Consider the following 57,345-nt stretch of genomic DNA (forward strand, 5'->3'; position numbering starts at 1 on the left):
GAACTGTATTGCGGGTCATACCCCCCCCTAACCGCCGGGGGTGGGGGGGGCGGGGAGGCCGTGGGGGTGCTCGACGACTTCCGCGTGTCGGCCGTCGAGCACCTGGCCGACTACTGGACCCATCCCTCGTCGAGGTGGACCGTCCAGGCGTCTCCAACTGCGGGCCAGCCGGTCCCCCGGGACCGCTGGAAGGCGCGGTGGGCCGACGTCTCCAGGGCCGCGGACCTCCGGGCGTGGACCTGGGAGTACGCGGGGCACACGCTCCTCGTCCTTCGCCATGACGCCCGCCTCCATGGGCAACCCGCGCTGACCGCACGTGAGGTGGCGAAGATCCTGGTCGTGCTGGCCGGTCGCGGCTGCACCCGGGTGGAATGGGGGGAGGACGCGCGCCGTCCGGCGGAGGAGGTGGTCGGCGCCGGGGAGTTCTCCGCGTGGTGGCGCGACGTCCTCAGCGCGACGGTGAACACCCGGACGCTCCAGGCGGCGGAGCAGGAGATCGTCTCCACCACCGAGCGGGTGGGGGCTGCCCTCCACGCGGCCGGGAGCCCCGGGATCCGGACCTTCACCGTGAACTACCATGACTCCGTGAGCGGTTGGCGTCTCGTCCTCGACTGGCCGCGGCACGTCGCGCCGCCGAGCGTCGAGCTGCCGGTCCTGCCCTGGGCCCCCGCCGGTGACCAGTGGTGGTACGGAAACTACGACGGCCATGCACGCGCCTACGAGACGCTGACCCTGACGCCCGGCTGGTCACCCCCGGGTTCGGTCGGATTCGCCGAGGTGTGGACCGAGACCGTCTACTACAGCCACCAGCGGAAGAAGTGGGCCTCCCACACGCCCGCGTGGTTCGCGCGGTCGCTGCTGAGGGACGAGATCAGCCACCCCGGCCCCGGGCACGGCGACGACTTCACCTTCCGCCTCGCCGAGCACACGGACGCCCGCGAGTTCGTCCCCTTCGTCGTGGCCCTCGCGGGCATGGTGACGACCGCGCTCCTCGACGTCGCCCGCGACCACGGTGCGGCCCCCTGACCCCGCACCCCGCACCCCGCACCCCGCACCCCGCACTGACGTCGGCCGGTCGGGGTGGGGTTCGGGCAGGCCCTGCCGGGGCGCGACAAGCACCTGCCCCACGTACCGACCCCCGGCCCGGCGGGGGAGGCCGCCGGGCCGGGACGTGACGAGAGAGAATGGACCATGGCGCAGCACGGCATGACGGTGGACGGCATCGTCGAACGGATCCTGTTCGTCGGCAGTAACGGCCTCACCGCGTTGCGGCTGGGTCTGGAGGGCGGGGAGAGCCTGACGGCGAAGGGTGAGGTGCTCGTCGGCGTCCAGCCGGGCGAGACGCTTCAGCTGACCGGGACGCACGCCCAGCACCCTGTCTACGGGGCCGAGTTCCACGCCGTGGAGTGCCGCTACGTCGAACCGGCCACGCTGCACGCTATCCGCAGGTACCTGGCATCAGGTCTGGTGAAGGGCATCGGCCCGAAGCTGGCCGACGCCATCGTCGACCACTTCGAGCTGGAGACCCTGCACGTCATCGACACCTCCCCCGGCCGGCTGCGGGAGGTGCACCTGATCGGGGAGGCCCGCTACGCCGGCATCGTCGCCGCCTGGCAGGTCCACCAGGAGATCCGCCAGCTGATGGTGCTCCTCCAGGGGGCCGGGATCTCCCCGACCCATGCCCCGCGGATCGCGCACCACTTCCGGGTGGAGCGGCAGGAGGCGCACGATGTCACCGACGTGCTGGAGATCGTCCAGGAGGCCCCGTACCGGCTCACCGAGGTCTACCGGATCGGCTTCACAACCGCCGACAGACTTGCTCTGGCCCTCGGCTGGCCGGAGCGCAGCCCGGAGCGGTTACGGGCAGCCCTGGTCCACACCCTGGAGGACTCCGCCGTCCGCGACGGACAGACCTTCCTCTACGACGACGAGTTGTTCCGCGCGACCTCGGAGAACCTGCGCGACGAAGGCCTGGCCGCTCTCCTGCCCGAGCAGCTCGACGTGCTCGTCGGCGAGCGCCGGGTCGTCCTCCAGGACCTCCCCCACCGCGGGCGGCTGCGCCCGGCGGTGTTCACCCCGCGACTGCACGGGGCGGAGACGTCGGCGGCGTCGCGCATCGCCCGGCTGCAGAGCACCGGAACGCGTCTGGCCTCCCTGCACCCCTGGCGCAGGGAGCCGTTGCCGCTGCTCGACAGTGCCACCCGGCTCACGGCGGAGCAGGAGGCGGCGGTACTGATGGCCGTCACCGAGCCGGTGTCGGTTCTCACCGGCGGCCCGGGCTGCGGGAAGTCCTTCACCGTGAAGTCGATCCTCGACCTCGTCGAATCGGTCGGCGGCAGGGTCGGCCTGGCCGCGCCCACGGGCCGCGCGGCCAAGCGGCTCTCCGAGCTCACCGGCCGGCCGGCCACGACCGTGCACCGGATGATCGGCAAGCCGAAGGAGGAGGACACCGGGCCGCTGAGCCTCTTCGACGCGCACGATCCGCTGGAAGCCGATCTGGTGGTGATCGATGAAGCGTCCATGCTGGAGGTGGCCCTGCTGGACCGGCTTCTCGGCAAGCTCGCCCCCGGGGTACACCTGCTGCTGGTCGGTGACGTTCACCAGCTGCCGAGCGTCGGACCGGGTCAGGTCCTGCGCGATCTCCTGTCCGTGGCGGAGATCCCGCGGACCCGGCTCAGCACGATCTTCCGTCAGGACGGCGCCAGCAGCATTCCTGTGAACGCCCAGCGGATCAACCGCGGCGAGGACACCGTGAACGGCGGCGAGTTCTGGTTCCTGGCGGTACCGGACCACAGGATCAGCGACACCGTGGTGGACCTCGTCACCCGTCGGCTCCCCGGCACCTACCCGGTTCGGCCCGACGACATCCAGGTCCTCGCGCCCGCGACGAAGGAACCTGCCGGAACCCGCGACCTCGGCCTGGCGATCCAGGGCGCCGTCAACCCCCACCAGGACGGCTCGCCCCAGCACTTCGCCGACGGCCGGCCCTTCCGCCTGAAGGACCGGGTCATCGCCATCCGCAACGACCCGCGCAAGGGCGTCCTCAACGGCACCACCGGCACCGTCACCGCGATCGACGACAAGGAACGCCGGATCCACGTCACCATGGACGACGCCGCAGCCGCCGTCTACGGCTTCGAGGAACTCGACGAACTCCTGCACGCCTACGCGATCACCGTCCACCGCTCCCAGGGCAGCGAGTACCCGATCGTCGTCGTGCCGCTCACGAAGAGCTCGTCGTACCTGCTCCTGCGCCGCAACCTCCTCTACACCGCGGTCACTCGCGCCCGCCGGCTCGTGGTCGTCGTGGGTGACCCCGAAGCCCTGGCGATGGCGATCAAGAGGCCTGCGGACCCCCGGAACTCCTCGCTCGCGCTCCGGCTCCACGAAGCCCTGACCGGCGACACGCTCCTGCCCCGCCCCAGCGTCCACCGCAATGGCCAGACCACCCTGTGCTGACCCGCACGGAGTGCCACCGGCGCCCTCCCGGTCAGCCCGCCGTGTGGCGCAGGATGTCGAGGACCTCGCCGGTGATCGCGGCCTCGTTCCGCTCGAAGGCCGGCCCGGTGAGCAGGTCGGGCTGCGCCGGGAGGCCGTCGAGCACGGGGGTGTGCAGGTGGCCGCCGGGCAGGTGCGGGGCGAGTTCCAGGCGCAGCCGGTTGGTGCGGTAGGCGACCTCGTTGGAGAGGTAGCCTCCGCCGCCGCCGGCGACCGCCCGCGAGCCGGGGGTCGGGCCGTCCTCCCGGTCGACCGGGCCGCTCGCCCCGGCGGGGATCTCGGTGACGGCGGTGTTCAGCCGGACCGGGTAGGGCTGCTGAACGGCCGTCATCGGCCCGGTGGGCAGGCTGGTGGCGATGAACTCGGCACCCGGGCCGAGGCCGGGCGCCGTGACGGGGTGCGCGCGGGTGCCGCCGGAGAGCGCGCCGGTGTTGTCGGGGTAGGGGTCGGCGGAGCGGGCGCGACCGGCCCAGGCCTCCAGGGTGAACAGCCCGGGGTAGCCCTGGCTGATGGTGGTGATGAGCTCCGCGGCGCGCGGGCCGGGGGCGAGGCGTGGGGCGTAGGCGCGTTCGACGATGCCGCGGTCGAAGTCGCCGTAGCGGACGGGGAACAGTACCGAGCGGATCTCGGCGGGGGTGCCGTCGGCCAGGGTGATCCGTCGGCCGTTCAGTTGCAGGGCCGCCGAGCCGGAGGGGTTGGCGCGGCGCGGCTCGGTGTCCAGGCCGAAGGGGTCGAAGCCGCTCACGAAGATCCGCCGCACGCCCTGACGGCCGCTGAACCCGCCGTCGGTCAGGCCCCGCGAGGCGTCCTCGAAGCGCTGCCGCAGGGCGGCCCGGTCGACGGTGAAGTCCGGTTGCCAGCGGGCGAGTCGGACGGTCATCGCGACCCTGGTCCAGTACAGCGGCCGGTCGTCGGCGGCCGGGAGGTCGCCCCCGGGGCGGCGGCCCTGGGCGCGGTCGACGCCGGCCCGCCAGAGGGACGCGCCCCAGGCGTCGACCAGCCGGCCGGCCTCGGCGGCGCTGCGGGCGGTGCACAGGGCGGCGGGGAACCGGCGGACGAAGTCGCCGAAGCCGGCGCGTTCGGTCAGGGCGGCGGTCCGCGGGTCGGTGGTGCGGGACTGTTCGCGGTCCAGCGGCGCGGACTCGACGGTCCGGCAGGAGGGGTTGACCGCATGGGCGGTGGCAGCGGCGGGGAGGATCGAGGCGGCGAGAGCGCCGATGAGGGTCGCGGCGAGTGCGACCCGGCGCCGGGCGGTCGTCATGGCGTGGACATTACAGATACCCTCCCCGGATTCACCAGAGCGCCTCGCCTTCGCCACCCAGGGTGACCGCGGGCAGCGCCGGAACCGGGAAGCCCGCAGCAGAACAGGCCCCCACCCCCTGGCGGGTCACGCCCCGTAGCGGTTAACTGGGAGTGAGCAGGGCAGGAACGGAGGCCCGGCGATGGAATGTCCCCATCCCACCGGATTCCACACCGAGGTCCGCGCACACTACGCGGCCACCGGCGCCGAAGTGGCCCGGCTGCTGCGCTCCGTGTCCGAGGACCGCTGGACAGCGCCCACCCCGTGCCGCGACTGGGACGTGCGCGCGCTGGTGAACCACCTCGCCGCCCAGCACCTGTGGGTGTGCCAGGCGGTCGCCGGCTACACACCGGAGCAGATCGGCCACCGCTTCGAGGGCGACGTCCTCGGCCGCAACCCACTGGGCGTCTGGGCGATGGCCGTCCGCAGCGCGCAACGCGCCCTCGACCAGCCGGGCGCCCCCGACCTCCTGGTCCACCTCCCCTACGGGATGCGGGACGTCGGCGGGTACGCCCGCGAACTGGTCGCCGAGACCGTCGTGCACGCCTGGGACCTCTCCCGGGCCCTGGACGAGCGCGGACGGATGCCGCCGGCCTCCGCCCGGTACGCGCTCGACGAGTTCCACGGCTACCGCGATCTGGCCGGCACCGGCCTGTTCGACCCGCCGTTCACCGCGCCGCCGGGCGCGGACGCCGAGGAGCAGCTGCTGGCCCTCACCGGCCGCGACCCGGCGTGGTCCGCCGGTCGCATCTGACCACGCCCCCACCGACCCGCCCCACCGCACCGCCGGACGTCGGCCCGCTGACGACCGACCGACCCGCGACAGCGACAGCGGCGGTCGCGCGCTGCGCAAGGGCACATCCTGGTGAGCAGCTCCGGTGAGCGCCCCGCGGCCCCGCCGGCTGTCCGGCGGGGCTTCGGGCCTTCACGCGGGATCGATGGTCAGGGCACCCGCTTGAGGGGGGTCGTCAGCTTGCCCGTGACCACCAGGGCGAAGTCCTGAGGCCCCTTCAGCATGTTGCGGGCGAAGACCTGGATGAGGTACTTGCCGGGCTTCGGCGTCGGGAAGCGGACGACCTCCACGTTGTTGACGCAGTCCGAGGCGAGCAGTTGGGCGGGCAGACCGGAGTTGCCGATCTGCTTGGTGCCGTCGGGGGCCTGCACCAGCACGCTGAGGTCGTTCTGCAGGGCCCGGCCCGGCAGGTCCGTGTACGCGAGGCACAGCCGCAGCGGCATGCCGGCCGCCGCCTCGACCGAGAAGCGCATCCGGTCGCCGGTGGTGTCCAGCTGCTGGGCGGGGGTCTCCCAGTTGTCGAAGAAGCCGAGCACGAGGTCCGGGTTGCCGGGGTTGGGCACCGTCGTGGGCAGGTGGACGGCGCCGAACCCCTGCTGGAAGTGCGAATCGACGGCGGCCGCGTCCTGGCCCGTCAGCGTCGTGGCCCCGTTGATGAGGGTGGCCTTGAGCAGGGCGGCACTGGGCCTGGCCTGCCGCTCCTGCACGTAGTACTCGCGGACCAGGGCGGCGCACCCCGCGACCAGCGGCGTGGCCATGCTGGTGCCGCCCATGAACGCGTACCTGGTGTTCTCGTGCAGGCCCCAGTAGTTCTTCTTCGGTGCGGCGGCCGAGCGCGCCGAGAGGATGTCGGTACCGGGGGCGACGACATCGGGCTTGACCCGCCAGTCGTCGCAGGGACCGCGGCTGCTGAACGCGGCCAGCCCCTGCGGGTCGCCGGAGACCTTCTCGTCGGCGATCGGCGGATCGGGGAAGGGGATGATCGGCGGAGTGGGATTGCGCCAGTCACCCCAGGTGACGCCGTCGCCGGTCGGTCCGTCGGTCCGGCTGGTGCGGGATGCGCCGACGGTCAGCGCGTTCTTGCTCGACCCGGGGGACTCCACCGAGAGCCAGTCGACGAACCCCTGCTCCGAGCGCAGGCGCACCTCCGCCGCCGTGCCCGAGTTCCCGGCCGCGATGATGATCAGCATGTCGCGGCGGCGGCGCACGTACGCGTCGACGTCGTCGGAGTTGGCGGTGTACGCCGCCTCGGTCGCCGCCCCCCAGCTGTTGTTGTGGATGCGGGCGCCGGCCTGGAACGCGGGCTCGAAGAGGTCCTCCAGGGACAGCGGCAGACCGCCGAGGCCGTTGTTCCGGTCCAGGACGGACTGGAAGTACAGCCTCGCCTCGGGCGCGACACCCCGCAGGGCGCCCGCGGACGCGGAGCCGTCGCCGAGGATGGAGCCGGACACGTGGGTGCCGTGGCCGTGCGGGTCGGAGCTGTCGCCGGGCCGGCCCAGCGCCACCGTGTCGACGACGCGGCCGGCGAAGTCCGGGTGGGTGGGGTCCAGTCCGGTGTCGGCCACCGCGACGATCTGGCCGTTCCCGCGGAACGGCAGGTCGGCCGTGCCGGGGTTGCCGTTCGCGGTGACACCCAGCAGGACGCGGGCGACGTCGTTCAGCAGCCGCGGCGGCACATACTGGCTCATCTCGGCGACGCCCGGGACCTGCTTGATCTCGTTCTCCAGCGGCGAGCCGGCGGGCAGCCGGATGCGCAGCCGGCGTCCGCTCTCCGCGAGGATCGTCGCGGCGGGGTCGTCCACCCGGGCCGCGATCCAGCCCCGGACGGACGGGCGCACGGCCTCGTCGGTCACCACGAGGTCCCAGGTGCGGGCGGCGGGTTGGGCCTCCGCCGCTGCAGCGGCGTCGGGCCCGCCGCCCTCGACCGCCCCGCCGGCGCCACCACCCGGCTCGGCGGCCGCGAGCCGCACCGGAGCGGCCAGCCGCGGGCCGTAGCGCTCCACGGACTTGACGAAGGGCAGGTTGACCACGGTCTCCGCCTGCTCGGGGGTCGCCGTGACCAGGTACGCGCGGGAGGGGAAGGCCTGCTGCAGCACCGTGCCGGTGGCGCGGATCTGCTCCCGGTAGGCCTCCAGCAGCGGCTCGCCCAGCCGCAGCACCCACTGACCTGGCGTTCCCGGGTCGAGCGGGATCGCCTCGGCCTCGGGCGCGGCCTCCGCCGCGGAGAAGGCGGCGGACCCCGGCGCGGCGATCAGCGAACGGGCCAGCGGCGAGGACTCGGCCCGGCCGTCCCCGTCGAGCCGGTCGACCGTCAGCCCGGCCTGCTCCAGACGCGGCAGGTCGCTCTCCTGGGCGTCCCCGACGACGAAACTCCCGGTGGACGAGGAGTTTCCGAGAATGCTCAGTGCCGCGGCTTCCTCGGATTCATGCATGTAGTAGGCGATCACACGCATGGCAATCGCCCCCTTCCGGAGCGCAGGAACATAGGGAATAGTCGAGAACGGGAAAGGGGATTCCGCCGGCCAGGATCGACCGTGGGCATATCCACTTTCAATGTACCGCCGACCTGCAGGTACAGCCTCACCGGAACCTGCGGATTCGGCCTCACCGAAGTAGGCTGCGGACGGCGGGAAGTGACCATCCGTAATGAAATGTTCGGCGGCATGCGTTATCGGTGATTTGCCATCCGGAAGGATTATGGGGTTCGTTCACCCCCACCTTCCCCGGGGTTCCGGTCGATCACCACGCCGCCCGGCGCGCGGAGGGTCACCGCCCACGGGCACCCGGGGCCCGCCGCACCCCCGGTCGCGTCCTTTCGACCCTCCCGCCCTGGCACCCGCCTGCCCTCACGCCCTCCCTCCCGTCCGCCCGGCCGTGGGGACCGGATCCGGATGCGCTGAGCGGGGAGGTCCTGGGCCGCCGGCGGTGGGGGGTGGGAGCCGGCCACACCGTGCGGAGGTCTGGTCGCGGCGGTCCTGGTGGTGGTCCGGCTGGTGCCCGGTCGCAGCCCGGTCGGCGACACCGCGGGACCGCGACGAGGTCGACCTATCCAAGCGTCGCCCACGGCGTTCCGGAGTCGAGGCCGCGCCCGGGGCCGTCGCCGGCTTCCCGGGCCTGGGCCCAGGCCGGCCCGTCCGGTGGGGCGGGCCGGCACCGCCTGTGCCCCGGTTGGCCACCGGATGGGCGGGTAACTTGGAGTTATGGGCACCGACACCGACGCTACAGAAGGTGACGGCCGGATCACCCAGGATGCGGGCGACCGTCCGACCGTCGGCGTCGAGGAGGAGTACCTGCTGCTCGACCCGGACAGCGGTCTGCCGCTGCCGCACGTCGACGCGGTGCAGGAGGAGGCCGGACTGCACCCCGCCGTGCACCACACCGAGCTGCAGAACGAGCTGCTCCAGGCGCAGGTCGAGGTGGCCACCCCGGTCTGCCGGGACCTCGCCGAGGTCGGCGGCCATCTGCTGCGCCTGCGGCACGCGCTCGCGGCCGCCGCCGAGACGGCCGACTGCCGGCTCGCCGCGTGCGGCACCGCCCCGTACGCCCCCTCCACGCCCCCGGCGATCGTCGACGCCCCGCGTTATCGCTCCATCAGGCGGAACATGTCGCGGCTGGCCGACGAGGCGCTCATCAACGGCATGCACGTGCACGTGGCCGTGCCCGACCCCCAGACGGGAGTCGAGGTGCTGAACCGCCTCCGGCCCTGGCTGCCGGTGCTGATCGCACTGTCGGCCAACTCGCCGCTGTGGTACGGCTCCGACACCGGCTACGCGAGTTGGCGCACGGTGGTCTTCAGCCGCTGGCCGATCAGCGGGATCCCGCCGTACTTCGCGGACGCGCAGGACTACGAGCGCCGCATCGACCACCTGCTGGAGGCCCAGCTGATCCGCGACCGCGGACAGCTGTACTGGCAGGCCCGGCTCTCGGCGAAGTTCCCGACCGTCGAGCTGCGCGCGATGGACGTCCAGCTGCGCGCCGACGAGGCGGTGATGCTGGCCGGGCTGGTGCGCGCGCTGGTCGTCACGGCGATGCGGGATGCGGCCGCCGGACGTCCCACGCCGGAGCGGACGCCGGAGAGCCTGGACGGTGCGGGGTGGCACGCCGCCCGGTACGGCATGGACGGCACCCTGCACGATCCGGCGACGGGACTGTCCCGGCCGGCCGGCGAGCTCGTCGGCTCCATGCTGGCCGCGCTCACTCCGGTCATGGACGAACTGGGCGACACCCGCGCGGTGGTCCCGCTGGTCGACCGCCTGCTGAACGAGGGCAACGGCGCCGAACGCCAGCGCCGGCACCTGGCCGAACACGGGCGCTCCGGACTGATCGGGATGATCGCGGCGCAGAGCGCGGCGGCCTGAGAGGGGTGGCCTGAGCGACGGCCTGAGCGGGGCGGGGCCGCAGGTGCACGGTCCGAGGACACCGCGGGTGCGCGAGCCGGACGGCCGGAGGTCGGCCAGGGCGGCATCGCCCGCGGCATCGAGCTGCCCTCCGGCGAGACCCCGGTGCTCACCGACGCCGACCTCGCCGAGGCTTCGCACACCTGCCGCGGCTGCGGGACGGGGCGGCGCGGCTAGCGCGGAGGCCGGGGCGCAGCGGCCGGAGCGCGCCGAACAGCCACACGAATTCCGCCGCGGCGACACCGTACTCGGCCATCGCGAAGTCGATCAGGCCGTGCCGGCCGGTCGCCTCGTCGTAGAGCCAGTTCCGGGTCGCATAGTCGCCGTGCCGGTAGACCAGCGGCAGCTGCTCGGCGTGGAAGCGGGTGGATTCGGCGGGCCGAGTACGCGGGGTGCGCGGGGCGGGCTGCGGTTCAACCGGACGACCAGGGCGACGTGGATGATCGCGGGCCGCACCAGCTCGACGATTTGACGGCTACAAGCCCGCCCGGGTCAGCAGCCACTCCATGCGCTCGACGGGAAGGAACGGCGAGGCGGCAGCGGCCTCCGCCACGCTCTCCGAGGGGTCGGCGAGGAGCCGGCACAGGGATGGGAGCGGGAGGTTTCGGTGGGACGCGACCGCGCGGCGAACGCGGTCTTCGGGGTCGGCGGCCAGCTTCTCGGCGAGTTCCGCGGGCAAGTCCGGATCACGGGGTGCGAAGGAACGGAGCCGGGGCTCGGGGTCGGTGACGAAGCGGCGCAGGGCTGCCGGCGGGAACGTCAGGACCTCCGCTGTGTCCCACCAGAACGTGAACTTGTCCCGCCGGGGCCGGTAGCGGCGCTCGATGCTCTCGGCGGTCGCGAGATCGACCAGGTGCGGGGCGGTGTGCGCCATGGTGAGGCGGACCATCTCCTCCTCGTCGTCGAGCAGTCGGGCCACCGCGTCGGCGGGAAGGGCCTTGCCGGCGGCCGCTGAGACCCGGAAGCTGACATAGGGCGAGTCGATGTGCGGCAGCGGATCGGCCGTCACCCAGGGCAGCCGCAGGATCCGCAGTTCCGTGGGCGCGAACTCGTTCTGGAACCACTGCAGGACCGTTTCGTCGTCCGCGTCAGGGCCCGGATCAGCCGTCGAGCGAGGCAGCTCGTGGACCGAGGCGTGGATCTGGGCCCGCACCTGCTCGGGCGTGTCCGGCCGGGCAAAGACCTTCACCCGGACGCTCAAGGCCGGATCGACGGCAAGGACGTCGCGGACCGATGGCGGCAGATCGGGGTGCCGGGCGAGTTCGGCGCGCACGTCGCTGTCCGGATCCTCGGCGAGCCGCTGGAGAGTGTCCGCGTCGAGAACGGCGTGAATCACCGCGCCCGCCCGAGTCACCGGGTCCGCCAACAGCGCCGGCAGCAGGTCCGCGGGCGGTGTCGGATGCGGCCGATGCACGTAGTAGGTCGAACAGGCCGCGGCGCGGACCGTGGCCTCGGGATCGGTCAGCAGAATCCGGCGGACCGCCTCCGGTGCTTGTGTCCAGTGCCTCGCCAGCACGGCGCGGATCGCCGGGTCGGAGTCGGCAGCGAGGCGGGCCCGCAGGTCCGACGGCACGTGATGGCCCTGAGCCAGGAACTCGCGGACCTTTGGATCGGGATCGTCGATGAGCTGCTCCAGCATCTCCCTCGGTGCGGTCGCGGCGCGGACAACGAGCGCGGACCGCACCGCGCTGTCCCGATGGGCGGCCAGACGGATGCGGAACCGGTCCGGCAGCCGGTCGTTGAGCGCCAGGCTGTGCAGGAGCCGGTGGTCGTCGATCGCGACGATCTCGGCGACCATGGCCTCGGTGAGGTCCGGGCGCCGCGCCACCTCCCCCATCCCCCGCCGCCATCCGAACAGTCGCCGGATCAGGGGAGCCGGCAAGGCGGGGTTGATCGCCAACCCGTCCATCACCTTGGCGAGGTGGAGCGGAGTCACGGCGTCAACGTCCATGGGGCCAGGATGCCAGTCGGGCTTCGATTCGACGCTACCGGGCTCGGGCGCACACCGATCAAGGCCTACTCGACGGGCGATAGGAGGGTTCCACCGACATCAACTGTCAGTGGACCCGGATCCTCACACTCCCCCTGCTGGACCGGAAGCACGCGGAGGCCAAGGACCTCCCCGGGCTGCATCGGCGAGGCTGGTCAGGACGGAGCCGGACCAGTTGCTCTCCCCGAACACGCTGACGGGAACGGCGAGCACGCCGTACTCGCGCCGGAGCGTCTCCGCCGGGATGTCGACCGGGAAGAAGTAGTTGCCGGGACAGGTCCGGCTCGCCGTGGGAATCGCCCCGAGCACCTCGTCCGGCAACCGTTCGAACAACCGCTCAGCCCGTGCGGCCAGTTCGTCGACGACCTGCCGGGGCACGTCGCGGTGCTCGGTCAGCAGGCGGTCGGCGAGCAGGAGCTGGGCCGGCGTCGGCGGATCCGCCCGGAACGCGGCGGCCAGTTCGGCCTGCTCCGGGCCCAGCAGGACCACACCGAACGTACGTGGCCACAGCCATCCCTTGGTGACCGAGTGCAGCAGGACCGCACGACCGGTGTCCAGCAGTCGCCGAGTGCCGGCGGCGAGCGGGGCTCCCAGGTCGTAGACGCTGTCGATCAGCAGGGAGCGGTGAGGTGACTCCCCCAGCCATGCGATCACCGCATCGCACTCGGCGTCGGACAGGTACCGGCCGAGCGGCTTGCTGGGGTTGGCGAGCAGCAGGTACTCGGGCCGGTCGTCCGCCGGCGCACTCGGCAGGACCGGCGCCGGCAGTGTCGGGTAGGACGCGGGCACCAGGCCCGCCGCGTGGGCCAGCTCGAAGTAGACCGGGTACACGTCGCCGGGCAGCCACAGCCGCGCCTGCACGGCGCGCAGCCGGTGGAACACCACACCGAGCCCGTGCCGGACCCCACGGGAGACCATGGCGCGGCCGGACCACTCCTCCGGCAGCTCGTACCGCCGCAGCCAGGCACGAGCGAGATCGCACCGGTACACCGTCCTCACGTCGGTCGGCGGCTCCGGCTGCAGCGGAGCGAGCGCCCGGTACACGTTGGTCTCGGCGGCGTCCAGGAGCGACGGGGCGGCCTTGAGCCGGAGCTGCCGGAATTCCTGGAACTCCTCGTACCTCATGCCACCGCCCCTTCCGGCACGATCTCGCTGGCCCGGTCCTCCAGGGAGGCGTAGCAGCGCCCGTCGGCCAGGACGTTCCAGCTGCGCGCGATCCCGTGGGTGCGCTCCCAGAGCAGGCTGGGCTCGGTGTAGGCGGCGATCCGTATCGGCCGGCCGTCCCAGCTGCCGTCGTAGACCGGCGCGCCCCAGGGCAGGCGGCTCGCCGGTTCGAAGCCGTGCTGCTCGGCGAACCGGGTGACGACGGACAGCGAGACCTGGTGCTCCCGGCTCCAGACATTGGCGGCGCGCTCGAAGTAGAGCGACTCCGTACTGGTGGAGACGTAGAGCTCCTTGAAGCAGACCTCCTCGACACCGAGCGCCGCTGCCCACGACAGGTAGTCGGCGACGCCGGCCGCATCGGCCACACCGCCGTGCTGGAGCACGCAGATCAGCCTCATCCGCAGCCCCGGCCAGCGGTCACGTCCCGAGCGCCAGGTGTCGACGACGGAGCTCACCGGTGTGCGCAGCATCATCAGCCGCTCGCTGACGGCGTCGTCCTGGTGGTGCCGGGAGACCGCCAGCACACTCAGGCCTGCGGAGCCCAGCGCGGCCAGTCGGTCGGCCCGGTCGGCGTGCGTGCCCTTCGCCAGAGTGTGCGCATTGGTGATCAGGACGACCTTCGGGAAGGCCGCCGAGCAGGCGGACACCAGCCTCAGCTGCTGATCGAACGGTATGAGCGTGGGCTCCCCGCCGCCGGTGATCACCGCACGCTCGGCACCCGCCGCACGGGCGCGCTCCAGCCACGGGCCGACCAGGTCCCACGGGACGCGTGCCGGCGCCTGGTCGGTGGAGATCGAGGCCGCGGAGAAGCAGAACGAACACCGGGCCTGGCAGGCGGAAGCGACCGGCAGAATCGAAACCGAGCGCGGTCGCATGTCGGCGTAGCGACGCAGTGCCGATCCGTGCAGGTGAAGGGAAGCCGCCATCGCATCCTCGACGGTCGTCGGGCGTAGCGTGAACTCGTCGTCGCCCACCTGGTCGAGCTCGTGGACGGCCGACAACCGGACGCGGGGCTCGTGCAGTTCCATGCCGAGGCCGGTCGACACGTTGGGCACCAGCGCGTCGGGGTCCACCGCGGTTTCCAGCACCAGCAGCCGGTCGCCCGGAATGGCCAGACGGTCCAGCAGGCGTCGCGCCTTGCCGATGCCGATACCCAACTCCGCACGGGTCAGCAGGTGGAACCGGTCGGGGTAGGTACTCTCCGGGATGCCCGCCTTCCCGTAGGCGAACGCGTACTTGTCGAAGCCCTTCGCGAAGTTCGACAGCACGATGACGTGGAAGCGCTGGTCGCTACGGTTCATCCCGTCATCATGCATGAACGGGTCTCCTACTGATCATTGATATTTCGGGATCGGCGCTCCGGCATCGGGGCCGGCAGAGCCTCGAAGGCCGGGTGGAGGCCCGGCGGGCAGCAGGGCCCCGGCGGGTCCCCGCCGGGTGGAGCGGGGACCTGATCGGGATCCTCAGTGGTGGAACAGCCTGAGTCCGGTGCGGATGAGAGCGATCCGATGCTCGCGGCAGGCATCCTCGACGTCGGTGGATCGGATGGATCCGCCCGGTTCGGCGATGTAGGCAACGCCGTGCCGGTGGGCGTGGTCGACGTTGTCGCGGAACGGCAGGGCGCCGTCCGAGACGAAGGCCACCTCGGCCAGTCCCGCGAGCCACTGCCTGCGCTGCTCGTCGGTCAACTCGGGTGCGGGTGCGGACAGGACCGTCGACAGGCGTGCGCTCTCGTCCGGGGTGAGGTCGCCCTCGATGTAGCGGATCTGCCAGTTGATGCGGTCCTGGCGCCGGGTGCCCGGTTGGAAGGAGAGCGCACGGACGGCGGGGTGGCGCCGCAGCCACCAGGTGTCGGTCTTCGCGCCCGCCAGGCGGGTGCAGTCGACGCGGGACTGCTGGCCGGCACCGATGCCCAGGGTCGCCCCACCACGCAGGTAGCAGACGGAGTTGGACTGGGTGTAGCGCAGGACCGCCAGGCCCAGCAGGAGGTCCTCGGCCGCCGTGGTCGGCAGCGTGCCGCATACGACGTTGTCCAGCAGGGCGGTGGACAACCTCACCTCGTCGCGCTGCTGGGACAGCCGCAGGCCGAACACCTCCCGTGCCTCGTGCTGCGGGGGTGTGAACGCCTGGTCCGCTTCCATGACCAGGAAGCGGCCGTTCTTCTTCCTGCTGAGCGTCGCGACGGTGCCGGGGGCGTAGCCGGGGGCGATGACGCCGTCGCAGACCACGCGGGACAGCAGTTCGGCGAGTTCGGTGTCGACCGGGTGCGACACGGCGGCGAAGTCGCCGTAGGAGGACTTGGGATCGGCGTCGCGGGCGCGCAGGTACGCGCTGGTGAGCGCACCGACACTGTCGCGGTCGATGCCGTAGAGCTCGCCGGTGACGTCATCAACGGGTCCCGCCACGGCCGCACCGGCGGGCGAGACGTGCTTGAAGGAGGCCGCGGCCGGCCGGTTCAGAGCTCGGCTCGCTTCCAGCACCAGCTGCCAGCTGTTGAGCGCGTCCAGCATGTTGATGTAGGACGGGCTGCCCTGCAACACCCGGACCGGCAACCGGCCGAGCTGCACCGGCGCGGTAGAAGCAGCCACCTGCTGCGGGTTGATCCCATAGCGCAGATCCACGTCATAGCCTCCTTCGTCAGCGGGAACATCACTGACGCAGGCGCCCAGGCGGTCGACGCTCACGCGGGAACACGGTCGCTCCCCGGTGGTTCTCCACCCTCGCCAGTCGCGACCGGACACGATGCTACCCGCAGGAGCCCACACCTGGTTTCGCACATGGTTCCGCACTCGCGGCAGCGGAAGGGGCACCAGGGACCACGGCCGGCCTCGGGGCGGCCGGTTGCAGGGCCGCGGCCGGGTATCGGGGCGGCCGATTGCAGGGCCGCGACCGGGCGTTCGCCCTGCCGCAGGACCGGGCGGTCTGGGTAGCGGAACCGGGGCCTTCCGCAGGTGAGCAGGTCCGGCCGGGCCTGCTCACCTGCAGGGGCCCGGCACCGGGACAGGGCATCTGGTGCGTGTGCCGGCCGGGCGCATCTCATCGGTCGGGAGATCATCCGAACCGGCCGGGCGACTCGGCGGCTACCGCCACGGGCGCGTGGGAGTGCCGTCGGGATCCAGCCCGTACTTCCACCACACCGAACCGGGCGAGACAGTGCCGTGCTGCGCGCCGGCGGTCTGCCGGGCTACGGCTTCGGCGCCGCTCCGGCCCCCGGCCTCCTCCCGCATCCGGGCAAGACGGTCCATGGCGTCCGGGTGGCCGGCGTCGGCGGCCTACCGGGCTATGGTTTCGGCACCCTCCCAGTCCCCGGCCAACTCCCGTATCCAGGCAAGGTCGTGGAGTGCATTGGGGTTGCCGGCACCGGCGGCCTGCTGGGCGAGGGCCTCGGCTCCTTCCCGATCCCCGGCCTCCTCCCGCATCAGGGCGAGGCGGTACAGGGCGTCCGGGTCTCCGCTATCGGCCGCCTGCCGGAACAGGGCTTCGGCACCCTCCCCGTCCCCGGCCTCCCGCCGCATCAAGGCGAGGCTGCGGAGGGCGCGGGGGTGGCCGGCCCGGAGCGTCCGCCCGGCGAGGGCTTCGGCACCCTCCCGGTCCCCGGCCTCCTCCCGCATCCGCACGAGGTCGTGCAGGGCATCGGTGTAGCCGGCACCGGCGGCCTGCTGGGCGAGGGCCTCGGCTCCTTCCCGATCCCCGGCCCGCTCCCGCATCCAGGCGAGACGATGCAAGGCGTCCGGGGCACCGGCATCGGCAGCCCGCCGGAACAAGGCTTCGGCACCGTCCCCGTCCCCGGCCTCCTCCCGCATCCGCGCGAGGTTGTACCGGGCACGGGGGTAGCCGGCGTCGGCAGCCTGCCGGTACAGGGCTTCGGCGCCCTCCCGCTCCCCGGCCCGCTCCCGCATCCGTGCCAGGCGATGCAGGGCATACGGATCGCCGGCGGCGGCAGCCTGCCGGTACAGGGCTTCGGCGCCTGCCCGGTCCCCCGCCCGCTCACGTATCCGGGCCAGACCGTCCACGGCATAGGGGTCGCCGGCATCGGCGGCCCGCCGGGCCAGAGCTTCGGCCAGGTCCCGGTCCCCGGCCTGCTCGCGTATCCGGGCGAGACCGGCCAAGGCATAGGGGTCGCCGGCGTCAGCGGCCCGCCGGGCCAGGGTTTCGGCACCTTCCCGGTCCCCGGCCGCCTCCCGTACCCAGGCGAGAGCGTGCAGACCAAAGGGGTCGCCGGCATCGACGGCCCGCCAGTACAGGGCTTCGGCACCCTCCCGGTCCCCGTCCCGATCCAGTCTCACGGCGAGGCTGTAGAGGGCTTCGGGGTGGCCGGCGCGGGCGGCGCGGTTGAGCAGATGGTGGGCCCATTGGAGGCGCTGCCGAGCCCGGGCGGCCTCGGAGAGGCGGTGGAGGTCGTCGGGGCCGAGGTGGGTGAAGGCGGCGTGCCAGAAGGACGCGGGCGGACACAGGAGCCGGCGGGACGCACGACCGTGCTGCTCAAGGTAGTCGGCGAGCCTGTACACCGGCCCCGACGTTCCCGGCCCCAACGTTCCCGACCCCGACGTTCCCGGCCCCGCGGAATCCGTGTCGGTGGGCGGTGGCGGGGTGCCGGGTGGTCGGCGCCGCGGACGGAGAGCGGCGCGGCGCAGGGGTGCCTGGCGGCCGTGGACGGGTCGGGCGAGTTCGGCGAATGCCTGCTCGGCCCAGTCGTCAGCGAGCTCGTCGTGGTCGGTGTCGGTGAGGTAGTCGGCGGCGGCGTCGATGAGGAAGGCCTGTGGGAGGTGGAGGCCGGCGCCGAGACGGCGCGCGTCCATCGCCGCCTCCACCACGGCCCTGGCCGCGGGCGTGCCCTGTTCGTAGCGCACCAGCAACTCCGGGGCACCGGCGAGGTCCTGCGTGACCCGCCCGTCGGCGTCGGCGCGGGCCAGGGCATCGGCGAGCAACCCGTCCCCCCGCCCCGCCAGGACCCTCGCGGCAGCCAGTGCGGCGGCGTCGAACACCTCCGCAACCGCGACCGTACGACCGCTGAGCAACTCCCGCACCCGGCTGTGCCGATCCGCCCCACCCGCGACAGGCAACGCGGCGTACTCTCCGGCGAACTGGGGCCACAACGTGCCAAGCACGAGAACCGGCCCGCGACCGGCATCGGTCAGCAGACCGTGCACCGCGGCAGCCACCCGCTCACCGACCCGTGGATCACCGAGGTAGTGCTGCGCCTCGTTCAGCCACACCACCGTCCGCGGCCCGACCCGGGCGAGATCGGCGAGCGCGGCCTCGGCCCGGGTGGGGTCGAAGGGGTGCCACAGCCGCCAGCCCTCCTCGGCGAGCGGGCGCACCGCCTCCCAGCACGCCCGCGTCTTGCCCGTCGACGACGACCCGACCAGCACCAGGAGCCGGCTGTGCCCGGCCGCCGCCTCCCGTACGGCCTCGGCCAGGTCGCGGTCGTGGGCACGCGGGACGTAGCCGGGCAGTACCCGTTCCTGCCGTGCACCCGCCCCGGCTGCGGCCCGGGCGGCGGGATGGACCTCCAGGTCGTGCGGGTCCCACTCGCCGATCGGCCGGCCCACCACCTCCCCCTCTCCCGCCCTCCGTACCATCTCGCCGGACAGGCCACAATGGTGGTGATGGACCGTCAGATCCCCGCCGACCGAGGTCGCCCCCGCGACGGCCGTCACCACCCGCACCGAGGACGACACCCCCGTGGCGGGCTGCCCCGGGCCGCCGCCCGCGTGCGCGGCCACGGTGTCCTGCCGCCTGCTCGCGTCCGAGGCGCCCGTCGTGTCCTGCGGGCGGCCGGCTTCCCCGCCCACACCGCCACCACCGGTCCGGCCTGCGGAGCCTCCCACGCCGTCGTGGCCGGCGGCTGCGCCGTCCTTGGCGGACCTCCTCCAGGGCCAGGCCGGCGGCGTCACCGGTGGGGCCTGGTCAGGTCGATGCAGGTCAGGGCACCGCCGGCCGCGACCGGCCCGCGCCCGATGGCGCGGATGTCGCACAGGTCGACGTGACGCACCCGCACCCACCCCCAACTCCCGGCCGACACAGCCCCCATGGCCGGAATTGTCCCACCCGGTGGCCCCTCCCGTACGGCTCACGCCGATAGCTCAGCCCTTCGGCAACGCCCGGCGAGCGCCGGGTCAGGGCAGTGTCCGCCGCAACACGATCTCACCCTCGTCGATCTCGCCGGTCTCCTCGAAGCCGGCCGCGCGGTAGAACCTGCGCGCCCGGACGTTCTCCGGCTCGACGCTCAACTGGACGACAGGGGACCGTCGCTCACGCACGATCCAGTCGAGTGCGGCTTCCAGTGCCCGCCGACCGATCCCCTGACCCTGGACACTGCGGTCGACCATGAAGCGCACGATGCTGTGACCCTCGCTCGGCCGCTTCTCGTCGATCGAGTGGAAGAGGACGAACCCGACCGGTTCGTCCCCGCGGTAGACGACCCTGGCCTCGGCGGCCGGGTGGACGTACGCAAGGGCCAGGGAGTCGACGTTCGGGGCGACGTAACCCTCCTGTTCCGGATGGACCTTGAGGGCAAGACACGCCTGGTGGTTCTCCGGCGTGACCGGGCGTGGTTCCACGATGTCGGCCATGGTTCTCGGCCCACCTTCCAGGCGGCTCGGGCCCTCACGGGCGTCTACGGGATCGTCGGCGATCAGGGCCACTCCTCGGTCCACGGCCCTGGGGCATCCCACGATCCCCGAAGAGCCCCCGATGGCATGGTCTTCAACGGAGATCGTCGCAACCTTCCTGACATCGACGCAACGTCAGGACCCAGCTCCGTTGCATCGGACGGGGGGTGAACGCCATGCCGGCCACGTACACCGGCACGGAGAGCGGGCAGTGCGGCAACCCCGGCACCAGGTCCGGCCGACGTGCCGTTCCAGGGGATCGACGTGACCGGCCCGTCCGACTGCAGCGAAGTCCTCACCCCCGTCGACCGGGCCGTGGATGAACCCAACGTACCTGACGATCCGTCAGTACGGGTACGGACCCCGCCCGCCCTGGACGTGATCCGAACCGAGCCTGGAGGACGAATGAAGAGGATCAAGGCCGCAGTGGCCGCCGCGGCGGTTCTCGCCGGCGTCGGGCTGGCCGCCGGGCCCGCCAACGCGGCCGACAGCAGCGCCGTGAAGTCGAACTGCACCAGCAAGCAGTGGGGTGGCAAGTTCTACTGCGGCGGCGCCTACGGCGCGAGCGGCACGACCACGTTCACCTTCCGGGACGGCACCCAGGAGGTCTTCGTCATCGGCACCGATCGCGCCGTGTGGCACAACTGGACCGTCGGCGGGGGCCGCACGCACGGCTGGGTCTCCCTCGGCGGCAAGATGGCGAGCGGCGTCGAGTTCACCGCCCAGAGCACGTCCGGCGCGTTCACCATCGGCGCGATGAGCACCGCCGGCTATCCGATGTACCGCGACCGCGAGGCCAGCGGCTACTGGGGCGACTGGTGGACCCCCGCGGTGTCGTCGAAGGCCTGACCGCCCCACCCCCGGAGCCCGGACAGGTGCCCCCGGGACCGGAGCCCGGTCCCGGGGCCCGGTCCCGGGACCGGGCTTTGGCCGCCTGCCCCGGCTCCGGTGACGCTCCGACCCTGCGTGTCAGGCGCTCTGGGCGGCCCTGTACAGCGGTTTGGTGATCGAGGAGGTGAACTGCGGGCCGACCAGGTGCCGGGTGCAGGAGGTGGTGGTGCCGGTGTCACAGACCAGGCCCGCGGGATTGAGGTAGGCGCCTTGGGTGTTGTCGCCCACCACGGTGCCGATCCCGGAGAACGGGTCGAAGTCGGCGATGCGGGGGCCGCCGCTGGAGCCGCCGCCCATCACACAGGGGGCACCCCACTGGCCCCGCGGCTCCGGGTGGTCCTCGGTCCCGGGGTGCTCTCGGGTCCGTCCCGCGCAGTGGGCGAGCCTGGCCCCGGTGAACTCGGGCAGGCCCGCACGCGCGGGATCGCCCGAGGCCTCGCGCGGATAGCCGAACTCGTGGACCGGAGCGCCGCCCGGCCGGTCGAAGCCGATGCGCTGCGCGACACCGACGGCGTCCTGCACACGCTTGCCCTCGGCGTTGCTGTTCAGGACCAGGAACGCCTGGTCGTACGCGGCGAACCCGGCGTTCTGCTGGTCGTTGAGGAGCCAGGTGGCGTCGACCACCCCAGCGCGTGCGACGAACCTGCCGTACGGCGCGAGGCCGTCGTGGTAGCCAGGGACGAACATCTCGTTCGACAGCCACTCGTTGTTCTCACCGACGAGGTCGGTGCTGTTGACGCAGTGCGCCGCCGTGACGACGGTGCTGCGGTTGGCGCTGTTCACGACGGTCGCGGTACAGCTCTCGTCCTCTCCGTGGTTGGTGAAGAACAGCCTGCCCACCGTCCTGTTCACGGCAGCGGCACCGGTCCACGGAGCTCCGTCGGGCCCGCTCCTGGGCGGGTTTCCGGACGACGGCTGGGTCAGGGCGGCCATCCGCTCCGGAATCCAGTAGTCCAGAACGGCCTGCTGCTGCGCGGCCGTGACCGCCTCCGGATGGACGACCGCCCGGCTTCTGCCGGCCCCGTTCTTCGCTGCGGCCCCCGCGGGCGCAGCCATCGCGAGGCCCGCGGCCAACACGATAGCGATCAGTACGACTTGGGCGCGTGCTCGGCTACGGGCCCCGATGTGGTGACGGCCTTTCCGGCCGTGGGTATGCGACATGTTCGGCACTGTAGGGATGGGACGTCGGATTCCCGTCCAGGGAGCGTTTCACCCCTTCATCAGTAACATCAGATTCCGGTAACGAGTTTCACTCACGTATGGATCAGGCGGCTTGCGGGGCCATGGCAACGCGGCCGTGCAGCAGCACTTCACCGGGCACGTCGTGCGCTGGCCGGTGCCGCACACCAGCGGATCGCGGTGTGGGCGGACGACGGCACCCTCGTCCTGCTCGGCCGCGACGGCGCCGTGACCACCGTTCCCGCCGGCGGTTCGCCAGAGGAAGCGCCGGCCGACCGGCTGGGCACCGTGCTCGACGACCTCACCCGCCGCAGCAACTGCGGCCTCACCGCGGCGGCGTGCGCCGAGGGCGGCGACGGCCAGGTCCTCGCCACCGGCGACGACGCCGGCCACGTGTCGCACACCCTCACGGCGGGCGGCCGCCTGTACACCGACTCGCTCCACCGCGGCCGGGTCACCACCCTCGACCTCACCCCCACCACCGGCGGCCTGCTCCAGATCAGCGGCGGCGACGACACCGTCTGGCACTGGTACCACCGGGGCCTGCGACCCACCTGCATCGACACCCGCCCCGGCGCCGTCACAGCCGTCGCCGCCACCGCCACCGCCACCCCCGACGGCGTTCTCACCGCCGCCGCCTGGGCCGACGGCCTCGTCCGCCTCTACCGCCCCGGCACGGGCTCCCCGGTCGACCTCAACCTCGTCCGCCCCGTCCACGGACTCACCGCCAGGCCCGACGGCCGGATCCACACCGCATTCCCGGAGGCCGTCATCGCACTCGTCCTCGCCTGACGGCCGCGAACCGGTGCCTGCTGCTCGCGCAACTTGACGTTCAACGATTTGTATCGGTTCGGCGTGGTTCGGTGCCCTTTCTATGGCGGGTGGACCGGGTATACGTCTCGCCGACGGCCAGATCGGATGTCGGCGGGGCCGGGCGGTGGGCATCCGCGCAGAACGGCTTCCGGGAGGCGCTGGGTGATCACGCCGGCGGCCGCACATCGGGGGTGAGCAGCACGGGGGTGACGGAGCGCGGGTGGAGGCGCTGGGAGGCGGCAAGCCCTGGCGGCCGTAGATGGACCCCTTGGTCGCAATCGACGCGCGACACTGTCAGACCGTCAGAACCCGTACAGGGGTGGCGTTCTGTGGATCGGCGCGCGGGGATCGGCCGGTGCAGCCGGTCCCCGCGAAGCGGTGAGCCGTCGCCTCGGCGGCGGCCTCCTCCCAGGTCGCGGGCCGACCGCGCCGCCGCCGTCCGGCCATGCCGTGGCGGCGGCGGTCCGACGGAGGACTCACGGCCCGCCGACAGCCGGACCGGCAGCCGTGGGGCCACCGCCCGGGCCGGCGAGCCAGGCGGCGGCGAGATCGGTGACCACGGCGCCGCCGCGATCGCTCAGGTGGAGGTGGTCCACGCACAGGTGCAGGCCGTTGCTGCGGGCGACGTCGTCCCAGGTGCGGCCGAGCAGGTAGTGCTGGGCCGCCGCGCCGTAGGCCAGGGCGAACCCGAAGTCGTACGTCCGGGGGCTGCCTCCCCGCTGGTGCAGCAGGTCGACCATCCGCTCGTTGAGGGGCAGGTAGTCGGCCCCGGTGCGGTCGGCGACCTCCTGGACGGCGGCGTTGTAGGCGGCGAGCCGCAGGTTGGGTCCGGCGTCGAGGCGTTCGCCGAGCGGCGGCAGGGAGAGCAGGGCGATCCGTGCGGACGTCCCGGCCCGGATGCGGTCGACGATCGCCCGCAGGTTGTCGCGGTACTGCTCCGGCGGTACGTCCTCGCGGACGTCGTTGGCGCCGATCAGCAGGGTGACGGCGGTCGGCCGGCACGCCACGATATCGGAGTCGACCCGCTCCAGCAGGTCGGCGGTGGTGTTGCCGTTGACCCCGGCGTTGACGAGTTCGTGGCCCTGGGCTTCGGGCCGTGCGCGCAGTGCGCCGACCCAGTCGGCGCCGAGCGTGCCCCGCGTCATGCTGGCGCCGGCCGCCACCACGACGGGGCGATCGCCCGGGGCGGGTGCGTGGCCGCAGGCCGCGGCGGGGGCGTTCTCGGGGGCTCGCAGGAAGGTGAGCCAGCCGACCGTTCCCGCGGCGCCGAGGGTCCCCGCGAGGGCGAGCCCCAGAACGGCGGCAAGTGCCCGCCGCCGGGTGATCCGCCGCTTCGGGGGCTTCTCGTTCGTCACGGACGGTACGCCGTCCGTCGCGGTCACGGTCGCTACGCCGTTCGTCGTGGTCGCTGCATCGTTCGTCATGGTCAGTAACCCAGGCCGATGGTGTGGCCGGCGGTGGCGGGGTCGGCGAGCGCGGCCAGCACGGCCCGGGCGAGGTCGGTGCGGGCGATGGTGATGCCGCCGCGCACGTTCCGGTCGACGGCGGTGCGGTACGGCCGGGGCTTCCCGTCGGTGAGGCGGGAGGGCCGCATGATCGTCCAGTCCAGTCCGCTGGCGCGGACCGCGTCGTCGGTGCGGGCGAAGTCGGCGAAGCCCTCGCGCAGGTAGCGCCGCAGCATCGGCTTGACGACGGCCCGGGTGAACGGGCCGTCGCCCTGGTCGACGACGTGGCCGCTGGCGGTGACGACGACCAGGCGGCGGGTGCCGGCGGCGTGCATGGCGGCGATGATCGCGCGGGCGCCGTCGGTGCAGACCGAGGTGTCGGTGCGGTGGCGGGGCCCGAGCGTCGAGACGACGGCGTCCCGGCCCGCCACGGCCTCGCGGATCGCGGCCGGGTCCATGGCGTCCGCGGTCACGGTGCACAGGTCCGGGTGGCCGGTGTGCGGGAGTCGGGCCGGGTCGCGGACCACGGCCGTGACGTGGTGGCCGGCCTCCAGCGACTGCTCCACGAGGTGGCGGCCAGTGCCGCCGGTGGCGCCGAAAACGGTGATGCGCATGGCTGATTCCCCCAGGTCGAAGTGGGTTAGTGAACACTAGCCCCTAGAATGGCTAGTGTTCACTAACCTGTCAATGCGAACCGGAGAGAGGCAGCATGAGCACGCGGGAGCGGATCCTCGACGCGGCGGCGCAGATCCTGCGCACCCGCGGCGTGGTCCAGGCCACCACCAAGGAGATCGCGCAGGCCACGGGCGTCTCGGAGCCCACGCTCTACAAGTACTTCGGCGACAAGGAGCGGCTCCTGCTCGCCGTGCTCCAGGAGCGCCTGCCCGGCCCGTCCCGCGTCGACGTCCGACCGGGCGAACGCGACGTCGCCGGCAACCTGACCGAACTCGCCCACGCGACAATGGACTTCTACCAGCGCTCGATCCCGATGCTGGGCGCCCTGCTGGCCGATCCCCAGCGCATGGCCGCCCACCGCGAGGCCATGAGCAGGCACGGAGCCGGCCCCGACCGAGCCGTCACCGGCTTCGCCGCCTACCTGCGTGCCGAACAGGGCCTCGGGCGGATCACGGCCGACGCGGACCCGGACGCCGCCGCGGCACTGCTCGTCGGCGCCTGCTTCCACGAGGCCTTCCTGCGCCACTACACCGAGGGCCCCACCGCCGCACCCGCCCCCCGCAAGCGCGCCGAAGCCCTCGTCCGGGCCGTCCTCGCACCCCTGCAGTGACCCGCGCGGTCACCGCGAACGCCCCCGCGTCCGCCGGCTCGATCCGGTCGTCGGGGCGAGGCTCTGCGGGAGGCCTCGCGTAGGCCGTGGAACATTGCGGTGCATCATGAGAACCAAAGTCCAGGTCTTCGTCGCCGACGGCCCGCTGCCCGACTGGGACTCCACCGAAGAAGAGAGCGACGGACGCTGCCAACAGCTGGACGCGATCACCAAACCTGTCACCGCCGAGGAAGCCCACGCCCTGGCTACCTGCTGTGGACCCGATGACTGCTACGGCACCGGCTGAACACTGAGCCACCTCATCGAAACAGCCCCCTGGACCACTGCCCGTCGTCCCCCGCCCCAGCGCCGACACTCCTGGGACATCCCCTGGACTGGTGGTCTCCGGTACTCGGTGGTGCTGAACAGGTCAGCACCAGCAGCTCGGATGCGGCGGTCGGCGGGGGTGCGTCAGCACGGTGTCGTAAGGTCCACGGCATGACCACGCGTCCCACAGGGCAGGCGGCCGGGCCGTACGATGCTGCCTTCCTACCGCGCCGGCAGATGGTTCTTCGGGCGCCCGAGCGGCCGATCACCGATCCGGTGGCGAAGCTCGGCGGTGATCCGGTCTGGCTGTCCGAACCCACCTGGCCCGTGGACCCGCGTACCAATGCGCCCTTGGTGTTCATCGGCCAGTTCCCCGTCCCCGGCGACGAGCTCCACCTGGCCTACCTCTTCCTGGACGAGGAGGACCAGATCATGGGCGGGATGAACCCGGAGGCCGGAGACGGCGTGCTGCTGATTCAACCCGGCGGCCGCATCCCCTCCTTCGCGGTCATCGGGCCGCCGGGAACGCACGGTCGGACGCTCTGGTGCTGGGGGCCTGACGAGTCGGAGATCCCCGTCGAGTGGCACGTCGACCTGCAACCCGTATCACCGGAGGTCGACCGTTCGATCGATGAGCAGGCCGCATGGGAGCGGGGCATGCGCGGCGAAGGCCCTGACGTCGGACTTCCTGGCGGCGAAGACCTGCACGACTACTACGGCGGATCCGCCTGCTACCCCAACTGCTACGCGCGGGTCGGGTCCCCCTGACAGTTCCTCTTCAAGATCAGCGACGCCGGCGAAGCCGACGCCGATCCGTACGTCCTCAACTTCGGCTCCGGCTACGGATTTGCCTTCGTCAGCCCCGATCACCGCGAAGGGCGCTTCTTCTGGGAATGCTCATAGTCGCTGAGCCCACTCGGCGGCGCACTCACTCTCCTGTTGGCCCCTGCCGACCGGAACCGACCGCTCGCGATGCCGATCTCCAGGAGTCGGTGGAGGACAGCGGGGCAGCTGGGCGGCAAGATCAATCAGCGACGCCTTCCGGCCGACCCCAGGAGGGAAGGCCGATGACTCGAAGGCGGGCACCGCGACCATGTGCCGTCAACAGTCGGGATACTGCCCTCATGGCCGTCCCCCAGCAACTTGCCCGAGTCTCGGCGGAGTACCTCGCCGCCTGCCGTCAGTCAGCCGCAGAATCACCCGACGGAGATCACCACTGGGATCCGCCGTCCGCAGACTGGCTGGATCTGGACTGGGCACCCTCCATGCTGAAGCGCGCCTGCGAACTGACGCGACTCAACGCTGTTCACCTGGAGGCGCTCAAGCGCGCGACCGATGGCGACAGCGGCATCGATCTGGACTTCCTCCACGCGAACCCGCACGCGATCGCCCCCTTCAGCACCTCCGCTCCAACGGCCCTCTGCCCAGAAGCAGTCGCCCAGGTGGCGGCGCTGCTCGAAGAGATCGACATGCCGGCGATCCTCCAGTCGGTCCTGGACAGCGGCACAGCATCCGAGCTCGGCCAGGGGTTCACCGGCGATCCAACGACATACCTGCTGGGCCACTTCGGTGCGCTACGCGAGTTCTACACGGAGGCGGCCCGGAGGGAGCTTCACGTCGTGCTGTGGTGGGACTGACCCGGCAGGCCTCCTCGATCCGCCGACAGCAGTGACCGGGGATGGCTGGCTCACGCCGCCGGGCAGGGCCTGAGAATCACGTGACCACAGCCCTGGAGACCTACCTGACGGTCGACACTCCGGACACCGTCATCCTGCCGACCGCCCCGGACGGCGCCACCGACCTACCACCGACCGCGGCCGAGCCCGGCACCCACCGGTACCGATGGCGCCTGCGACGACTTGGGCGGCGGCGAACGGGGGGCGACGCCGCCCGGCGCGCCCGGCAGACCCCACCCGGTGGGCCTCCCAGGCGGCGGGGGAACGTCGTCGGGGCCTGTCTGGCGGGTCGTGTGCGGCGCCCCGCTCCCGCCAGACAGGTCGGACCGACAGGCCGCTACTCTGCAGGGCTCCCGAGGAGGAAGTCGGCGACTGCTGCGGCGATGGTGGCGGGATGCTGCTCGGGGCCGAAGTGGTCGAGCTTGGGGAAGAGCTTGAGCTGGGAGTCGGGCAGGATCTCGTGGATGCGCGGGGCCGCGCGTCCTGCCCCGGTGCTCCGCACGTCCTTGCCCGCCATGAGCAGGACGGGCTGGGTGAGTTGCCCGTACTCGCGGAAGGTGCTGTCCCGGGCGGCGATTTCGGCGTGTTCGAGGATCGCGGCGGGCAGCAGGGCGTGTTTCTGCAGCCGCTCGGGCTTCTTGAGGGCGAGGGGGAGGATCAGCCTCAGCAGCCAGCGCGGCGCCTTGCCGCTGGTCTCGGGGTTGACCCCCTGGACGAACGTCAGGAAGGCCTCGGCCGGCTTCCCGGCGGCGAGTTGGCGGTGGCACCGGTCGGTCCAGTCGACGGGGATCGAACCGTCGATGGACACGCCGGGCTCGTAGACGGCGATGCGCTCGAAGGCGGAACCCGCCAGTGCGGCCTCCAGGGTCAGGAAGCCTCCGAAGCTGTGGCCGAACACGAACCGCGCCCAGGTGGCCGCCCGGACGGCCTCGATGTCCGCGCACTCGGCTCGCGCGCTGTACGCGTCACCCTGGGGGCCGCTCGCGCCGCGCCCGCGCCGCTCGATGACGTGCACCGTGAAGCGGTCCGCCAACGCCCCCGCCAGTGCGTCGAAGTCGGCCGCGAGCGCGAAGGCTCCGGGCACCACCAGGAGCCCCGGGCCGGATCCGACACTGCGGTAGCCGATGGTGGTGCCGTCGGCGGAGCGCACTGTTCCGACCGTCGCACCCGGCACTCTGACATGGGTAGCCATGTCGTTCCCCCCATTCAAACGATCACATGGTCCCGTGCACAGTACGCCCACCGGCCGTGGACGGAAAGGCAGTTCCGACCACTGGGAGAGGGGGTGCTCCGACAGGTCCGACCGCCGGCCCCGACGTCGCAGCGGCGGCACCACCGCCGGAAGGACCCAGGCCGGCGGAAGCATGACCCGTTGCTTGCCCTCGGCGGCGCCTGCGTCGACCTGCTCGCGTCACAGGTGGACGGATCCACCGGGCCGGGCACCCGATATGAGGTGATTGCATCCCGTTTGCACACCCTGACCGAGGCGCCCCCACGGCTGCAATTGAAAATGAGTGTCATATTCGTATAGAACTACGGAGTGCTCACCTCACGACACGTGCTGGAGCGCCCGATGGCCGGAGCCCGGCCCTTCGCGCTGCCCGCACTCCGACATCCCACGGTCTCCACGCTCCTGGCGGAGCACCGCGTCCTGCTCGCCGACCTCCTCCACGGCTTGGGGTCACCGCTGCACATCGTGCTGCCCGAGGTCTTCGAGGAGAACGCGGCCCGACTCCGGCGGGCGTTCTCCGAGGCGGGCGCCGACGCCGACCTCCTGTTCGCCAAGAAGGCGAACAAGGCCGACTGCTTCGTCACCTCCGCCGCCGCCCTCGGCATCGGGGTCGACGTCGCCAGCACAGCCGAACTCGTCAAGGCCCTTGCGGGCGGCATCCCCGGGCACCGGATCGGGATCTCCGGTCCGGAGAAGGACGACACCCTGCACGCCCTCGCCGTTCAGCACGGCTGCCTGGTGGCCGTCGACTCGCTCAGCGAACTCCGCCGGCTCGCCACGACCGCGCGGCTCGCGCGGCGGCCGGCCCGTGTGCTGCTGCGATCCCGGACGGCCGGCCAACCCGGAAGCCGCTTCGGCATGTCCGCCGCCGAGCGTGAGGCCGCCGTCGGCCTGTGTGCGGAACTCGGCTACCGGATCAGCCTGCGCGGGTTCTCCTTCCACCTGAACGGCTACTGCGCCGCAGAGCGCGCGACGGCGGCCAACGAGATGATCGAGCACTGCCTCGACGCCCGCCGACGGGGCTCGCCGTCCGCCGAACTGGTCGACATCGGCGGCGGGTTGCCGGTCCGCTACGTCGAACCTCGGCTCTGGGACGAGTTCCTGCAGCAGAACGAGCCGGCCCACTACCACGGGTCCAAGGACTTCAGGGACTTCTACCCGTACGGCGGGCAGACCGCGGCCGAGGCCGTGCGCGCGATCATGGCGCACCCGGTCGACGGCGGCCGGAGCCTGGCGGCGAAGGCGGCGCGCAACGGCATCCGGTTCGTGGTCGAGCCGGGCCGGGCCCTGCTGGACCAGGCCGGATTCACCCTGTACCGCGTCCAGCAGGTCGACGACCGACGGGACACCGACGGGTACGCGATCGTCACCGTCGCGGGTAGCAGCTTCAGCCTCTCCGAACAGTGGTTCAACAGCGACTACCTCCCCGACCCGCTCCTGCTGTCGGCCCGGGCCGTACGACCCGCCCGGCCCACCCGGCCCATCGAGTCCGCCCGGTCCACCCGGTCCGCCGCCTACGACGACGCCTATGACGACGAGCTGTTCCCGGCCTGCGTCGCGGGCTCCACCTGTCTGGAGAGCGACTTGGTGACCTGGCGGAAGATCGGCTTCCCGCGGCCCGTACGACGCGGCGACCACCTGGTCTACCTCAACACCGCCGGCTACCAGATGGACTCCAACGAATCACCGTTCCACGACGCCGCACTGCCGCACAAGGCCGTGCTCCGGCTCGGCGACGGCAGCGGCCCGCCGCGCTGGCGGCTGGACGGCACCTGATGCACCGGGTGCACCCACCGAACAACCCCCGTACCACCCCAAGGAGAAGCCCCGTATGACGCCGAGCTACGCCCCGCCCGGGAAGTTGTGGCTACTGCCGCAATCGCAGCAGGAAGGGCTGGACCTCGACCGCCGGCAGGTGATCGCGGTGGTCGAGCAGGCCTACCGTGCGTTGCGCGAAGGCGGCTCGGACAACCCGGTCAAGACGATCATCGACGGCCCCGGCCACCACTCCCTGAGCTACTCGATGGTGGCCAGGGACGCCGGAAGCGGCACCGTCTGCTTCAAGGCCGTCTACGAGTTCGACCCGCGCCGCACCCGCGACAGCTACCGGTTCCACTCGTTCGTCTTCCTCGTGGACGACACCACCGGGGCGCCCATCGCGCTGATGGACGTGGTGAAGCTGGGACCGCTGCGGTCCTCGGCCACCACCGCACTGTTCGCCCGCGCGGCCTGCCCGGATGCACGCAGCGCCCTGGTCGTCGGCACCGGTGTCCAGGCGCAGGCGGCCCTGCCGATGCTGCTCGCGGCCCTGCCGGGGCTGGAGCGGCTCCAGGTGTTCGGCACCTACCCCGACGGCCTGCGCGCCGTCCAGGACAGCGTCGAAGGCCGCGAGGTGGAGGTCGTCGGGGACCTCCGGCAGGCGGCCGGCGAGGCGGACATCGTGATCGGTGCCGCCGGCCTGTCCGCCACGCAGGAGGTCCGGCGCGACTGGATGAAGCCGGGCTCGGTCGCCGTGCTCCTCGGGTACGGCGTGCACGCCGACGTGTGCCACGGCGCGGACTACCGGATCGCCACCGACACCGCCCAGATGCACGCCACCTGCGACGACCTGCGGGACGAGGACGGCGTCCTGCCGCCGGTGGACGCCCAGCTGCCCGACGTCCTGCTGGGCCGGGCACCCGCCCGCCGCCGTCCGGACGACGTGGTCTTCGCCTACAACAGCGGGATGGCCGTCACCGACGCCGCACTGGGCAGGTACGTCGCCGATCTCGCGCTGGCGGGCGGGCGCGGGGAAACGGTCGGCTTCTGGTGAGCACCGACACGACCGACACCACAAGCACCACGGGCACGACAAGCACGACAAGCACGACGGGCACCACGGGCACGACAGAACCCACGGCAACGACAGGAACCGGCGTCACCTGGTGGGTGAGGAACTCCCGGACGCTGCTCAAGCTCGCGTTCCCGCTGATCCTGGCCAACTTCGCGCACGTCGCGCTGACCACGGTCGACATCGTGATGCTGGGCAGGCTCGGTGCGGTGGAGATCGCCGCCGCCGGTCTGGCCCTCGCCCTGTTCAACCAACTGCGCACCACGGGGACGGGCCTGGTCACCGGGGTCGGCAACCTGGTCGCCGAGGCGCGGGTGCGGGGCGACCGGGAACGCGTCGGCGCGCTGCTGTTCGCGGGGTTCTTCTGGGCGACCGTGTGCGGTGCGGTGTTCTGCGTTGCACTCCTGCTGGTCGGCCCGCTGCTCGTCCTGCTGGGCCAGGACCCGGGCGTGGTCGACAGGGCGGGCGAGTTCCTGGCGATCCTGGCGCCGGGCATGCTGCCCTGCCTGTGGTTCCAGAACCTGCGGCACTTCACCACTGGACTCAAGCGCCCCGGGCCCCTCCTGGCCATCACGCTGGCCTCGATCGGCGCGACCGTCGGACTGAACTACGCGCTGATCCACGGCAGGTTCGGCCTGCCCGCCTTCGGATTCACCGGTGTCGCGATCGCCACCGTCACGGTGTTCGTGCTGTCCTTCCTGGCGTTCGCGGTGGTCGTCCTGCGCGACGGCGTCCTGCGCCCGTACCTCACCTCGCCCGCCGCGCGACGCTGGTCCACGGACGCGGTCCGGTCCGTCTGGCGCCTGGGCCTGCCGATCTCCGGCACCTACGCCTCGGAGGCCGGGTTCTTCAGCGTGCTCACCCTCCTCATCGGCTCTCTCGGCGTCGAGGCCCTGGCCGCGCAGACGGTGCTGAACCAGATCGTCTACATCGTCTTCATGGTCTCCGCCGGGCTGTCGCACGCGGCATCGATCCACATCAGCGAGGCCTGCGGGGGCAACGACTACCCGACGGCGCGCCGAACGGGGCTCCTCGGCACGGCCTGGGGCGTGACCACGACGCTGGCGGTCGCCGTCGTGTACCTGGCGTTCCCCCACGCGGTCGTGTCCCTGTTCGTCCCGGCCGAGCACGCCGGCAATCCGGACGTCGTCGCCCTGGCCGCGACCGGACTGCTCATCGCCGCCTTCCTGCAGGTCTTCGACGCCGTCCAGAACATCGGCAACGGCATCCTGCGCGGCACCGGCGACACCGCCGGCCCCTTCCGGATCTCCCTGATCGGGTACTGGCTGGTCGGTCTGCCCGCGGGCTACCTGCTCGGCGTTGCCGCCGGCTGGGGGGTCGAGGGCGTCTGGATCGGCCAGACCATCGGCCTCGCGGCCACCGCCGCCCTCCTGCTCGCCGCCTTCCTGCGCCGCGTCGACCGGCTCCACCGGACGACACCGGGCGCCCCCCTCTCCGAACCGGAGCCCTCGTGAACCATCCCGCCACACCCCCCACACCCCTCGCACCCGCCGCGTCGGCCGCCCTGATACGCAGGGAAGTGGCGGCCCTCCCCCGCTACGACCCCGGCGCCGACCCGGACGCGGTGGCCGCCCTCAGCGGCTCCCGCCGGGTGATCAAACTCTCCAACAACGAGAGCCCGTTCGGCCCCTCTCCCGCGGTCGCCGAAGCCGTACGCCTGGGCCTGGGCCAGGGCCAGGGCCTGGCCGGCGGGGTCTCCCGCTACCCCGACCCCACCGGCAGGCGGCTGACCGAGGCCATCGCCGAGCGCCTGGACGTATCGACCGACCGCATCGCGCTCGGCAACGGCTCGGAGGACCTCCTGGAGCTGCTGTGCCGGGCCGTACTCGACCCCGGCGACCTGGTGGTCACCCAGGCACCCGGGTTCAGCCTGCACGAGACCTTCCCCCGCGTCATGGGCGCCCGGGTCGAAAAGGTCCCGGTCACCGCCGGGTTCGGATTCGACGCGGACGCCTGGCGCAGCGCGCTGGCCGCGGGCCCGAAACTCGTCTTCCTCGCCAACCCGTGCAACCCCACCGGTGCGGTGCTCGACGCCGGCGAGCTGGCGCAGGTCGTGGCCGCCACGCCGGAATCGGCCCTGCTGGTGCTCGACGAGGCGTACGGGGAGTTCGCCCGCACCCACGCCGGGTACCCCGACGGGCTGGAGGCCCTGCGCGGCCGCGACCGGCCGTGGATCGTCCTGCGCACCTTCTCCAAGGCCTACGGGCTGGCGGGCTTCCGGGTGGGGTACGGCATCGCCTCCGACCCCGCCCTGGTCCGGGCCCTGGACCGGGTCCGCACCCCGTACAACGTCAACCGCCCGGCCCAGGACGCCGCCGTCGCCGCACTGGGCGACCGCGCGCACCTCGCGGACACCGTCCGCCGGACCGCGCTGGAGATCGCCAGGGTCACCGACCGGCTGCGCGCCGCGGGACTGCGCGTGGTCCCGTCCGCGGCCAACTTCCTCTTCATCGACACCGGTTGCCGCGCCGACCGGGTGGCCGGGGAACTGCACCGCGCCGGAGTCATCGTCAAGGCGTGGCGCGAGCCGGGATACGAGAACTACATCCGAGCCTCCCTGTCGACCCCCGGAGACAACGACGTCTTCGTGCGGTGCCTGACGGACATCTGCGCGAAGGACACGCCGTGATCACCCGCAAGGTCTCCGACCTGATCGGACGTACGCCCCTGCTCGAACTGTCGGTCGCGGACGGTTCGGCCACCGTCCTGCTGAAGATGGAGCAGTACAACCCCACCGGCACCGCCAAGATCCGGATGGCCAGGAACATGGTGGACGAGGCGGAGGAGGCGGGGCTGCTCACCGGCGGATGGCTGGTCGAGTCCACCTCCGGCAACACCGGGCTGGGCCTGGCCCTCATCGCCGCCGAACGCGGCTACAAGTTCACCGCCGTGGTGGACAACCACTCCAGTACGGACAAGCTGCGCGGCATGCTCGCCTACGGCGCCGACATCCTCAACGTCGCCGGGGACGCGGAGGGCCTCGCCACCGCCGAACGCGACACCGTCGCCGAGCGGCTCGCCGCCGAGCACGGCGCGTACTGGACCGCGCAGCACCGCAACCAGGGGAACCCCAACGGCTACCGGCCGCTCGCCCGCGAACTGCACGACGACCTCGGCGAGGACATCCAGTACCTGTACGGGGCCGTCGGCACCGGCGGTTCGCTCTGCGGCACCGGCCGCGTCCTGCGCGAACGCATCCCGGACCTGAGGATCGTCGGCGTCGAGCCGGTGGGGTCCGTCGTCTTCGGCGGCAAGGGCGCGCCCTACCACCAGTCCGGCACCGGTACGCCCGAGGGCTCGGAGATCGGCGGCGTCGTCGACTACGAGCTGATCGACGAGGGCGTCAAGGCCAGTGACTCGGAGGCCTTCGAGACCTGCCGCTACCTGGCCAGGAACTTCGGCGTCCTGATCGGCGGTTCGGCGGGCGGCGTGGTCTACAAGGCCCTGGAGCGGGCCCGTGGCGCGGGGCCCGGGACCACCATCGTGGTGCTCGTCTGCGACGGCGGCGACAAGTACCTCGACACCGTGTTCAACGACGACTGGATGGCCGCCCACGGCCTGTTCGACGAGCAGGTCGTCCGCCGGCTGGCCGCGATGCTGCGGTAGCAGCCCCTCCTCCCCCTCCCTTCCCTTCTCCACCGAGGTACACCCATCCCATGAAGACGAAAATGATTTCCATAACCCTTGCGGCCCTGACCGCGCTCGCGGCCGCGGGGTGCGCCGGCACCGGCAGCCCCGCGGCCGGCGGGCCGGACGCCGCGAACGGGAGGAGCGCGACCACCTACCCGCTCACCCTCAAGAACTGCGGCACCGACGTGACCTACAAGGCCCCGCCGAAGAAGGTCGTCACCCTCAACCAGACCGCCGCCGAGATCCTCATCCACCTGGGGGTGGGCGACCGGATCGCCGGATCGGGCTACGAGATCGAGAAGCCGCCCGCCGCGATCGCCGAGCAGTACGGGAAGATCCCGCGCCTGTCCGCACCGGGGCACGAGATCAGGTACGAGAAGCTGCTCGAAGCACAGCCCGACTTCGTCTACGGCTCCTTCGCGAGCATGTTCACCGCCGAGCAGTCCGGCGACCGCAAGCAGCTCCACGACCTGGGCGTGCCGACCTACCTCACCGAGTTCGACTGCGCGTTCCACCAGAGCGTGGCAGGCGCCGACTTCGAGATGCTGTACGAGGAGTACCGCCGGCTGGCCACGATCATGGGAGTTCCCGCCGCCGGAGCGAAGCTGGCGGCCGACCAGAAGGCCGTGGTGCAGAAGGCGCTGGACACCGTCAGGAAGCGGGACACTCCGCTGAAGGTGATGTGGTTCTACTCCACCTACGAGGGCACCCCGTGGGCAGCCGGCCCCGGCGGCCTGCCGCAGCACATCTCGGAGCTCGTCGGCGTCCGGAACATCTTCGCCGACGCGAAGACCAAGTGGGCAGAAGTGAGTTGGGACGAGGTCGCGGCCCGCAACCCCGACGTCATCGTCCTGGCCGACCTGACCCGGGGCGAACCCAACGACACCGCCCAGGAGAAGATCGCCCTGCTCAAGAAGGACCCTCTCACCAACAAGCTCGCCGCGGTGAAGGACGACCGGTTCATCTCCATCCCCGGCTCCCACATGGATCCCGGTTACGGCAGCGCATCCGTGGTACCCGCACTGGTCGACGGCCTGAACAGGCTCGGGTGACCCACCGACCATCATGACGACCACACCACACAAGACCGCCCCGCCCACCGGAAACCCCGTCGCCGGCCGTGAGACCGTTCCAATGCGCCGGCGGCGCAGCACGACGGTGGCGCTCTTCTCCCTGGCCGTGGCCGGGCTGCTGGCCTCGATCGTCGCCGCATCGCTGTTCGGGAGCGCGGACATCCGACCCCTGGATGTCGTCTCCACGATCCTGCGGCACGTCGGCCTGGACGCCATCGCCCCCACCCCGCCCCTGCCGGGGCTGCTGGACGCCCTCATCTGGGAGTCGCGCTTCCCCCGAGTACTGCTGGCCGCCGCCGTCGGCACGGCCCTGGCGGTCTCGGGCGCGGTCCTGCAAGCGGTCACCAGGAACCCCCTGGCCGACCCCTACCTGCTGGGAGTCTCCTCCGGGGCCTCCACCGGCGCGGTCGCCGTACTCCTGCTGGGCATCGGGGGAAGCATCTCGCTGTCTACCGGAGCCTTCACCGGCGGCCTGGTCTCCTTCGGCCTGCTGCTGCTCCTGCTCGGCGGGGGACGCGTCGCCAGCCCCTCCCGGGTCGTGCTCACCGGCGTGCTCGTGTCCCAGTTCTTCGCCGCGGTCACCTCGGTCATCCTCATGGTCAGCGGGGACGCGAACTCCACCCGCGGCTTCACCTACTGGCTGCTCGGCACCCTCGGAGGCGCCCGGTGGGAGGGAGTGACCGTCACGGTCGTGATCATCCTGACCGGGGTGGTCGCGATCCAGTTCTTCGCGCCCGCCCTCGACGCCTTCACGTTCGGCCGGGACTCCGCCGCCGCCCTGGGGATCAACGTCACCGCGGCCCGCATCTGGCTGATGGTGCTCACCTCCGTCACCACGGCGGCCGCCGTGGCGGCCTCCGGCGCGATCGGCTTCATCGGCCTGCTCGTCCCGCACGCCGTCCGCATCCTGGCCGGCCCGACCCACCGCACCCTGCTCCCCCTGTCCGCGATCGTCGGCGCCGTCTTCCTCATCTGGGTCGACACCTTCGCCCGGACAGCGTTCTCACCCCACGAACTGCCCGCCGGCGTCATCACCGCACTCCTCGGCGCCCCCGCCTTCGCACTGGTCCTGAAGCGACTGGAGACCTGATGGGCACCATCACCACCACCCGGCTCTCCTGGTCGGTCAAAGGCCACCGACTCCTCGACACCATCGACATGGTGGCCCACGACGGACAGACCGTCGGCCTCCTCGGCCCCAACGGCTCGGGCAAGTCCACCCTGCTGCGCCTGCTCGCCGGACTGCGGCGCCCCGACACCGGAACCGTCCGCTACGACGACACCGGCCTGGGCGACCTGCACCGCCGCGCGCTGGCCCGACGGCTCGCCGTCGTCGAACAGGACGTGTCCGCCCACCACCACGTCAACGTCCGCCAGGTCGTGGAACTCGGCCGCACACCCTTCCGCGGCCGCTTCGACGCCCTGACCGAGCACGATCGGCGGATCGTCGACGCGGCGCTCGAACAGACCGAGCTCACCGCCGGACAGCACCGCAGCTGGCACACCCTCTCCGGAGGGGAGAAACAGCGCACCCAACTCGCCCGCGCCCTCGCCCAGCAGCCCCGGGAGATCCTGCTCGACGAACCCACCAACCACCTCGACATCCGCCACCAGCTCGAACTCCTCGACCTGCTGACGACACTGGACGTCACCTGCGTCGTAGCCCTCCACGACCTCAACCTCGCCGCCCGGTACTGCGACCACGTCGTCGTCCTCGACCACGGACAGGTCGCGGCGGCGGGAGCCCCCGAGGCCGTGCTGACCCCGGACCTGATCAGGTCGGTCTACGGCGTCCACGTGCACGTCGACCGCGAACCCCTCACCGACACCCTCCGCATCACCTACCTGAGCTGTTCGCCCCTCGCAGTGGCGGCCGCCGGGTCACGCTGCCGGCGGTGATGCGGACAGCCGGTCCGGCGGGCGCGGTGCCCGCCGGACGGCTGTCGGCGCGTTACGGCAGGCCCGGCCGGCGTCCGGCGTCGGGCCTTACTCTGCCGCATGATTGACGGATCGTCAGTGCATCCGGTTGACGACGACCGGGGAGTCGGTCCGCAGTTCGGCCTTCGCGGGCTTCGGCAGCGTGCCGCAGAACTCGCCCTCGAACATGTTCTCGAACGGCGGGCTCTGGTCGAGCCAGTCGCCGTTGATGTTGAAGGTGAGCATGTGCTTGCCGTCGCGTGTGCCGGCCGAGCCGGTCAGCGAGCCCCAGACGACGCCGTCGTGGCCGTACACCTGCACGCCGCAGGTCAGCTTGCGGGAGATGACGCCGAGCCCGTACGTGAAGTGCTCGCCGGTCTCGACGGTGGTGAGCATCGCGTCGAGCTGCTTCCTGGGGAGCAGCCTGCCCTTCAGCAGCGCGCCGAAGAAGCGGTTGAGGTCGCCGCCGGTGCTGACGATCTCACCGGTGGCGCCGGACCAGGACGGCCGGTACTCGGTGGCGTCGTGGACCTCCGGGCCGGGGTTGGGCACGTACAGCTTGGAGTAGCCGATCGGGTGCGGGGCGGGGAGCTTCGGGTCGGTGCCGGGGAAGCTGGTCTCCTTCAGGCCCAGCGGCTTGACGATGCGGCGCTCCACCTCGCGGGCGTACGGCTTGCCGGCAACCTTCTCGATGATCATGCCGGCGAGGACGAAGTTGGTGTTGGAGTAGCGCCAGCCCTGGCCGGGCGCGAAGTCCGGGCCGTACGTGATGCCCATGGCGACGATCTGCTCGGGCGTCTTGATGTCGTAGCGGTGCTCGAAGAAGCCCGGGCCGTTCATCAGCTCGTTCCACTCCGGCGTCATGACCATGTCGTGGACGCCGCTGGTGTGGTTGAGGAGCTGGCGGATCTTGATCGTGTTGCCGTCGTAGCCGTTGCCCTGGAGGACGCCGGGGAGCCACCGCTCCACCGGGTCGTCCAGGTTCAGCCTGCCCTCGGCCTCCATCTGGAGCAGGACCGTGGCGACGAACGTCTTGGTGATGCTGCCGGCCCGGAAGTGGTCGGCGGCCGTCCGCCCGCGCTGGGTGGCGGTGTCCGCGTAGCCGGCGGAGCCGGACCAGGTCCCCCGGGGCGTGAGGGTCACGGCCCCCACGCCCGGCATCCCGGCGGCGACGAGGCCGTTCAGGGCCTCCTGCGTCGCCGCGTGGGACTCCCTGGCCTGCTCGGCCGCGACGGCCGGGCCGGCCGTCACGGCCCCGCCGACGACGGCGGTCGCGGTGAGCGCGACGAGCGCCCCCCGCAACGAAGGCCGCCGGGCCGGACGCAACGATGTGTCAGAAGCGCGCTTGCGCATCGAGATTCCCCCTCGAAGTCGATGTGCCGAAATCGGCACCATGATCATTTCAAGATGATCACTCAGGGGCAAACCGGAATGTCGGCTTCGACGGGCGGCCGCGGTCCTTACCGGATTCGCTCCCCGGTCCCGCCGGAACTCCCGGGAGCCCGGCGCTCAGCCGGGCATCCCGATCGGCTGCTCGCACCAGCGGAAGGGCCCGCGCCGGTCGGCGCGGGCCCTCGCAGTGCCGGGCGCTGGATCAGAAGGTCAGCTTCCAGCTGTTGATGTGGCCGGTGTCGCTGGAGTACATGTCCTGGACCTTGAGCCGCCAGGTGCCGTTGGCGGTCTCGCTGGACGCGTTGACGGTGTAGGTGGCGACCACGTCGTCCGCGGAGTCGCTCACGTTGGCGTCCTTGAGCCGGTAGGCGGTGCCGTCGGGGGCGACCAGGTCGATGGCCAGGTCACCGCGCCAGCTGTGCTTGATGTCCACGTCCACCTTGAGGGTGCTGGGCGCGTTGCCGGTGAGCCCGCTGACGGCGATGTCCGAGTACACGGCCGCTCCCCGGTCGGGGATCGGCACGTCGGTGGTGTTCTCGAAGGTGCTGATCTTGGAGAGCACCTGCCAGCTGAAGCTCGCGGTGGAGCTGGCGCCGGTGCTGTCGGTGACCTTGACCGTGACGCTGCTGGTGCCGACCTCGGTGGGCGTGCCGGAGATCAGGCCGGTGGAGGCGTTGATCGACAGGCCGGCCGGCAGCCCGGTGGCGCTGTAGGCGAGGGCGCCCGGGTTGGTGCTGGTGGCCTGGATCTGCAGGCTCGCCGCCTTGTTGACCAGGGTGTTCTGGGTGCCCGGGTTGGTCACCGAGACGCCCTGGACGATCCGGCTGCCGACCGCGACGCCGGCCCAGGCGTTGGCCGTGTTCATGTACGTGGCGCTGTTCGCGCCGTAGAGGTCGGCCGCGGCCTGGAGGGTGGCGGCGCGGGCGCCGGCGTAGTTGGTGGTGGAGGTCATGTAGGTGGTGAGGGCCCGGTACCAGATGCGCTGCGCGGCGTCGCGGCCGATCGGGGTGACGGACTGGTTGTCGGCGGTGGGGCTGTCGTACGGGACGCCGTTGACGACCTTGGCCCCGCTGCCCTCGGAGGCCAGGTAGAACCAGTGGTTGGCCGGGCCGGAGGAGTAGTGGACGTCGATCGACCCGATGCCGGAGTACCAGGAGTCCTTGGACTTGCCGTCCTTGGAGGGCTTGTCCATGTAGCGGAGCGGCTTGCCGTCGCCGAAGATGTTGATCTTCTCGCCGACCAGGTAGTCGCCGGGGTCGGCGGCCGAGTTGACGTCGAACTCCACCGCGGCGGCCATGATGTCGGAGGTCGCCTCGTTGAGGCCGCCGGACTCGCCGCTGTAGACCAGCTTGGCGGTGACCGAGGTGACCCCGTGCGTCATCTCGTGCGCGGCGACGTCCAGCGAGGTCAGCGGGTTGTTGTTGGCGTCGCCGTCGCCGTAGGTCATGCAGAAGCAGCTGTCGCTCCAGAAGGCGTTGACGTACGCGTTGCCGTAGTGGACGCGGGAGTAGGCGCCGACGCCGTCGTTGCGGATGCCGCTGCGGCCGTGGACGTTCTTGTAGTAGTCCCAGGTGGCCTGGGCACCGTAGGCGGCGTCCACGCCGGCGGTCTGACGGTTGCTCTGCTGGCCGGTGCCCCAGACGTCGTCGGGGTCGGTGAACAGCGCGCCCGTGCCGGAGGTTCCCCCGTTGAGGTCGTACGTCTTGTGGTTGCCGCGGCCGCCGTCGGTCATCGTCCAGTTGGAGCCGGACTGGGTGGTGCCGATGGTCACCTGGCCGTTGTACTGGCCGGTGCCGGAGCCGGTCTCGATCGCCTGGTACTCGTAGAGCTTCTCGCCGGTGGTGGCGTCGGTGATGACGTGCAGGGCGTTGGGGGTGCCGTCGGGCTGGACGCCGCCGACCACGGTCTCCCAGGCCAGCACCGGGGTGCCGGTCGCCGCCCAGACCACGGCCCGCGCCGAGTCGGCCTTCGCCTCCTTGGCGCCGGCCGCCTCGGCCCTGCCGACCGCCAGGCCCTTGGCGGACTCGGCGTTGCGGGCCGGGGTGGTGGAGGCCACCGCGACCGGGCCCTCGACGGCCTTGTTGACGCCCTTGATCGAGCCGTTCGGGGCGGTGTGCACGACCAGGTCGCCGCCGAGCACCGGGAGGCCGGCGAAGGTCCGCTCGTAGCGGGTGTGGACGGTGCCGTCGGCGTCCTTGAGCACCGAACGCGGCAGCAGCTTCTCCTGCGCGTCCAGCTGCAGCGCGGCAGCCGTCCGGGCGGCGGAGGCCTCGGCCGCACCCAGCAGCGCGGACCGCTCACCGTCGCTGAGCGAGGCGGCGAGCGCGCCCGCCCGCGGCTGGGCGGAGACCGTCGCGGTCCGGTCGGAGCGGTCGGAACGGTCGGCCTCGGCGCTCGCCGCGCCGGCCGGGAGGGTGACGGCGACCAGGGCGGCGCCGACGAGCCAGGCGCTCACGGCCGCGACCTTGCGGGGGGAACGTAACAACGGAACTCCTCGTGGGGACGGCCCCGTGGAGGGCCGGTGACAGCCGGGCGGCCGGGATGCCGCCCGGATCGAGCGGGAGATCGCTGTGCGTCGGTACGTGGTGCAGCGGTGCGTGGTGCAGCCGGTGCAGCGGTGCGGCAGTTCGGCGGTGCGGCGGTGTATCAGCGGACCGCCGGGGCATGAGTCGTGGGGGGACCCAAGCAGCGCCGGCCCGGTTCCGGAAGGGTGGCACGAGTGTCGCGCACATGTCAGCATCGGACGCCGAACTGGCAGGAAAGCGGAATGCTCCGACAAGCTTGTCGGCCTTGGCGATCCGTCACCCGATGACAGGACGGCCCGGTCGATGCGGCCGCGCCGGTGCACGGTCCGGACCTGACCGGGCACGCACGCGGCCGGGCCCCCGAGGTCCGTCGACTACCCGGCAGTACGCCTGCGGACCAGGTCCTTGTCCTCCTCCGGCAGCGCGTCGGCCACCAGGAGCCGTGGCAGCAGTTCCGGTTCGCGTGTCATCGCGCGGAAGGCGAGCGCTACGGTCACGTCGTGGTCGGGCCGGTGCACGATCTCGATCGGGTCGGCGGCGCGGATGTCCCCCGGCTCGATCACCCGCAGGTACGCGCCCGGCACTGCGGCCTGCGTGAACCGTTTGATCCAGCCGTCACGCTCCAGCCAGCCCTGGAACGTCCCGCACGGGATCCGGGGGCACGACACCTCCAGGACGACATCCGGCCCGATGCGCCAGCGCTCGCCGATCAGGGCGCCGTTGACGTCCAGGCCGGCGGTGGTGAGGTTCTCCCCGAAGACGCCGTTGGCGAGCGGCCTGCCCAACTCGGTCTCCCACCGGTCGAGGTCCTCGCGGGCGTAGGCGTAGACGGCCTGGTCGGAGCCGCCGTGGTTCTTCACGTCGTAGACCCGGTCACCGACGAGACCGACCTCGCCGGTGCCCTTGGGGCCGGTGGCGACGACGGCGACCGGGCCGTCGACGGGCCGCTTGTCGATGCCCGTCGCACGGAGGCCCTTCCAGGGGTTGGGGCGGGGCCTGCCGACGTTGACGGAGAGCAGCTTCATGGAGGCGAGGCTACGGTCCGCTGCATCCGGAGGGCGACACATTTCCCCGCCACAACGATTGCGGGCGCCGCCCCGCACCGTCGCGGTGAGGCACTTGTGCGCCTGCTCACGCTTTCGGGCGCAGGGGTGTGGGGTGATGGTCCAGCAGCCGTACCGCCGCGGTGGTCAGAACCAGCACGCCGAGGAAGGCGCCGGCCCACATCGGGTGATCGTCGGCGAGGGTGGTGGCGGCCGTGCCGTAGACCAACGTCTTCACCGCCGCAGACAGGGCCGGTACACGAATGCGGGCGCGCGGGGCGGCGAAGGTCGCCCACAGGCCGGTGGCCACGGCCAGGGCGGCGAGGGCGGCGAGCGCGCGGATGACGGGCGTGGTGGCGAATGTGGAGCCCCACCAGGCCAGCTCGGCGAACGTGAACAGTTCGATGCCGAACAGTACGAGAAGGGCCGTCGACAGTGCCGCGGTGCCCGGCGTCGGCCTTGTCATGACCGCTCTGCGGCGGTCTTGATCGAGTCGAGCCACCGCGTCAGCTCGGCGTGCAGCTTCGCGCTGTCGTAGAAGAGCCCCAGCAGGGTGCCGGCCATGGACTCCTCCGTCCGCACGAGCGTGGCACCGTCGTCGCGGGTCGTGATGAGGTGGCGGTGGACCGCACGGGAGCCCATCGCGCTGCCGGTCCAGATGATCTCGCGGAGCGGTTCGACGACCGCGAACCGGGAGGCGATGGCGGTGCGGCCGTTGACCCAGGTGAAGCGCGTGTCCACCGCGACAGTGCCGTCGCCGGCGATGCGCACGTCGCGGATGGCCGGGTCGAATGCCGACCAGCCGGCGGGGTCGGCGAGCAGGGCCCAAACCCGCTCGGCCGGTGCGTCGACCACCACCTCGTGTGCGGACCGGATGGGCGCGGCCTCGTCGATGCGGTGCTGCTTGGCGTAGTTCTCGTGCAGTTCGTCGAGCGACGGTCCGCGGTAGCGCATCTCCCTGAACATCTGCATCTTCCCAATTCGTGACTACTGCCCTTGTTGAAGAACAGTAGTCACGTTCCTGGCACACCGTCAAGAACAGTGTTCACGTCATGGAGCGGCGTTCTCGCCTGTGGCATGCTGGAGCCGTGACAGCGATCCGCAACGCTCGAGAACGGGCCCGGTCGGCCCTGGTCGACGACATCAAGACGGAGGCGTTCCGCCAGCTCTCGGCGCACGGCCCCGCCGGGCTGACGATTCGGGGGATCGCCCGCGAACTCGGCATGGTGCCCTCTGCGCTGTACCGCTACTTCCCCGGCCGCGAACAACTCCTGACCGCTATGATCATCGACTCCTACGGCGCCCTCGCCGACCACCTGGAAGCCGCGGCGGCCGCGGAAGAGGCGCACCGGGATCGCTGGCTGGCGGTGTGCCATGGCCTGCGGGCCTGGGCGTCCGCCCACCCGCACCAGTACGCCCTGCTGTACGGCACGACCGTGCCCGGCTACCGGGCGCCCCAGGACACCATCGCCCCGGCCGCCAGAATCCCCCTGCTCCTGCTGGGAATCGCGTGCGATGCATGGCGTGCGGGACAACTCGCCCCACCCGCCGACGAGCCCTGGTCCGACGAACTCGCCACCACCGCCGCCGTCCTCGCCGATGCGACGGGTCTCCTCGACGTGCCGCCATCGCTGCTGATGTGTGCCGTGAGCGCCTATACCCAACTGTTCGGCGCCGTCAGCATGGAACTCTTCGGCCACCTCCACGGCGCCTTCGACAACAACGCGGTCTTCTTCGACCACAGCGTCGCCCTGCTCGCCGACCTCGTGGGATTCCACACCGCCTGACCGGCTTCGGCACGCGGCCGACGCGGGGCAGTGCACGGACGAGCTCTCGGACCTCTCGGCGCGGCCGGCCCCACGCTTCCTCCGGCTCACCGAACAGTGCCTGGAGGCGTTCCCATGCCGATGGCATGTCCTCCCTCGTCCCTGATAGGTGACTGGTCGGGAACCTCATGACGCCTCCCTCTCCCAGCACCGAGCCGCCCACCGCCCCCAACCCGGCGAACCTTCGCGGTCACCGCACCGGAGCGGCCTGCCGGCGGTTCGATCGCGGCCGTCCCGTCGGTGAACCCGCCTTCCCCGTACGGAGTCGTCCGTGTCTCGGCACAGCAGGTCAGCGGCTGCCGTCCCGGTGGTGGATGGTGAGGTTGCCGTAGGTCTGCAGATCGGCGGCCAGGTCACCGGGCTTGCCTCGCAGGACGGCGTCCAGGAAGGCGAGGGTGGCTGCGGCGACGAGGCGCGGGCTCTCGGTGCGGCCCAGGGAGCCGACGATCGAGGGTACGGGCGGCAGGTACAGGGGCCCGTCCATGAACGTGAGGTGGGCGGCGCCGGGGACGGTGAGCCGGTAGCCGGTCGCGGTGTTGGCGTCGAGGGCCTCGGTGAGGCGGGGCAGGTAGCGCGGGTCGGTCGCCGGGGTGAAGGCCTGGGTGAGCGCGAGTGTCGGCCGGTCGAGGGAGGGTGAGGTGGGGCCGTGGGGGTAGCCGTCCAGATCGATGACGGCGTCGAACCGGCGGTCCTGCCGGGCTGCCTGCAGGGCGGCGGCCCCGCCCATGGAGTGGCCGGTCGCCGCGACCCGGTCGGTGTCCAGGCGTCCGCGCAGCGGGTCGGCGGTCTCGCCCCGGTCCAGGCCGTCCAGTCGGGTGAGGACGAAGCCGAGGTCGGCGGCTCGGACCGCGGTCCAGTCGGCCGCCAGCGCGTCGTCCTTGTCCCGGTCGCCGGTGGAGGTGGTCTCGGTGGTGATCGTCCGGCCGTCGGCGAGGACGACGGCGGCGGAGTCGTACGGGTGGTCGAGGGCGGCGACCACGTAGCCGTGGCTGGCCAACTCCTCCGCCCAGGCGGTGTTCTGGGTGCGCACCCCGACCGCCCCGGGAGAGAACAGGACGACGGGGTACCGTCCTCCCCCGCTGTCCACCGGGGCGTCGACGACCGCACGGGTGCGGGCCCGCGGCACACCGTCGATCAGGAAGCCCGGCAGGCCGACCGCGCGGGCGAGGGCGTCGGAGACGGTGCGCGCCTCCTGCTCGGTGCGTCCGAGGTACTGGGCCCGCTGGGCGCCCGCCGGGCTCTTCTGCGCGGGGTACCAGAGCTGGACCACCACCGTTCGCCGGTCGTGCGGATCGGCGGTGAAGGTCTCGGGGCGGGCCGGGTCGGTCCACTGCACGACGCGGGTGCCGACCGCGAAGTCGCCCGACGGTTCGGGGAACACGGGGACGGGGAAGGCCCAGGCGGCCACCGGGCCGGTGGCGATCAGGCCGGCGCAGGCCGCCGTGGTCGGCAGCGCCAGCCACCAGCGGGCCCGCCACGCCGGCCGGCCGGTACGGCGGCGCAGCAGGGGCGCGAGGGCGGACGGCAACGCGAAGGCGGCGCCTGCCAGGACCGGCAGCAGCTGCCAGCGGATCCCCACCGCGATCAGCAGGGCCGCGGTCGGCGCGAGAACGGCTCCCGCCGCGATCGTGACGCGTGGTCGGGCGACAGGGGGAAGCCAGCGCGCCCCGACCAGGGCGACGGCGCCCAGCAGGGCAAGGATTTCCAGGGGGGACATGTGCAGTCCCGTGATGATCTCGGTCACCCGTCCATGCTCGGTGCCGGGTGGGCGCTGCCACATCGGTCGCGGGTCGCCTTGGCGTGCCGACCGGGGTCGCCATCCGCGGCAGGTCCCGTGCCACCGGAGCAGCAGTCGAGCACGCCGGATCAACGTCCGCCGTGCGACCACGGGAGGTAGCCGGGCTCCTCCTGAAGTCGTAGCCCGGCGCGGTGCCGTCCGACGGTGGACTCATGTGCTCCGCGCGGCCCGCGACCTACCGTGACCGTGGCAGGGCTGCGGTGCGTGCCGGCCGGCGCAAGGGGAACGCTCCCCGGTACCCGGCTCGGTTCCGGCCGTACACGGTGGCAGCCCCGGCCGGGGCCACGACGATGCGACGGTACCGAATGGGCAGGGACGTGCGGGACAGGGGCGTGCGATGACCGGGGCGGCTGCGGAAGCCGGCCAGGCCCGCCGGGTGCGGTGGGCGAGCGCCGGCTCACGGTTGGCGGGGTACGCCGATCCGGCCCCGGTGCGAGCGGCGCGACCGGTGACCGTAGCCGGGCGCCGGGGTTCCCGCCTGCCGCCCCTGGCATGGGACTTGCTGCTGCCGACGCTTCTCCTCGTCAACGTCGTGACCACCCACCCGCCGCAGGAGCTGCCGGTGGCCGCGGCCCTCACCGCCGCCCTTTCGCTGCCCCTGGTGTGGCGGCGCCGGGCCCCGCTCACGGTGTTCGGCGCGGTGGCCGCCGCGGCCTTCGTCCAGTGGCTGATGGACGTCCAACTACCGGCCGACATCGCCCTGCTGGTGGCCCTCTACACGGTGGCCGCGCACGCGAACCGGAGCGGGACGCTCGTCGCCGGTGCCGTCGTGGAGGCCGGGATCCTGCTGGCCTGTCTGCGCTGGGCGCCGGAAGGCGCGTTCCTGACGCCCTTCGCCGCGGTGACCGCGATGGCCGTGGCCGCCGCCGTCCTGGGGGTGAACGCGCGGACCACGCGCGCCTACCTCGCGGCCCTGGCGGAACGGGCCGCACGCCTGGAGCAGGAACAGGAGCAGCGGGAGCGGCTGGCCGTCGCCGAGGAGCGGACACGGATCACCCGGGAGATGCACGACATCGTCACCCACAACCTGTCCGTCATGGTCGCGCTCACCGACGCCGCCGTCTACGCGCAGCACCGGTCGCCCGACCGGGCCACCACCGCGATGCTCCAGGCCTCCGAGACGGGCCGGCAGGCCCTGACCGACATGCGGCGCTCGTTGGGCATCCTGCGGACCGCCGAACCGGACGCGCAGCGCCACCCGTTGCCCGGCATCGCCCAACTGGAGGCCCTCGCCGACCAGATGTGCGCCGCCGGACTGCCGACCCGCGTCGACGTCCGGGGCGGCCGCACCCACATCCCCGCCACCGCACAACTCACCGTCTACCGCCTGGTACAGGAAGCCTTGACCAACACCCTCAAGCACACGCCCACCGGCACCCACGCGGAGGTCCGGATCCGGTGCTCGGCCCGGACCGTCACCGTGGACGTCACCGACAACGGCCCCTGCCCGCCCCGTCCCGCCGCCGCACCGTCCGGGCACGGCATCCCCGGCATGCGCGAACGCGCGGCCGCCTACGGGGGGACGTTGCAGGCCGGACCGCTCCCGGGCGGCGGCTGGGCAGTCCGTACCCGCCTGCTCCTCGACAGCAGCGCAGCGGGGACCGCATGACGATCCGCATCCTGATCGCCGACGACGAAGCGCTGCTCCGGATGGCGTTCAGCACGGTCCTGGACGCCCAGCCCGACATGGCGCCGGTCGGCGAAGCCGCGGACGGCAGCCAGGCCGTCCGCCTCGCCCGGGAGCTGCGCCCCGATGTCGTCCTCATGGACGTCCGGATGCCCGGGATGGACGGGATCGAGGCGACCCGACAGGTCGTCGCGAGCTCCCCGCAGAGCCGGGTGCTGATCCTCACCACCTTCGACCTGGACGCATACGCCTTCGCCGGACTCCACGCCGGAGCCTCGGGCTTCCTGCTGAAGAACACCAGGCCCGAGGAACTCCTCACCGCGATACGCAGCGTCGCCGCGGGCGACGCGGTGGTCTCCCCGCGGATCACCCGACGCCTGCTGGAGAGCCTCCGCCCGTACCTCCCCGACGGCAGCAGCACCGACCACGAGCAGAGGCTCGACCGGCTCAGCGCCCGCGAGCGCGAGGTGCTCGTCCAGGTGGGCTGCGGCCTGTCCAACACCGAGATCGCGGCCACCCTCCACCTCGCCGAGGCGACCGTGAAGTCCCATCTGGGGCGCATCCTGCACAAGCTCGAACTCCGCGACCGGGTCCAGGCCGTGGTCTTCGCCTACGAAAGCCGCCTCGTCCGCCCGGCGTGACGCCGCCGCCGGAGCCGGAGCCGACGGCGGCGTCCGGTCCGCACCCCGGCAGACCGCCGAGCACGCCCGCGCGCCACGGCGCACTCCCCGACCGAGCGCGCGGCCGTCCCGCAGGATCCGGGCCGGCTCCACCCTCGCCCGGGCGGCCGTCGGCGCCTCGGTACTGTGGGCAGACACCCCGTTGAGAGGCGCCCTCCCTCATGGCCAAGAAAGCCGCCGAACCACGAGCCGCAGCCCGCAAGCCCCTGCTCCAACTGACCGGCGTCAGCCGCTCGTACGACGAGCGGGAGGTGCTGCACCCCGTGAGCCTGTCGCTCGCCGCAGGAGAGTGCGTGGCGCTGCTCGGACACAACGGATCGGGCAAGTCGACGCTGCTCAGGGTCGCGGCCGGACGCGACGCCCCCAGCCAGGGCACCGTGGTCTTCGACGGCATCCCGATGGACGAGAACGACCCCCGGGTCCGGGCCCGGGTGGCGGTGGTCGGCGACACCGTCGCCTGCTACCCCGACCTGACCGTCCGTGAGCACTTGCTGCTGGTCGCGGTCGCACACGGGGTCGCCGACGCACCCGTGTGGGTCTCCCGGGTACTGACCGACCGGATGCTCACCGAACGGGCCGACGCGCTGCCCTCGGCCCTCTCCTCCGGACAGATGCAGGCCCTGCTGCTGGCGTGCGCGCTGGTGCGCCCGCGTGATCTGCTGCTGCTCGACGAGCCCGAGCAGCGGCTCGATCCGGAGGCCCGCCGACGCCTCGCCGGCCTGCTCAAGGCCGAACTGGCCGACGGCGTAGCCGTCCTGCTGGTCACCCACCACACCGACCTCGCCCTGGACGTGGCCGACCGGGTCGTCGTGCTGGAGGACGGCAGGGTCCTCCAGCAGGGCGGGACCCGCGAGGTCCTGGCGGCGGAGTTCGCGGCCCGCACCACCGCAGGGTCGGCGGGCACCCGGTGACCACAACCCCCGTGACCACGCCCCAGCCGGAGACCGACCCCGCCGTCGAGGCCTGGACGGACGACGACGACTGGACCGACGAGACCCTCGCCCTGCTGCGCACCCTGCGTGCCCCCCACCGGCGCACGCGCGCCAAGTCGGTCGGCTTCGCCGTCTACTGCGTGCTGCTCCTCCTGATCGTCTGGGGCGGTGTGCCCAGCCTCGGCCTGTTCCTGCAGGCGTCCATGGGCGCCGACTACACCGGCCACGGCGGCGACCTGCTCGCCGCCATGCCCGCCGGCATCACCGCGATCGGGCTGGCCACCTTCCTGCTGGCCGCCCGGGACGGCCTGTGGCGCGGCCCCGTGGTGCCGCCCCGGGCGGCAACCGACTGGCTGCTGCTCCACCCTGTCCGGCCCCGCCCGGTCCTTCGACCGTGGTTCTGGCTGTCCTGCGCCGTGGCCGCGTCCCCCGGCCTGGTGGCGGCGGTCGGCGGCATGATCGCCCTCGGCCTGACCGTCCGGGTCGGCCTACCGGCCGCACTCGGCTGGTGCCTGCTCGGGGGGATCTGCGTACCGCTCCTGGCCACCTGCGCCGCCCTGGTCGTCGAGCGCGGCGACCGCGCCGCCCGCTGGGTGCGCCGGCTCACCCCGTATCTGACACTGTCGATCGTCGCGCTGGCCGGGCAGAGCGTGCTGGCCGTCGCCGGCCACACGGCGCACTGGCTGGAGCTCGTCGAACTGTGGTCGGGGCCCTGGGGCTGGGCCGCGATCGCGGCACTGGCTCCGACCCCGGCCGCCGTGCCGGGCGGCTGGGTGGCCGCCGCACTCCTGCTGGTGTCGACCGGTGCCGCCCTGGTCCTCGCCGACCGGGCCTCCGCGACGGTGCCACTGGCCCGGCTGCGGGAGCGGGCCAGGACGGCTGCCGGGGTGCTCGCCGCGCTCCGCACGGTCGAACTGCGCAGCGCACGGCTGGCGGTGAACAGCGCCAACGGCAGCACCCGGCAACGCCGGCTCCGCCTGCCGGCCCCCCGGCGGGCCTGGCTGGTGGTGCCGTGGCGCGACGCCCTCGCGCTGCTCCGCGCCCCCGCCCGGCTGGGCCGCGCGGTGGTGCTGGCGGTGCCCGCGCTGCTCTGCGCCGTCCTCGCGCACGGTGCCACGGGCCGGCCCTCCCTGCCGGCCACCGCCGTCGCGCTGGTGTTCGGCTACCTGGCCGTCGCCCAGCTGCTGGAGCCGGCCCGGATCGAGACGGACGACGTCCGACGGGCCTCCTGGTCGCCGTACCCGTTCGCCGGCCTGATGCTGCGCCATGCGATCGTTCCGACGCTCGCCGGAATCCTGCTGGGGCTGGCCTGCACCGGGGTGCTGCTGGCCGCGGGCGCCGGCCCGGCGGCCTGGCTCGCACCGGCCGCCGCGCCGGCCCTGGTCGCGGCGGGGCTGGTGAACGCCTGCCGCGGCGTGCTGCGCAAGGACCTCATGTACTCCCCCGCCCAGGGCACGGGCGGCGGGTCGGGCCCGCTGCTGTTCGCCGTCTGGTACGCGGCCGGGCCCGCGGCGGGTGTGGCGGTGCTGACGCCGATGTTCTCCTCGGCGCTGCGCGCCGGGGCAGCCGGGCCGGTCGGCAAGGCCGCCCTGATGGCCGTGGCGGTCGCGGTCCTGCTGCTGCGCTGGGCGCAGGCCAGGGCCGCGAGGATGAGCAGGGGCCGCCCCGGGGCGACCACTCCGTAGACCCGTACGTCGCACCTCGTCGGTCCGGATGCTCCGGCAGTCGGCGGCGCCTGCCCCGGCCCGGTCCGACGAGCGCCGAAGCCCCTCGCAGACCGGGCGGTCGGCGAGGGCTTCGCGGTGTGTCGGTGCTACCAGTTGTACGGCCGCGCGCATGCCGATCCGGCCATGACAGCAGTATCCCCGCGGAAATCCGTGGACGGATCATGGAAGATCACATACTGTGTGGCTTCACGCCCTGAGACGAACGGAAGGAGGCGAGTGCCGTGCAGTCCACACCTTTCCAGCGCTCCCTCTTCCACCATCCCGGCGTGGTTCGCCAGTTCTGACCGGGAGCGCTCCAAGCAGCTTTCATCCCGGAGGAATCCATGACCGATCTGGTCATCCGCGCGCTCTCCGCGAGCGACGCCCACCTTTTCGACGCACTCCCCGACCCCCTGGGCGCCCGTGAAGGCCATCGGCGCACCCTGTTCCGCCCCGACTGGAAGCGCGTCGCCCTGCGCGACGGCGAGGTCGTCGCACGCGGCGCGTGGTGGGGCGGGCCCGACGACCCGGAGCCCGTCAACATCAACTGGTTCGACGTGGCCGAGGGCGAGGAGGAGGCCGGCGCCGAACTCCTGCGCTCAGCGCCCTGGCAGGTCGAACTCGAAATCAACCTGCCCGGCGGCTGGCGGGAGGAGACCGACCTGCGCGCCGGCGCCGAGGCGCGCTTCGCCGCCGCACGAGCCGCAGGGTACGAACCCCTGGTGGAACGCTTCCTGTACCGCTGGACCCCGGAGCAAGGTCTGCCCGAGCGGCCCGGACGCCTGCGCTTCAGCGCCGAACCCGACGACACCGTGTTCTTCGACGCACTGCGCCGCATCCACTCCGCCACCCTGGACGCCCACGCACTCAAGGCCATCGAGGAGGGCGGCCTCGACCAGGCCGCCCAGGAGGAACTCGACTTCTTCCACTGGTGCCCCTCCCCACGGGACTGGTGGCAGGTCGCACACACCCCGGAGGGCGACCTGGCCGGCATCCACATCCCCGCCCACAACCCCTCCGGCCCGACCATCGGCTTCATCGGAGTCATGCCGGAACAGCGCGGTCACGGCTACGCCTACGACCTCCTCGCGGAGTGCACCCACCTCCTCGTCGAGCAGGGCGCGGAGTTCATCAGCGGAGCGACGGACCAGGCCAACTTCCCCATGGCCGCGAACTTCGCCAAGGCCGGCTTCCCCGTCACCCGTGAACGCATCAACTTCCACCCGGCGGACCGAGCGGCCTGACCAGGAGTAGCCCGCGGCGAGCGGTCCGATCCGAGGGCAGGCCCGGACCGCTCGCCAGTACCTGGCGACATGCCGGCCACCAGTGTGGACGTACGGGGCCTACGCTGTGGAGTGGCCGCCATCCCGCCGCCAGTCCGCACCCCGACGATGATCAACGGTGACTGCGCCCGTTCTCACTGGACTTCACCTCTGGAGGGACGGACCACGCCTCGACGGCGTTGCACTGTCCCGAATCGATCGTGGAAACAACGTACGGGACAACCCGCCCGACCAAGCAGCCCAAGTCGGTGGAAGCACCGGTTACGACCACCAGCCGGGCTCGACCAGCACGCACCCGTCGGGGGTGACGTGGTGGATGCGACTGGAGCGGTCGACGAGCCGACAGTGGCTACTCACCACGCGCCCGGGCCAGCTCAAGACGACCTCCAACTGGATGCCGAGCCGCCGCACATTCCCGGCACCGTGAACCACCGGCCCTCGCCGCGCAGTCGGGCCCGTTGTGCGCAGCACCCCGGGCCCGCTGTCGGGTCCGGCCGCCCCTGGGCAAGTGGCCCGGATCGGTGGATAGGGCGGCCGCCCTCAGCTGTACGCGATGCGTTCGACCTCGTAGAGCTGGGCGGCACCGATGCGGCCCTCCTCCAGGGAGAGGAGCCAGGTCAACAGCTCCGGTCCAGCCGACAGTTCGTCTGGAAGCCGAGCCGGAGATCCGCGAGCCCCCGCCCGGCGAGCCAGTCGTCGAGTGCGTCACCGAGGTGGCGGTCCGCCGCCTCCGTGCGGGTTTCGGCCCAGACGGCCAGCCACGGCGAGAGGCTTCCGGTGCTGACGGAGATCGCCTCCAGTATCCCGGTGACACGGTCGGTCCCGGGGTAGTCGTGCAAGGCCGACCGCCACCAGGCACCGTTGGCGGTTGCACCCACTGCTACGCCGGCTCGAGCGCGTCAAGAGCGATCTGGAGCTGCTGGGGAGGCGGGGTCACAGACACCTGCGAGGGGACCTCATCCGGCCTACCGGAGAAGGGAGCGACACTATCACGCGGCTCGTACCGGCCGCCGGACGACCACGGCCCCGAACGCTCGCGCGGTAGCCCGACCACCAAGCTCCACCTGACCACCGGCAAGGGCAGAAGCCCACGCCGCCTGTGGTCACGCCCGGGCGGCGTAGGGACACCCACAGTTCGAGCCCGCTCTGGCGAAGGCCCACCTTCCCCGCACCGGGGGCGGAGCCGGCCTCGCGGCCATCAGCGAATGGCTGCGACCGACCCCGGCCCGGTCGAAGCCAGGGTGGCGCGCAGCAGGTTCAGGAACTCATGGCGGCTCGATCGGAATCGCTGCGCAGAACGCAGAACTCGTTTCCTTCGGGATCAGCGAGGACCGCCCAGCCGGAGCCATCGGGATTCCGGCGATCGGCGACCAAGGTGGCGCCGAGGCCCAGCAGCCGTTCCACCTCCCGATCACGCGAGGTCTCCGGGCGCAGACAGAGGTGGATCCGGTTCTTGATCGTCTTTGGCTCGGGCACCTGGTTGAAGTACAGCACCGGACCCTCCGCCAACAGCACCTGAACCTCCGGATCACCCGGCTTGTCCTCCGGATGCAACGGACGTCCGGTCACCCTGCTCCAGAACTGGGCCAGCTCGTAGGCATCCGCACAGTCGATCGCCACGTTCTGCACTACCGAGACCATGCGCGAGCCTTCCTGATTTCCACTCCGAGCGACACCGGGTCGTACGCCCACTTCGCGCGAACGGCTCGGGTGCCCGGCCGACCTTCCGCACACACCCTAGACCAAGGTTTCGGGGCGGGGTCGACGCGTACCGGCTCGGGCCGAGGTTGTTCGACCTGGCTGCTGACGGGCCCTCGGACCCGGCGGTCGGCATCGGGACGTGCAGCGCGGCACACACTCGCTGCGAACCGGAGTCGGGCCACGCGTGGGTGCGCGGCACGACGGAACCGCTCCGGAGACATCGACTTCCTGCCGGCGGACCTCCGTCGCAGCACCCGCATCGTCCCCATCGCTCCGGAGGCGGACCGCTGACGACGCGCACCTTCGCCTACCAGTCCCGGAACTCGTGCCGGAGCCGGCTTCGTACGGCCGCCGTCACGGCCCGAGAAGCACATGTGGTCCACCAGGAGGTATGCCATCCTCGGGCCCGTGTCAGCACGTAACCGCCGCCTGCCACGAGACCTGTCGTGGCCGCTCTCCCCGACCGACATCCACCGCAGGGGTCTCGGCGCAGGATGGGCGATCCCCGTCGACCTGCGGTTCGACGTCCGACCCTGGAGCGACGGCACCCTGCTGCACGTCGAGTGGATACCGCCGGTCTCCTCCAACTACGGCACGGGCACCCATCCCGGCCTGTGGAACAGCATACGGATCCACATCGCCCCGATCGCGGACGCCCGACGGGGCAGAGCCCGCCTGGCCCTGCTCGCACACGCGCTTCCCGGACTCGCCGCCTGGACCGAAGCCGCCCGGTGCGCGCCGGAGGGCTGGGCCCTGAGCAGCCACAGCCGTTCCTGGCGGTTCGAGGGTCGCTACGTCTGCCACCGCGACGACCACGAGCCGTACCAAGAGGTCCCGGGCCGGGCGGTGCTCTGGTGGTCGTCGCGGTAGGAGACCTCGGCCGGCCCACCGGAGCGCGCCTGTGCCGTGCGCGCAGCATTCCCGCCGAGCAGCGGTCCGGGTGGGGACAGTTGGAGTCGGGGTGCCGCTGAGGCGGCTGCCGCCTCCGCCCGTCCGGTGCTCCAGCTGTGGATCGCGAGGGCCTGCCTTGGCGGCTTCCGTCGGCTGCACGGCCGCTACGAACGCACAGCCCGGCCACTTCGCCGCCTTCGCCGGCATCACCGCAGCCCTCATCTGACATCGCAGACTCTGCGGATGGGAACCTGCCTCAGGGCGTGCTCGGCGAATCAGGGTGGTAGCCGTCGTAGCCCAGTTGTTCGGCGTGGTACGAGCCGCCCCAGACCTCGGCGGTGGCACGGGGATCGCCCGCGGTCAGCTGCGCTTCAAGGTGCACGGCCTGGTCCGCCGGGTCGTCTGCGGAGATGGGGAGGGCCAGCCCGAACTGGAGCCAGGGCCGATCCGCGTCGGATCGGTCACGGGGATGCAGCAGGACGAGGTGGATTCGATCGGGTTCCGTACGGGAGGACCACACGGCTTCCAACTCGCAGTCCCACCGGACGAGCCAGTCCTCGCGTTCCCTCAGCCCCTCCTCAAGCAGCCGCGCGACCGCTCCGGCCGGCGACTCCCAACCGCGGCCCTCCCCGGCCCGCACGACCTCGGCTTCGTACGGTCCTGCGGCGAACCGAAGCTCCGGCAGGTCGAGGTCCTGGTTGGCCGGGTCGCGCCAGTCCGCCCAGACGACATGACCTCCGTCCCGCCTGACCGTCATGTACAGGGCCCCACAGCATTCCTCCACGCCGCAGCCGGACCATGCGACACGAACCTCGCGGGTCGTCGCCGTCGCATGCAACGGCCCGTGTCGGCCCAGCAGGTACCGAGGGCTCACTCCCAGGTAGCGGGAGCCTCCTACGCCACCGGGGAACACCTCGGCCAGAAGATCCCGGCCATTGACGATCGGGCGGACCTCCACGCCGCCCTTGTCGGGCGGTGGGCACACGATGCTCAGACGAAGAAGGTCCGGTTCTACGGTCATCAGCCAATGATCGCGGGGCCGGCTCGCAGCTGTCATGTGAATTCGCGGCCTCCGCTCAGGGATGTGGTTCAGGCCGCTCGGGCACGCCGGCTTTCCCCGCGCCCCTCCGGCGGTGCGCGGTTCGTTCGCCGGCCGGCGGGGCGTCCCTGCGGGTCAGGTGTTCCGGTCGGCTGCGGGCGCAGCGGTGCCGCCGGGGCCCAAGGGGCGGCGTCCGCCGGCGGGGCGTGCGGGGGTGGGGGCGGGCAGGTCGGAGTGGGAGAAGGGCGACAGCGCCGGAGCGTCGGGGGCGGGCTGGTCATCGTGGGTGAGCGGCCGGTGGGCGGCGGTCTCCGCGTCGGAGAACGGCTGCCACAGCGGGCGGCGGTGATCGGTCATCCGGACAGTGTGCCACTGTCTGTCCACCGGTCCGTACGGGCGGGGAAGTGGGCGCGCTGACTGTGTGTTGGCATGGGTGGCAGTCGACGGGGGTTTCGGGGAACCGGGGACGTTCCTGAGGACACCTGCTGCGGGAGGCCAGCCGCATGCGACTGCAGTGCTTCGGTGGGGCCACCCGGCCGGGGCTACTGAACGTGAACCCGCGGATCAGGCGGATCGTGGTGGCATCGCGGCCCCAGGCGGGTGGCCGCCTTGGAGGAGTTGAAGGCCCTGGCCGACGACCTCAAGGGGATCGATCCTGCAGCATTCGAAGGCTACGAAACCTGTACCTGGCCGGCGGTCCTCGACCGGTGGCTCTGGTAGTGCCATCAGGGCGCCACCGGCTCCGTCACTGCGGGCCGTGATGGACGACGGTCCGGACGAGGGGGCCGTGTCGTCGGCATTCGGTGCGGATGCGGTCGAGACCGGCGGGCTCCGGGAACGAGTCGGGGT

At 72.2% G+C, this 57,345-nt stretch carries 48 protein-coding genes, 1 pseudogene and 1 riboswitch; of the genes and pseudogenes, 25 read left to right on the top strand and 24 right to left on the bottom strand.

Going from position 1 to position 57,345, the window contains the following annotated elements; translation table 11 throughout:
* The first annotated feature begins 66 nt into the window (after positions 1-66).
* A complete protein-coding gene (locus ACWGB8_RS03320) occupies positions 67-1,026 on the top strand; it encodes a hypothetical protein (RefSeq protein WP_452209760.1) in 960 nt (319 codons plus the stop codon).
* A 165-nt stretch (positions 1,027-1,191) separates the two neighbouring features.
* Positions 1,192-3,459 carry an SF1B family DNA helicase RecD2 gene (gene recD2 / locus ACWGB8_RS03325; RefSeq protein WP_452209761.1) on the top strand — a complete coding sequence of 756 codons (2,268 nt, stop codon included), beginning with the start codon at positions 1,192-1,194 and terminating at the stop codon, positions 3,457-3,459.
* Between the two features lie 31 nt (positions 3,460-3,490).
* Here the strand turns inward: recD2 and ACWGB8_RS03330 are convergent, their stop codons facing one another.
* Complete coding sequence (locus ACWGB8_RS03330) at positions 3,491-4,759, bottom strand: pyroglutamyl peptidase (protein ID WP_452209763.1); 1,269 nt, start codon at positions 4,757-4,759, stop codon at positions 3,491-3,493.
* Positions 4,760-4,940: 181 nt separating this feature from the next.
* On the opposite strand from ACWGB8_RS03330, the gene ACWGB8_RS03335 reads away from it, so the two are divergent.
* Complete coding sequence (locus ACWGB8_RS03335; RefSeq protein WP_452209765.1) at positions 4,941-5,552, top strand: TIGR03086 family metal-binding protein; 612 nt, start codon at positions 4,941-4,943, stop codon at positions 5,550-5,552.
* Positions 5,553-5,740: 188 nt separating this feature from the next.
* Here the strand turns inward: ACWGB8_RS03335 and ACWGB8_RS03340 are convergent, their stop codons facing one another.
* The gene (locus ACWGB8_RS03340) at positions 5,741-8,044 is read right to left on the bottom strand and encodes a S8 family serine peptidase (protein ID WP_452209767.1); all 2,304 of its coding nucleotides are present in this window, start codon (positions 8,042-8,044) and stop codon (positions 5,741-5,743) included.
* Positions 8,045-8,791: 747 nt separating this feature from the next.
* Between ACWGB8_RS03340 and ACWGB8_RS03345 the strand changes: the two genes are divergently transcribed.
* Positions 8,792-9,949, top strand: a complete 1,158-nt coding sequence (locus ACWGB8_RS03345) for a carboxylate-amine ligase (RefSeq protein WP_452209769.1) — start codon at positions 8,792-8,794, stop codon at positions 9,947-9,949.
* Positions 9,950-10,097: 148 nt separating this feature from the next.
* Here the strand turns inward: ACWGB8_RS03345 and ACWGB8_RS03350 are convergent.
* The 8 genes and pseudogenes from ACWGB8_RS03350 to ACWGB8_RS03385 all read right to left on the bottom strand — a co-directional run.
* Positions 10,098-10,421, bottom strand: a pseudogene (locus ACWGB8_RS03350) (phosphotransferase); the annotation flags it as partial.
* 42 nt (positions 10,422-10,463) lie between these two features.
* The gene (locus ACWGB8_RS03355) at positions 10,464-11,939 is read right to left on the bottom strand and encodes a hypothetical protein (RefSeq protein ID WP_452209771.1); all 1,476 of its coding nucleotides are present in this window, start codon (positions 11,937-11,939) and stop codon (positions 10,464-10,466) included.
* Between the two features lie 123 nt (positions 11,940-12,062).
* Positions 12,063-13,103, bottom strand: a complete 1,041-nt coding sequence (locus ACWGB8_RS03360) for an aminotransferase class I/II-fold pyridoxal phosphate-dependent enzyme (RefSeq protein WP_452209773.1) — start codon at positions 13,101-13,103, stop codon at positions 12,063-12,065.
* Positions 13,100-14,443 carry a radical SAM protein gene (locus ACWGB8_RS03365; RefSeq protein ID WP_452209775.1) on the bottom strand — a complete coding sequence of 448 codons (1,344 nt, stop codon included), beginning with the start codon at positions 14,441-14,443 and terminating at the stop codon, positions 13,100-13,102. The genes ACWGB8_RS03360 and ACWGB8_RS03365 overlap by 4 nt, the downstream gene beginning before the upstream one ends.
* Before the next feature lie 162 nt (positions 14,444-14,605).
* Positions 14,606-15,763, bottom strand: coding sequence for a phosphoribosylaminoimidazolecarboxamide formyltransferase (locus tag ACWGB8_RS03370; RefSeq protein WP_452209776.1), 1,158 nt, complete (start codon positions 15,761-15,763; stop codon positions 14,606-14,608).
* Between the two features lie 35 nt (positions 15,764-15,798).
* A riboswitch (ZMP/ZTP riboswitch) is annotated at positions 15,799-15,883 on the bottom strand.
* Between the two features lie 531 nt (positions 15,884-16,414).
* Positions 16,415-18,937: an SEL1-like repeat protein gene (locus tag ACWGB8_RS03375; protein WP_452209778.1), complete on the bottom strand. Its 2,523-nt coding sequence runs from the start codon at positions 18,935-18,937 to the stop codon at positions 16,415-16,417.
* Positions 18,938-19,035: 98 nt separating this feature from the next.
* Positions 19,036-19,176 carry a hypothetical protein gene (locus tag ACWGB8_RS03380; RefSeq protein WP_452209780.1) on the bottom strand — a complete coding sequence of 47 codons (141 nt, stop codon included), beginning with the start codon at positions 19,174-19,176 and terminating at the stop codon, positions 19,036-19,038.
* Between the two features lie 85 nt (positions 19,177-19,261).
* Positions 19,262-19,717, bottom strand: a complete 456-nt coding sequence (locus tag ACWGB8_RS03385; RefSeq protein WP_452209782.1) for a GNAT family N-acetyltransferase — start codon at positions 19,715-19,717, stop codon at positions 19,262-19,264.
* 444 nt (positions 19,718-20,161) lie between these two features.
* Between ACWGB8_RS03385 and ACWGB8_RS03390 the strand changes: the two genes are divergently transcribed.
* A complete protein-coding gene (locus ACWGB8_RS03390; RefSeq protein WP_452209783.1) occupies positions 20,162-20,605 on the top strand; it encodes a hypothetical protein in 444 nt (147 codons plus the stop codon).
* A gap of 120 nt (positions 20,606-20,725) precedes the next feature.
* Here the strand turns inward: ACWGB8_RS03390 and ACWGB8_RS03395 are convergent, their stop codons facing one another.
* Complete coding sequence (locus tag ACWGB8_RS03395) at positions 20,726-21,499, bottom strand: trypsin-like serine peptidase (protein WP_452209785.1); 774 nt, start codon at positions 21,497-21,499, stop codon at positions 20,726-20,728.
* A 507-nt stretch (positions 21,500-22,006) separates the two neighbouring features.
* Between ACWGB8_RS03395 and ACWGB8_RS03400 the strand changes: the two genes are divergently transcribed.
* Entirely contained in the window at positions 22,007-22,618 is a 612-nt protein-coding gene (locus tag ACWGB8_RS03400; protein ID WP_452209787.1) for a hypothetical protein, read from the top strand.
* A 497-nt stretch (positions 22,619-23,115) separates the two neighbouring features.
* Here ACWGB8_RS03400 and ACWGB8_RS03405 read toward each other — a convergent pair whose 3' ends face one another.
* Entirely contained in the window at positions 23,116-24,063 is a 948-nt protein-coding gene (locus tag ACWGB8_RS03405; protein WP_452209788.1) for an SGNH/GDSL hydrolase family protein, read from the bottom strand.
* 2 nt (positions 24,064-24,065) lie between these two features.
* Positions 24,066-24,698, bottom strand: coding sequence for an NAD(P)-dependent oxidoreductase (locus tag ACWGB8_RS03410; protein WP_452209790.1), 633 nt, complete (start codon positions 24,696-24,698; stop codon positions 24,066-24,068).
* Positions 24,699-24,793: 95 nt separating this feature from the next.
* Here ACWGB8_RS03410 and ACWGB8_RS03415 point away from each other — a divergent pair, with 95 nt between their 5' ends.
* The 4 genes from ACWGB8_RS03415 to ACWGB8_RS03430 all read left to right on the top strand — a co-directional run bounded on the left by ACWGB8_RS03415 (position 24,794) and on the right by ACWGB8_RS03430 (position 27,312).
* Positions 24,794-25,369, top strand: coding sequence for a TetR/AcrR family transcriptional regulator (locus ACWGB8_RS03415; protein ID WP_452209792.1), 576 nt, complete (start codon positions 24,794-24,796; stop codon positions 25,367-25,369).
* A 106-nt stretch (positions 25,370-25,475) separates the two neighbouring features.
* On the top strand, positions 25,476-25,655 hold the full coding sequence (locus tag ACWGB8_RS03420) for a hypothetical protein (RefSeq protein WP_452209794.1): 180 nt from the start codon (positions 25,476-25,478) through the stop codon (positions 25,653-25,655).
* A 191-nt stretch (positions 25,656-25,846) separates the two neighbouring features.
* Positions 25,847-26,443 (top strand): hypothetical protein, encoded by a 597-nt coding sequence (locus ACWGB8_RS03425; RefSeq protein WP_452209796.1) that lies wholly within the window; start codon positions 25,847-25,849, stop codon positions 26,441-26,443.
* 356 nt (positions 26,444-26,799) lie between these two features.
* On the top strand, positions 26,800-27,312 hold the full coding sequence (locus ACWGB8_RS03430; protein ID WP_452209798.1) for a DUF1877 domain-containing protein: 513 nt from the start codon (positions 26,800-26,802) through the stop codon (positions 27,310-27,312).
* A 376-nt stretch (positions 27,313-27,688) separates the two neighbouring features.
* On the opposite strand, the gene ACWGB8_RS03435 is transcribed toward ACWGB8_RS03430, so the two are convergent.
* Complete coding sequence (locus tag ACWGB8_RS03435) at positions 27,689-28,501, bottom strand: alpha/beta fold hydrolase (protein WP_452209800.1); 813 nt, start codon at positions 28,499-28,501, stop codon at positions 27,689-27,691.
* Positions 28,502-28,924: 423 nt separating this feature from the next.
* Here ACWGB8_RS03435 and ACWGB8_RS03440 point away from each other — a divergent pair, with 423 nt between their 5' ends.
* The 8 genes from ACWGB8_RS03440 to ACWGB8_RS03475 all read left to right on the top strand — a co-directional run bounded on the left by ACWGB8_RS03440 (position 28,925) and on the right by ACWGB8_RS03475 (position 38,035).
* A complete protein-coding gene (locus tag ACWGB8_RS03440) occupies positions 28,925-30,358 on the top strand; it encodes an alanine racemase (protein ID WP_452209901.1) in 1,434 nt (477 codons plus the stop codon).
* A gap of 55 nt (positions 30,359-30,413) precedes the next feature.
* Entirely contained in the window at positions 30,414-31,394 is a 981-nt protein-coding gene (locus tag ACWGB8_RS03445; protein WP_452209801.1) for an ornithine cyclodeaminase, read from the top strand.
* Positions 31,395-31,510: 116 nt separating this feature from the next.
* Positions 31,511-32,887, top strand: coding sequence for an MATE family efflux transporter (locus ACWGB8_RS03450; protein ID WP_452209803.1), 1,377 nt, complete (start codon positions 31,511-31,513; stop codon positions 32,885-32,887).
* Positions 32,888-32,952: 65 nt separating this feature from the next.
* Positions 32,953-34,062, top strand: coding sequence for a histidinol-phosphate transaminase (hisC, locus tag ACWGB8_RS03455; RefSeq protein WP_452209805.1), 1,110 nt, complete (start codon positions 32,953-32,955; stop codon positions 34,060-34,062).
* Positions 34,059-35,039 (top strand): PLP-dependent cysteine synthase family protein, encoded by a 981-nt coding sequence (locus tag ACWGB8_RS03460; RefSeq protein ID WP_452209807.1) that lies wholly within the window; start codon positions 34,059-34,061, stop codon positions 35,037-35,039. The genes hisC and ACWGB8_RS03460 overlap by 4 nt, the downstream gene beginning before the upstream one ends.
* A gap of 62 nt (positions 35,040-35,101) precedes the next feature.
* Positions 35,102-36,115 carry an ABC transporter substrate-binding protein gene (locus ACWGB8_RS03465; RefSeq protein ID WP_452209809.1) on the top strand — a complete coding sequence of 338 codons (1,014 nt, stop codon included), beginning with the start codon at positions 35,102-35,104 and terminating at the stop codon, positions 36,113-36,115.
* Positions 36,116-36,197: 82 nt separating this feature from the next.
* Entirely contained in the window at positions 36,198-37,226 is a 1,029-nt protein-coding gene (locus tag ACWGB8_RS03470; protein ID WP_452209903.1) for a FecCD family ABC transporter permease, read from the top strand.
* On the top strand, positions 37,226-38,035 hold the full coding sequence (locus tag ACWGB8_RS03475) for an ABC transporter ATP-binding protein (RefSeq protein WP_452209811.1): 810 nt from the start codon (positions 37,226-37,228) through the stop codon (positions 38,033-38,035). Before ACWGB8_RS03470 ends, ACWGB8_RS03475 begins: the two co-directional genes overlap by 1 nt.
* A gap of 114 nt (positions 38,036-38,149) precedes the next feature.
* Here the strand turns inward: ACWGB8_RS03475 and ACWGB8_RS03480 are convergent, their stop codons facing one another.
* The 5 genes from ACWGB8_RS03480 to ACWGB8_RS03500 form a co-directional block, all read right to left on the bottom strand.
* Positions 38,150-39,355 (bottom strand): serine hydrolase domain-containing protein, encoded by a 1,206-nt coding sequence (locus ACWGB8_RS03480; protein ID WP_452209813.1) that lies wholly within the window; start codon positions 39,353-39,355, stop codon positions 38,150-38,152.
* Between the two features lie 292 nt (positions 39,356-39,647).
* Positions 39,648-41,900 (bottom strand): M4 family metallopeptidase, encoded by a 2,253-nt coding sequence (locus ACWGB8_RS03485; RefSeq protein WP_452209815.1) that lies wholly within the window; start codon positions 41,898-41,900, stop codon positions 39,648-39,650.
* Positions 41,901-42,344: 444 nt separating this feature from the next.
* Positions 42,345-42,995 carry an MOSC domain-containing protein gene (locus tag ACWGB8_RS03490; protein ID WP_452209817.1) on the bottom strand — a complete coding sequence of 217 codons (651 nt, stop codon included), beginning with the start codon at positions 42,993-42,995 and terminating at the stop codon, positions 42,345-42,347.
* 106 nt (positions 42,996-43,101) lie between these two features.
* The gene (locus ACWGB8_RS03495) at positions 43,102-43,479 is read right to left on the bottom strand and encodes a YrdB family protein (protein ID WP_452209819.1); all 378 of its coding nucleotides are present in this window, start codon (positions 43,477-43,479) and stop codon (positions 43,102-43,104) included.
* Positions 43,476-43,985 (bottom strand): SRPBCC family protein, encoded by a 510-nt coding sequence (locus ACWGB8_RS03500; RefSeq protein WP_452209820.1) that lies wholly within the window; start codon positions 43,983-43,985, stop codon positions 43,476-43,478. The genes ACWGB8_RS03495 and ACWGB8_RS03500 overlap by 4 nt, the downstream gene beginning before the upstream one ends.
* 116 nt (positions 43,986-44,101) lie before the next feature.
* On the opposite strand from ACWGB8_RS03500, the gene ACWGB8_RS03505 reads away from it, so the two are divergent.
* Positions 44,102-44,800, top strand: coding sequence for a TetR/AcrR family transcriptional regulator (locus ACWGB8_RS03505; RefSeq protein WP_452209822.1), 699 nt, complete (start codon positions 44,102-44,104; stop codon positions 44,798-44,800).
* A gap of 328 nt (positions 44,801-45,128) precedes the next feature.
* On the opposite strand, the gene ACWGB8_RS03510 is transcribed toward ACWGB8_RS03505, so the two are convergent.
* Positions 45,129-46,619 carry an alpha/beta hydrolase family protein gene (locus ACWGB8_RS03510; RefSeq protein ID WP_452209824.1) on the bottom strand — a complete coding sequence of 497 codons (1,491 nt, stop codon included), beginning with the start codon at positions 46,617-46,619 and terminating at the stop codon, positions 45,129-45,131.
* A gap of 355 nt (positions 46,620-46,974) precedes the next feature.
* Between ACWGB8_RS03510 and ACWGB8_RS03515 the strand changes: the two genes are divergently transcribed.
* From ACWGB8_RS03515 to ACWGB8_RS03535, 5 genes are all read left to right on the top strand, one after another.
* Positions 46,975-48,246, top strand: a complete 1,272-nt coding sequence (locus tag ACWGB8_RS03515) for a sensor histidine kinase (protein ID WP_452209826.1) — start codon at positions 46,975-46,977, stop codon at positions 48,244-48,246.
* Positions 48,243-48,905: a response regulator gene (locus ACWGB8_RS03520; protein WP_452209828.1), complete on the top strand. Its 663-nt coding sequence runs from the start codon at positions 48,243-48,245 to the stop codon at positions 48,903-48,905. The genes ACWGB8_RS03515 and ACWGB8_RS03520 overlap by 4 nt, the downstream gene beginning before the upstream one ends.
* Before the next feature lie 200 nt (positions 48,906-49,105).
* Positions 49,106-49,855 carry an ABC transporter ATP-binding protein gene (locus ACWGB8_RS03525; RefSeq protein WP_452209830.1) on the top strand — a complete coding sequence of 250 codons (750 nt, stop codon included), beginning with the start codon at positions 49,106-49,108 and terminating at the stop codon, positions 49,853-49,855.
* A gap of 11 nt (positions 49,856-49,866) precedes the next feature.
* Positions 49,867-51,561, top strand: a complete 1,695-nt coding sequence (locus ACWGB8_RS03530) for a hypothetical protein (RefSeq protein WP_452209832.1) — start codon at positions 49,867-49,869, stop codon at positions 51,559-51,561.
* A gap of 365 nt (positions 51,562-51,926) precedes the next feature.
* Positions 51,927-52,826: a GNAT family N-acetyltransferase gene (locus ACWGB8_RS03535; RefSeq protein ID WP_452209834.1), complete on the top strand. Its 900-nt coding sequence runs from the start codon at positions 51,927-51,929 to the stop codon at positions 52,824-52,826.
* A gap of 656 nt (positions 52,827-53,482) precedes the next feature.
* On the opposite strand, the gene ACWGB8_RS03540 is transcribed toward ACWGB8_RS03535, so the two are convergent.
* Both ACWGB8_RS03540 and ACWGB8_RS03545 read right to left on the bottom strand, forming a co-directional pair.
* The gene (locus ACWGB8_RS03540; protein WP_452209836.1) at positions 53,483-53,704 is read right to left on the bottom strand and encodes a hypothetical protein; all 222 of its coding nucleotides are present in this window, start codon (positions 53,702-53,704) and stop codon (positions 53,483-53,485) included.
* A 418-nt stretch (positions 53,705-54,122) separates the two neighbouring features.
* Positions 54,123-54,506, bottom strand: coding sequence for a VOC family protein (locus ACWGB8_RS03545; protein ID WP_452209838.1), 384 nt, complete (start codon positions 54,504-54,506; stop codon positions 54,123-54,125).
* Between the two features lie 468 nt (positions 54,507-54,974).
* Between ACWGB8_RS03545 and ACWGB8_RS03550 the strand changes: the two genes are divergently transcribed.
* The gene (locus ACWGB8_RS03550) at positions 54,975-55,436 is read left to right on the top strand and encodes a hypothetical protein (protein ID WP_452209840.1); all 462 of its coding nucleotides are present in this window, start codon (positions 54,975-54,977) and stop codon (positions 55,434-55,436) included.
* A 277-nt stretch (positions 55,437-55,713) separates the two neighbouring features.
* Here ACWGB8_RS03550 and ACWGB8_RS03555 read toward each other — a convergent pair whose 3' ends face one another.
* Complete coding sequence (locus ACWGB8_RS03555; protein ID WP_452209842.1) at positions 55,714-56,478, bottom strand: hypothetical protein; 765 nt, start codon at positions 56,476-56,478, stop codon at positions 55,714-55,716.
* Between the two features lie 153 nt (positions 56,479-56,631).
* On the bottom strand, positions 56,632-56,853 hold the full coding sequence (locus tag ACWGB8_RS03560; RefSeq protein WP_452209844.1) for a hypothetical protein: 222 nt from the start codon (positions 56,851-56,853) through the stop codon (positions 56,632-56,634).
* Positions 56,854-57,345: the final 492 nt, after the last annotated feature.

This window comes from Kitasatospora sp. NPDC054939, from assembly GCF_053610105.1.

Bases quoted from the DNA above. Each gene is read 5' to 3' on its own strand.
- ACWGB8_RS03355 (WP_452209771.1), bottom strand. From the start codon at position 11,939: ATGGACGTTGACGCCGTGACTCCGCTCCACCTCGCCAAGGTGATGGAC.
- ACWGB8_RS03470 (WP_452209903.1), top strand. From the start codon at position 36,198: ATGCGCCGGCGGCGCAGCACGACGGTGGCGCTCTTCTCCCTGGCCGTG.
- ACWGB8_RS03360 (WP_452209773.1), bottom strand. From the start codon at position 13,103: ATGAGGTACGAGGAGTTCCAGGAATTCCGGCAGCTCCGGCTCAAGGCC.
- recD2 (WP_452209761.1), top strand. From the start codon at position 1,192: ATGGCGCAGCACGGCATGACGGTGGACGGCATCGTCGAACGGATCCTG.
- ACWGB8_RS03535 (WP_452209834.1), top strand. From the start codon at position 51,927: ATGACCGATCTGGTCATCCGCGCGCTCTCCGCGAGCGACGCCCACCTT.
- ACWGB8_RS03340 (WP_452209767.1), bottom strand. From the start codon at position 8,044: ATGCGTGTGATCGCCTACTACATGCATGAATCCGAGGAAGCCGCGGCA.
- ACWGB8_RS03420 (WP_452209794.1), top strand. From the start codon at position 25,476: ATGAGAACCAAAGTCCAGGTCTTCGTCGCCGACGGCCCGCTGCCCGAC.
- ACWGB8_RS03465 (WP_452209809.1), top strand. From the start codon at position 35,102: ATGATTTCCATAACCCTTGCGGCCCTGACCGCGCTCGCGGCCGCGGGG.
- ACWGB8_RS03500 (WP_452209820.1), bottom strand. From the start codon at position 43,985: ATGCAGATGTTCAGGGAGATGCGCTACCGCGGACCGTCGCTCGACGAA.
- ACWGB8_RS03495 (WP_452209819.1), bottom strand. From the start codon at position 43,479: ATGACAAGGCCGACGCCGGGCACCGCGGCACTGTCGACGGCCCTTCTC.
- ACWGB8_RS03515 (WP_452209826.1), top strand. From the start codon at position 46,975: ATGACCGGGGCGGCTGCGGAAGCCGGCCAGGCCCGCCGGGTGCGGTGG.
- ACWGB8_RS03425 (WP_452209796.1), top strand. From the start codon at position 25,847: ATGACCACGCGTCCCACAGGGCAGGCGGCCGGGCCGTACGATGCTGCC.
- ACWGB8_RS03445 (WP_452209801.1), top strand. From the start codon at position 30,414: ATGACGCCGAGCTACGCCCCGCCCGGGAAGTTGTGGCTACTGCCGCAA.
- ACWGB8_RS03430 (WP_452209798.1), top strand. From the start codon at position 26,800: ATGGCCGTCCCCCAGCAACTTGCCCGAGTCTCGGCGGAGTACCTCGCC.
- ACWGB8_RS03345 (WP_452209769.1), top strand. From the start codon at position 8,792: ATGGGCACCGACACCGACGCTACAGAAGGTGACGGCCGGATCACCCAG.
- ACWGB8_RS03365 (WP_452209775.1), bottom strand. From the start codon at position 14,443: ATGAACCGTAGCGACCAGCGCTTCCACGTCATCGTGCTGTCGAACTTC.
- ACWGB8_RS03405 (WP_452209788.1), bottom strand. From the start codon at position 24,063: ATGACGAACGATGCAGCGACCACGACGAACGGCGTAGCGACCGTGACC.
- ACWGB8_RS03440 (WP_452209901.1), top strand. From the start codon at position 28,925: ATGGCCGGAGCCCGGCCCTTCGCGCTGCCCGCACTCCGACATCCCACG.
- ACWGB8_RS03410 (WP_452209790.1), bottom strand. From the start codon at position 24,698: ATGCGCATCACCGTTTTCGGCGCCACCGGCGGCACTGGCCGCCACCTC.
- ACWGB8_RS03545 (WP_452209838.1), bottom strand. From the start codon at position 54,506: ATGGTCTCGGTAGTGCAGAACGTGGCGATCGACTGTGCGGATGCCTAC.
- ACWGB8_RS03490 (WP_452209817.1), bottom strand. From the start codon at position 42,995: ATGAAGCTGCTCTCCGTCAACGTCGGCAGGCCCCGCCCCAACCCCTGG.
- ACWGB8_RS03390 (WP_452209783.1), top strand. From the start codon at position 20,162: ATGAAGAGGATCAAGGCCGCAGTGGCCGCCGCGGCGGTTCTCGCCGGC.
- ACWGB8_RS03380 (WP_452209780.1), bottom strand. From the start codon at position 19,176: ATGGGGGCTGTGTCGGCCGGGAGTTGGGGGTGGGTGCGGGTGCGTCAC.
- ACWGB8_RS03510 (WP_452209824.1), bottom strand. From the start codon at position 46,619: ATGTGGCAGCGCCCACCCGGCACCGAGCATGGACGGGTGACCGAGATC.
- ACWGB8_RS03475 (WP_452209811.1), top strand. From the start codon at position 37,226: ATGGGCACCATCACCACCACCCGGCTCTCCTGGTCGGTCAAAGGCCAC.
- ACWGB8_RS03415 (WP_452209792.1), top strand. From the start codon at position 24,794: ATGAGCACGCGGGAGCGGATCCTCGACGCGGCGGCGCAGATCCTGCGC.
- ACWGB8_RS03555 (WP_452209842.1), bottom strand. From the start codon at position 56,478: ATGACCGTAGAACCGGACCTTCTTCGTCTGAGCATCGTGTGCCCACCG.
- ACWGB8_RS03560 (WP_452209844.1), bottom strand. From the start codon at position 56,853: ATGACCGATCACCGCCGCCCGCTGTGGCAGCCGTTCTCCGACGCGGAG.
- ACWGB8_RS03385 (WP_452209782.1), bottom strand. From the start codon at position 19,717: ATGGCCGACATCGTGGAACCACGCCCGGTCACGCCGGAGAACCACCAG.
- ACWGB8_RS03335 (WP_452209765.1), top strand. From the start codon at position 4,941: ATGGAATGTCCCCATCCCACCGGATTCCACACCGAGGTCCGCGCACAC.
- ACWGB8_RS03525 (WP_452209830.1), top strand. From the start codon at position 49,106: ATGGCCAAGAAAGCCGCCGAACCACGAGCCGCAGCCCGCAAGCCCCTG.
- ACWGB8_RS03520 (WP_452209828.1), top strand. From the start codon at position 48,243: ATGACGATCCGCATCCTGATCGCCGACGACGAAGCGCTGCTCCGGATG.
- ACWGB8_RS03330 (WP_452209763.1), bottom strand. From the start codon at position 4,759: ATGACGACCGCCCGGCGCCGGGTCGCACTCGCCGCGACCCTCATCGGC.